The organism is Alphaproteobacteria bacterium (genome assembly GCA_040905865.1).
In the GTDB taxonomy this organism is placed as follows: Bacteria; Pseudomonadota; Alphaproteobacteria; order UBA8366.
The window spans coordinates 114,519-169,702 of sequence record JBBDQU010000085.1 but is presented as its reverse complement, the minus strand read 5'-3'; the positions used below and the strand labels follow the sequence as shown (position 1 = coordinate 169,702).

Below are 55,184 nucleotides of genomic sequence, written 5' to 3'. Positions count from 1 at the left end.
GCAGGCGGTTCCGGAGGATGTTTTCACACGGCTGGACGCGCTGGAGGCCGAACCGCCCGGTCCCTCGCTCGGCCCCGTCACGGCGCGGCTCGATTCACTGGAGGCAGCGCTTAACGCGTTACCGACCGACAGCGGGCCGGCGCCTGAACTTTCGGCGCAGCTGGATCGACTGTCGCAGGACCTGGCGCAAGGCATCGCGAAGACGGAGCAGCTGGCGGCGCGTATCGGTGAATCGGAACGCAGCATCGCGGAAGTACGGGGCGATTCCCTGGCGGCATCTGAATCAATGAAGGCGGATATCGCCGCATTGAAGGCGGATTTCGCCGCTTTGCGCGAGGAGGTATCGACCCTCACCGGCAAAGTGACGGCATTGGACGCACGGGAAGCCGCGGTTGCGGGACGGACGACCGGGCTGGCGCTTGCCGTCGTATCGCTGGAGCGGGCAGTACTCGACGGCGCGCCCTTTGCCGGGTTGTTGACGGCAATCGAACGGCTGGCGGATGACGATCCGGTTGTGGCGTCGTCGATAGCGGTCCTGGCGCCGGATGCCGCGACGGGCATCCCGTCCGCGGCGACCCTGATCAAGCGGTTCGATGCGGTTGCGGCGACGCTCGGCGAGCCGCTTTGGGCGGAGACCGGCACCGGCTGGGTCGACCGGATGCTCCAGAAAGTCGACTCGGTTATCGCCGTACGGCGTATCGAGGACAGCGCGGGGAATATCCTGCCGGCGCGACAGGCGGAACTGGCCGTCGCGCGCGGCGACCTGCAGGCCGCCGTCGATGCGCTGGCGGATGCGACGGGTGCGGCCGCCGACTGGGTCCGGGATGCGAAGCGCCATATCGCGGCGGAAAGGGCGGTCGCGGCCCTGCGGGTTCATGCCGTTGAAATGCTGGGCAAGGGTATGGCCGAGTCGGGTGCGCCGCAATGATCCGCGCCGCATTCATCTTCGTCCTGATCGGTTGTTTCGTGTGGCTGGCGGTCTGGTTCGCGGGGAACCCGGGTTATGTGGATATCCGGATTGCCGGGCTGCAGATCAGGACACAGGCCGGAATTTTCGTGCTGGGACTCGTGGTCGTCATCGTCGTGGCGGCGGTGCTGTACCGGCTGTGGCGGTTCATCCGGTACGTTCCTGGCGGGTTGCTGGATCACCGACGGGCCGGCCGTCGCCAGCGCGGCTATCAGGCGCTGACGCAGGGCATGGTCGCCGTCGCCGCCGGCGATGCGGATGAAGCAAAGAAATTCGCCCGCAAGGCCGATGTACTGCTGAAGGAGCCGCCATTGACGATGCTGCTGTCGGCGCAGGCGGCGCAGCTGGAAGGCGACGAGGGCGCCGCCCGGCGGTATTTCGAGGAAATGTTGAAGAAGCCGGATATGGCGTTTCTCGGCCTGCGCGGGCTGCTCATGCAGGCAGTGCGGCGGGACGACAGGGGCGAGGCGCTGCGGCTCGCGGAGCGGGCGTTCCAGTTGCGGCCCGATACCCCCTGGGTGCTCACCCGCCTGTTCAGCCTGCAGGTCGCCGCCGGGAAATGGTCGGAAGCGAACGATACCACGCAACGGGCAGTCCGCGCCGGCGTCATCACACAGGATGCCGGCCGGCGGCGCCGGGCGGTGCTTGCCGTCGCGCTGAGCGATGCGGCCGCAAGAGCCGGCGATTCCGCCACTGCACTGAAACAGGCGCGCGTGGCGCATGACCTGGCGCCGGATCTGGTTGCCGCGACGGTCGTGTATATGCGTTGCCTGGCGGCGGCTGGAAAGATGCGGCGGGCGGTGAAACTGACCGAATCCGCCTGGGCGCTGGAACCGCATCCGGATATCGCCGCGGCCTATAAGGGGCTCGGCGGCGAAGACGAACCCCCGCTGGCACGCGTCAAGCGGTTCCAGCGGCTCTGCAGTATTCGGCCGGACCGTCCCGAAAGCCATTACGCCCTGGCCGAGGTCTCGCTGGCGGCGGATCTGTGGGGCGAGGCGCGCCGGCATCTGGAAACGGCAGCCGGCGACCGTCCGACCGCGCGCCACTGCCGTCTGATGGCGGAACTCGAGGAAAGGGAAACCGGCAATCTGGAAGTGACCCGCCACTGGCTAGACCGGGCGGTCTCCGCGCCGCCGGGCGAGGCATGGTATTGTTCGGAATGCGGCGCCGTCGCCGGTGCATGGGCGCCGTGCTGCGACAACTGCAGCAGCTTCGACAGCCTGAAATGGACTCTGCCGCCGGGCGCAGGCACCTTGCAGATTGCGCCGCCGGATAATGCGCCAACAGCGGCCGCTGCCGCACTGCCGGGAAAACTCAGCCCTGTCAGCCCGGCGACGTTGCCGGCCCGGCAACATTAGCGGCAAACCAGCCGCACGTTCGTGCCGCCATCCGCGCCGCCCGGTCCTGGCACAGCCTACACACAGAAAAAGGGCCGGCATCTTGTAATCTGCCGGCCCCAGGATAAGGGAGGAGAGAGAGCAACAGTGTGTGAACTGTTGAGCCGAAGTTTATCCGGCATTCGCGGATCGCGCAGTGACGGTAGTCACAAGCGCCGTTTTATTACCCGAGGACGGCTGCATCCCCGATTCCGGTCCGGCATGCGCCTGCGGGCTTGCGTTGTTGATCGACCCGGCCTATTTTGCGCGCCGATATGCCGCGTTAGCTCAGCTGGTAGAGCATCGCATTCGTAATGCGGGGGTCGGGTGTTCAAGTCACCCACGCGGCACCATTTTCCCAGTCCCCTTATTGGAACCCGGCCGGAGCGGCGGCGCTTTGATTGCGCTGGTCTTATGCGCGCGGCCATCCCGGCAAGAAAATTTTTTGCGGCGGGTCATTCCGGGAATTCTGAAGGTTCCGGTATACGGCCCCCGACGATTTATCGCGAGCCGAATGCGTTGCAGGACACCGCCGGATTCTTCAACGCCTTTACAAAGGTTTCTGCTGCGGATCAGGTTGCCTGTCCTGCTTCGCCATATTGTGTACCAAGCCTAACCAAGCACATGTAACACCTAAAAGTTGTCACACGCCACGCCCGAAATAGCACCTTACCGGCCAACCTGACCGTTTGTCGCCAGGTGTCTGGCCACGACGTCCTTTGCCAGACTGCGGCCCTTCCGTTTACAGTCCATCCCGCGGCGCGGTTGGACGAATATTCTGGGAGGGGTCGGTGGATTCGGAAGTGCTGGCGCGGGCGCTGCATGTGCTGGCGGTCGTGGTGTGGATCGGCGGCGTTGCCATGGAGACGCTGGCGGTCCTGCCGGCGCTGCGCCGCATGAAGGATCCGCATGCGGCGGGCCGGATGTTCGAGGATATCGAGCAACGCTTCGCGCCCTGGGCGCGGCTGGCGGTATTGCTGGCCGGGGCGACGGGTTTCTACATGTTGCACGTGCTGGACGCCTGGTCCCGCTATGCGCAGATCCAGTACTGGTGGATCCATGCCATGACCGCCATCTGGATCCTGTTTACGCTGGTGCTGTTCGTCCTGGAGCCGCTGTTTCTGCATGAATGGTTTCGCCGCCGCCTTGACCGGGACCCGGAAGGGACGCTGGCATCCCTGGCGCGGCTGCACTGGCTGCTGCTGTCGGTCAGCCTGGTGACGGTGCTGGGGGCGATTGCCGGCGCGCATGGCGTGCCGTTTTTTGAATGACGGGCAGGGGGACAGGTCGGTGAAATTCGGTATATTCGGCGGCGCGCGGTCGGCGCCCGGGATTGAGGACGGTTACCGCGAAGGCTATGACGCCTATATCGATTCGGTTATCGAAGCCGAGGATCTCGGCTTTTACAGCAGTTTTCTGGTGGAACACCATTTCAGCGGCATGGGGCAGGTGTCGGCCTCGCTGAACCTGCTGTCCTATCTGGCCGCAAAGACATCGGTCATCCGGCTCGGCACCGCCGTGGTTGTCCTGCCCTGGCACAACCCGGTGCTCGTGGCCGAACAGGCGGCGACGCTGGACCTGCTGTCCCGGGGGCGCTTCGATTTCGGCGTCGGCAAGGGTTATCGCCACAACGAATTCGCCGGGTTCTGCATTCCCATCGCGGAATCGACCGAGCGGTTCGAAGAGGCAATGACCGTCATCCGCAAGGCCTGGACCACGCAGGGCCGGTTTTCCCACCACGGCAAGCGCTGGCATTACGAGGATATCGTCCTGGAACCCGAGCCCGTGCAGCGGCCCCACCCGCCGCTATGGCTCGCCGCCGGGCGGCCGGAATCGCTGCGGTATGCGGCGCGCGAGCATTACAACCTGTTCCTCGACCAGTTCCAGACGCTGGAGGTCATATTCGAACGCTTGCGGATTTTTCGGGACGCGCTGGCGGCGGCGGGCCGGACCTACGACCCGCTGGGTGTCGGCGTGGCGCGGGGGCTGATGATCGCGGATACGGACGCCGCGCGCGAAGCCGCCATTGGCCAGCGCATCAAACAGCTGGAGGTAATGAATGCCTTCGGCCAGACGGCGGACGGCAGGGAGAAATCCAGCATGGTTTCGGATTCCGACCTGCGCAAGGCCGCCGTCGACGGCGTCTTGCTGGGCGCGCCGGACGCCATCGTCGAACGGCTGAAGCTTATGGAGGCGCAGGGCGTGGGATATGTGCTGCTGTCGTCGCGCGATCAGGAATCGCTGCGCCGCTTCGCCCGCGACGTGATGCCCGCCTTCGGTTAAGGCACCAGCCGGTAGCCGCCGGGTTCGGTCACCAGGATAACCGCATTGGACGGATCTGCCTCGATCTTCTGGCGCAGGCGGTAGACGTGGGTTTCCAGCGTATGCGTGGTCACACCGGCGTTATAGCCCCAGACCTCTCCCAGCAGCGTATCCCGGTCGACCGCCTTCGCGCCGGAACGGAACAGGTATTTCAGGATCGAGGTCTCCTTCTCGGTCAGGCGGACCTTCTTCTGCGACGCCTCATCCAGCAGCAGCTTGCCGCTGGGCTGGAACGTATAGGGGCCGATTGAAAAAACCGCGTCCTCGCTCTGTTCATGCTGGCGCAACTGGGCGCGCAGACGGGCGAGCAGCACGCCGAGCCGGAAGGGCTTGGTGATGTAGTCGTTGGCGCCGGCGTCGAGCCCGAGGATCGTATCCGCATCGGTATCCGCGCCCGTTAGCATGATGATCGGCACCTTGACACCGGCCCGCCGCATCAGCCGGCAGGCCTCGCGACCATCCATGTCCGGCAGGCCGACATCGAGCAGCACCGCGTCCAGATAGAGGTTTTTGACCTCTTCCAGCGCGTCGCGCGCCGTTCCGGAAACGACGGTCTCGAACTCCTCATGCAGCTGCAGCTGTTCGCACAGCGATTCACACAATACGGCGTCGTCATCCACGATGAGGATTTTCTTGCTGGCCACGGTACCCCCGATAGTCATGCCGCCCCGCCATGAGCAGCGGGTGCGCCAGTATATTATAGCATGTATCGGCGTGGCGTTTTGCCGCTGCGGGTTCAATTCATATAAATTGTTGTTGATCGCCCGGCAGGCAAGAGCGGTCGGCGTTATTGCGGCATCGCCAGCAGGTCCCGATGACCGACGGTGAGGCGCAGAATTCCCTTGTCCAGCGCCGCATGCCGCCGCGACCGCCAGCCGGACGCACCGTCGTAACCGGTGACCGCCGCCGCGATCCCGTCGATCATCGCCGCCGCGAGCGCCGGGTAATCGGGCCCCAGCCGCCAGGGCGTATCGGCCTGACGTACGGCAAATCCGGCGCTGGCCACGCGGGTCGCCATGGCGGCCGGCGCCGCCAGCCCCATGGCCGGTCCGAATCCCTTGTCGCGTCGCATATCGGCGGCAAACCGGTGTTCCACCGCCGGGTCGTCCGGATCGGCCGGCGCCCAGCAATGCCCGTCGCTCGCCGTCAGCGCCGCCAGCAGCGGGCGGGACCCCAGCAGCGCCACAAAGCGGGAGAACCAGTCTTCGGATACCAGATCGAACAATGCCGAGGCGCTGACGGCGTCGATGCCCGCAAGATCGATCGTGGCCGGATCGGCGGCGAAATCGAGCACCCGGCGGTCGAACACCGGCAGCGCGGCCCGGTCCAGCAGGGTTGGGTCCCCGTCGACAAGCACCCAGTCGATCCGCATGCCGCGCTTTTCGGCGCGGGTATTCAGGTACCGGGCGTTCGATCCCGTGCCCGCCCCCAGATCCATGATCCGGGGCCGGGGCGGCAGGCCATCGAGGAACGCATCGGCCAGCGCGGCGGACCGGGCGGCGATATCCGCGGGTTCGCGCAGCGCCAGCCAGTCAGCATCGAATCCTTCGGTCATGGCGTATTATGCGCCGGGACGAGTCCGAGCGCCTGAGTGAACTGCCGCGCCGCCGCCGGCCAGTCGGGCAACCGCGACCCGGCCGCCCGCGCGCCCGCGGCCTTTTCCGCGCGCAACGCCGGATCCGCGATCATCCGCGTCAGCGCCGCGACGAGGGCGTCGTGATCGCCGACCGGCACGATAATCCCGGCCATTGGCGGCACGGTGTCACGTACCGCGCCGTCGCCACTGGCGATCACCGGCAGGCCATGCGCCAGCGCTTCGGCAAAGGCCATGCCGTAGCCTTCGAGCGCGGAGGCCAGCACGAAAATATCCGCCGCGTCATAGGCCGCCGCCAACGCCGCCGCGTCCGCTTCGCCATGCAGCACGACCCGGTCGGCGAAACTCCGTGCCGCGATTTCGGTGCGAATGGCCGCCGTGACCGCCGGGTCGCGGTCCGCCGCGCCGAGGCAATCGAGCCGCCAGTCCAGTCCGGCGCAGTCCGCAAGGGCGGAAATCAACCGTATATGGCCTTTCCGGGCGATCAGGGTAGCGACGCAGAGCAGCCGCACCGGGCCGCCGTTCGAGCCCGTTGCCCGCGGGGCCGGGTCGGTGCCCGGCAGGACGGTGGCGAGCCGGTCCGCCGCGACATCGTAACCGGCCAGCATCCGGGCCGTCGCGGGGCTGGTCGTGATAATGCCGCCGACGTCGCGCAGCATGGCGCGTTCCAGCGCGAAAAGGGCGTCACGGGTACCGTCGTCGAGGCCGGATTCCGCCGCCAGCGGGTGATGGATCAGCGCCGTCAGCCGCAGCCGGTCCCGGTGATCCGACAGGGATTCCGCGAAGCCTGGCAGGGCGAGTCCGTCGATGACTATCCGTGTGCCGTCGGGCGCCGCGTGGAGAACGGAGTCGGCTGCTGATTTCGCAACCGGGTCGCATACCGGAAAGCGGCCGGGAAGCTCCACCAGCGTGACCGGCTGGCCGATTGCCCGCATACCGTCGATGATGCGCCGGTCGTACAGGGTGCCGCCGGTGCGTTGCTCGATCGAACCGGGAACAACGAAGATCAGCGATGCGCCATCCATATCAGCCCTGCAGCGGTGCGTCGTATCCGGCCCAGGCATCGGGATTTTCCCGCAGGACCACGCCCAGCGAAACGATTGTTTCATGCGCGTCGCCATCCAGCCGGCCGGCGCGGATGCCGCCGGCATAGCGGTCATGGATTTCCTTCGCCAGGACCTCGGTGGTGGAATTCCGGCCCGCGAATTCAGGCAGATCGTCCAGATTTCTGTACGCGTACGTTTCCAGTATTTCGCCGAGCAGCGTCGTTGCGCGGCCGATATCCGCGACAATCCCGTTTTCATCCAGTTTCGCGCGGCGCAGGGTCACCTCAATAACGAATGTTGCCCCGTGCAGTCGCTGGGCGGGGCCGAAGACCGCGCCTTTCAGGGAGTGGGCGATCATGACACTGTCGCGGACGGTAATGCTGAACATATTGAATTCCTGTCGTTTTTGAATATTACGGGTATGTTACGACGTGGCAGAGCGTGTCGCCGGGATTTTCCGCGAGCCGCGCCATGGTTTGCGGCAGATCCGCGAAAGCCGAGGTCTCGCTGAGCAGACAGTCGAAGGCCGGATCGCGCAGCAGTTCCAGCCCGAGCGCCATACGGTCGCGATGCGTACGGCGCGCGCGCCGGCTGGTCGCGACATGTCCGACCTGGCTGGACCGCAGGGTCAGCCGACGCGAATGAAACGCTTCGCCCAATGGCGCCGGCACCATCCGGTCGCCATACCAGCTCATTTCCAGCACCGTGGCCTCGAACCCCGCCAGGCCCAGCGCCGTTGTCAGCCCGGCCGGCGCGCCGCTGGCGTGCACCACGATGTCGCGGTCGCCGGCCGCCGTGGCGGGGGCGGCGAAACCGACGCCGAGTTTCGCCGCGATACCGGCCCGCGCCGGGTTGATATCGACCAGTTCGACCGACACGCCCGGCAGGCGCGCCGACAGGGCGGCGACGAAACAGCCGACGACACCGCCGCCGACCACCGCGATTCGGTCGCCGATGCGCGGCCCCGCATCCCACATCGCGTTGACCGCCGTTTCCATATTGGCGGCAAGCACGGCGCGGCCGTCCGGCACGTCATCGGGCACCGGGACCACCATTTCCGCCGGCACGATATAGCGGTCCTGATGCGGATGCAGGCAGAATACGCGCGTGCCGTCGCGTTCCAGCGCCCCGACCGACGCATAGCCGTATTTCACCGGCCCCGGAAAATCGCCGGCCTGAAACGGGCAGCGCATGACACTGTACTGACTTTCCGGCACCCGGCCCTGAAACACCAGCGCCTCCGTGCCCCGGCTGATGCCGCTGGCCAGCGCCCGAACCGCGACTTCGCCCGGTCCGGCGTCGCGACCGGGCGCCGTTCGGATTTCGCCCCGGCCCGGAGCCGCGACCCAGAAGGCGCGCTCATTCATGAAAACGGCATTCGAACATGACATCCTCGCCAAGGTCGAAACGGCGCGTCACGGGCCGCAGCCCCTCCGCCAGGCTGGTCACTTCCGGCAGCACGATGGCGGGCCGGCCCGATCCGATGATGAGCGGCGAAACCGTCACCTGCAACCGGTCGAGGCATTCCGCCTTGAGAAACCGCGACACGGTCACGCCGCCGCCTTCGATATACAGCCGTTGCAGCCCGCGCCCGGCCAGCGTGGCGCGAATCGCGTGTGGTGAGAGGCTTTCCGAATCCCGGGCGACGGGAACGATTTCCGCCGCGCCGTGGCGTGCGCTTCCATTCACCCGGTCCGGCGCGCAAAGCAGCAATGTCGGCGTGGCCTCATCCTGGAAAAGGCCCAGCGCCACCGGCAGGCGCCGTTCCGTATCGATCACGACACGGACGGGATTTTCCCCCTCGCATTCCCGCACCGTCAGTTGGGGGTCGTCATGCATCGCTGTTCCCGCGCCGACGATGATCGCGTCGAACAGGGCGCGCATGCGGTGGTTGTGCAGGATATCCGCCGAGCCGGTGACATAATGAGACGCGCCGTTTTCAGCCGCGATGCGCCCGTCGAGGCTTTGCCCCAGATGGCCGACCGTGAAGGAGCCCTGCGGCAGGCACAATGGCAGGTACAGCCGGAACAGCATGGCAACGGGTTCCGGCAGGCCGCCGTCGATCGTCACCGTGCCGTGCCGGTCGACGGCGGCCAGTTCCTTTGCGGTTGCGGGGTTCGCGCCGGAATAAACGGTCAGCGACTCAGATGTCTGATTTACGGTCCATGTCTTGCCGGCGGCGCAGGGTACCGCGCGACGGGACCGCCTTACGAAGGCCAAAATGACGCCCCAGGCTTCGTTTTCGGTAATTTTCGTATCCTTCCAACAACTCCGGCGCGACCCCCAAATCGCAAGGAAAACCAGTGCCCAAAACGGTGTTTCTGATTTCTCTTTACAGTTTCGCTACCGTTTTACTGTAGGCGACCATATATGAAGTACGACGGGACTTGAACGTCTATTGTGGACCGCAACAATGTATCGTGACCGACTGACGGCTTCCGGAAACCGCTGGCTACGCGTTTCCGCCATCGCCAACGATGCCCGCCTGATGGTCGCCCTTACGGCGCTGCCCGTCATTCTGCTGGGCGCCGCCGTACTGCCGACCTGGGATACCTTTATACTGACACTGGCGATGTACGGGCTGGCGGCAATCGCGCTGATGTTCTGCGCCGCGCGGGCGGGCCAGATGCTGCGGTTCGGCCACGCCAACCGCGTGACCTGGATCCGCGTGGCCCTGACCGTTATCGTCGCCGGAGCTCTGGCCGGAACCGACACCCCGACCCTCGTAAACTGGTGGGTTATCGCGGCGCTGGCGGGGGTCGCCCTGGCGCTGGACGGAATTGACGGGTATCTGGCGCGCCGCTACGCCGCGTGCACGACCTTCGGCGCCCGGTTCGACATGGAAACCGACGCAGCGCTGATTCTGGTGTTAAGCCTTCTGATCGGGCTCTCCGATAAAACGGGCCTGTGGATTCTCGCGGTCGGCGCATTGCGCTATATATTCGTCGCGGCGGGCTGGATCTGGCCAAGACTGACCCGCCCGCTGCCCTATAGCGCCTTCCGGCGCGCCGTTTGCGCGATTCAGGTCGGCGCGCTGGTGATATGCCTGCTTCCCGTGGTGACAAGCAACGCCGCGACCGTTATAGGCGGTATCGCCCTCACAATGCTGTGCTTGTCCTTTGGGCGGGACACATTATGGTTGGCTGCCGGGCCCGATCCCGAAGCCGGTCGGACCGCCGAACAGCAATACAAAGGTAACCGTTAAATCAGATGCCGCGTAATACCGAATCAATCTTTTCCGCACCCGTTTCCCTTCCCGGCGTAAACGCCATCAGCCGCGTGATCGGCGACCTGCGGCGGGGCCGGCCCGTCGTCCTGCGCGGCGGCAAGCTCGCGCTGCTCGTCGCGGCGGCGGAGTTCGGCATCGATCCCGCCATGTTGCGCGGGCTGAGCGGAAACGCGGTTTCCTGCGTGACGACCGCCCTGCGCGCAATCGCGCTCGGCCTCGACCCGATGGAGGCCAGGGCTGTTTCCATCATGCCGGCCGGCGGCCTGACAATCGCCAGCACGACCGAAATCGCCGGCGCGACGCTGAACAGCACGCGACCGGTCGTCACGATTTCGTCGTTCGGGCAGCCCCTGCAGGAATCCGCCGTCGATCTGATGAAATTTGCGCGGCTGCTGCCCACGGCGCTGACAACGGCGATTACCGGTGACGCGGCGGCTTTTGCGGCGCAGCATGATTTCCTGACCGCCGGCGCCGAGGATGTCGAGGGATACCGCTATGCCGCCGCCGAGCTGTCACTGTCCGAAATTGCCGCCGATATTCCCCTGGAAGGCGCCGAAAACGCCAGGTTCATCGCGTTCCGGCCGGCCGATGGCGGCAAGACCCACGTCGCCATCGTCATCGGCAATCCGGATCCTGCGGAGCCGGTCCTGACGCGGCTGCATTCGGAATGCTTTACCGGGGACCTTCTGGGCAGCCTGCGCTGCGACTGCGGCGACCAGCTGCGCGGCGCGGTGGATGCCATTGCCGCGGATGGCGGCGGGCTGCTGCTGTACCTGGCGCAGGAAGGCCGCGGTATCGGACTGGCCAACAAGCTGCGCGCCTACCGCCTGCAGGACAGCGGGTTCGATACCATCGACGCGAACGAGGAACTGGGCTTCGGCGCCGATGAACGGGTCTACGGGCCGGCGGCGGGCATGCTGCACCGGCTCGGCTTCAGCCGCATCCGGCTGATGACCAACAATCCCGCCAAGGTGTCGGCGCTGGCGGAACATGGCATCGAGGTCATCGACCGCGTGACCCATACGTTTCCGGCAAACGGCCATAACGAGCATTACCTCCAGACCAAGGCGGCGCGAAGCGGCCACCTGTTTTAGATCAGACCGTGGATTGCTGGAACCGGCACCGGCGATCCGCAAACCATGTGACTCTGATTGACCTTATGGAAAGGCGGCGCCCCTTCGCGCCTGACCGGCAGAACTCTCCGGCGAAGCGGGCAATATTTGCCAGCGGGCGGCGGCGGGCGGCGCGAAAGCTTCTGAAAACCCCGGTATCCGGGCATTCCCGCCATGGCATCGTGCTTGCACACGATTCCGGGTGGAGGAGTTTCCATGGTCGATGCCGTCATCTCGGGCGCCAGCCCGGCGTCCATTCCCGCCGCGAAACCGCCGCTGGCCAGCAATGGCAGGCCGCAGCAATTCTACGCGGACGGGTCCGCCGTACCCGATGTGATCGCCTATCATCACCGCCCGGAAGACCTCGGCATCGAAGGCATCATATCGCTGCCCGAGGCGAATCCGGAAGATTCCAGCTTCTTCGGCGAAGACGGCCTGACCTTCGGCGATTTTCTCGACATCATTAATCCGCTCCAGCATATCCCGATCGTCTCGACGATTTACCGCGCGCTTACCGGGGATGAGATTGCGCCCGGCGCCCGTATTGCCGGCGGCGCACTGTTCGGCGGCCCCATCGGCGCCGGCATCGCCATCGTCAACGCGGCCGTGGAAGCGTCGACCGGCGAGGATATCGGGGAAACGGTTCTTGCGGCGCTGACCGGTTCCGGTACCGCCGATGAGTCCGTGGCCGTCGCTGCCGCCGGCGCGGTTACGCCGGCCGGCGCAACCGTCAGCGCGCTGACGGCGGCGAATCCGGGTCCGGCGCTGCCCGCGTCGCCTTTACCGCCGGATACAACGCTGGCGCTGGCGCTGGCCCGAACCGCACCCGCCGCACACAACGCCGGGCGGCCGGAAACCGCGCCACCGCAGGCCGCTGCAATCACGCCTGCCGCAAGCCGCAAACCGTTCGGCGGCATGGGGGCGCTGCCCTTCACGCAGTTGCAGAACCAGACGGAAGACCCGGTCGGCGCTATTCTGCAAGCCCGCGCCGCCGTACCGGCCGCCGGACCGATCGCGGGCCTTGGCGGCATGGTGCAGACGCCCCTGGGACGGCAGGCGCCTGTTCCGAATATCAGTTCACGGCTGGCCGACAAACTGACCGCGCTGTCGGCGCAAACGGCGCCGCCGGACCGGATCGATAAAAAGCCGGATGAAAAAGAGGACAATCCGTTCGAGAATCGGGAAACCTCGGTAGCGACGCAGGACAGGCAGATCGTGCCGCCGGCCCTGATTCCACAGAACATGCTGGAGACGCTCGACCGGTACCGGCAGATGAAGCAGGCGGAGGTTTCGCCCGGTTGAGGCAGTCGCGCACAGCATTCCCCGAAATATCGGGATTGCGGTAGAGTATCCCCATGGATTTAAAGGTAATGGCGGACGGCACCCTGCAGGCCGGCGCGGCGCGTTTGCGATGTGCGCTGGGGCGGTCGGGCATCCGCGACGCAAAGACCGAAGGCGACGGCGCCACGCCGCGTGGCTGTTACGCGCTGCGGCGGGTCCTGTACCGGGCGGACCGGCTCCCGCCGCCGGAAACCGGTCTCGCGCTCGCGGCCATCGCCCCGCAGGACGGGTGGTGCGACGCGCCGGACGATCCGGCCTATAACCGGCCGGTAACGCTGCCCTATCCCGCCAGCGCGGAATCCCTGTGGCGGGATGACGGGCTGTACGATGTGGTCGTTGTTCTGGGTCACAACGACGATCCGCCCGTCGCCGGAAAGGGCAGCGCCATTTTCATGCATGTCGCCAGACCCGGATACGCCCCGACGGAAGGTTGCGTCGCGCTGGCGATTGACGACCTGCTGGACGTCCTGCGCCGATGCGGGCCCGGCGACAGAGTCTGTATCAGTGCGCCGGCCGGGTCCCGAAAATAGCCGTTCCGACTCGCACCAGGGTCGCACCGAAGGCAATCGCGATCCTGTAATCCGCGGACATGCCCATGCTGAGCCCCTTGAGATCATGACGTTTGGCGATCTCGCGCAGCAGGGCGAAATGCAGCGACGGTTCCTCGTCAAGCGGGGGGATGCACATCAGCCCTTCGACAGGCAGGCCGAATTCATCCCGGCATTGCGCAATAAAACTGTCGGCGTCTTCCGGCAGAATGCCCGACTTCTGGGGTTCGGCGCCGGTATTCACCTGGATATAGCAGGGCAATTGCCGGCCGCTGCGGTCGAATTCCCGCGCCAGGGCCTGCGCCAGGCGCGAACGGTCCACGGTTTCGATCGCATCGAACAGGGCGACGGCCTGCCGGACCTTGTTGGTCTGCAGCGGCCCGATCAGATGGATCCGCGCATCGGGGAATGCCGCTTTCAGTTCCGGCCATTTTTCCGCTGCCTCCTGCACACGGTTTTCGCCGAACACGCGATGGCCCGCGGCCAGTATGGCGCGCGACCGTTCGGCGGGGTGCCCCTTGCCGACGGCGACGAGCGTGACCGAAGCGGGATCGCGCGCGGCTTCCCGCGCGGCCTCGGCTATTTCGCGTCGGACATCGCTCAGCATGGCGGCGAAATCGATCGATTCAGTCATGTCCCGTAATCCTCCTGGCGGTGCGGCTGCCGGATTTTGGTTCGCGGTGGCAAGGAACCCGTTGCACGACATCCTGTGTATAACGACATTATGCTGGATATGACCCCGGATATTCAGGCATAAATCGTTCATGATAACATCTCTTTTGAAAATTGCGGCCGTTCTGGCCATCGCGTTGTCCCTGACCGCCTGCGAGAGTATCGGCCTCGTGCCCGATCCGCCGCCCCCGCCCGAGAATCCCGGCCCGTCCTCGGGAGCCAATGGCGGGTTGATCGAGACCCTGTTTGGCGGCAGCGACGCCGGCGCTGCCGGCGGCGGTAGTGGAATTGCGGTAAACAGCTTCCTCTGGCGCGCGTCACTCGATACGATGTCGTTCATGCCGCTCAGTTCGGCGGACCCGTTCGGCGGCGTCATCATCACCGACTGGTATTCGCCCCCCGAAGCGCCGAACGAGCGCGTCAAGGTGAACATCTATATCCTCGACCGGCAGCTCCGCGCCGACGGATTGCGGATTTCGGTCTTCCGCCAGATGCTGTCGAGCAACCAGTGGCAGGAAGCGGCGGTGGACCCGGAAACGGTCCAGGATCTGGAGAATGCGATCCTGAAGCGTGCGCGGGAATTACGGATCACCAATAACCGCAGCAATTGACGCCGGGTGCAAATCCGCCCTGCGGCGCCGCCAGCGGATCGCCGGTTAAGGAAAAACAGCAGACCATGAGTCGTTACAACGTCAGGGAAAACGAAGCCAAATGGCAGCGCGTTTGGCAGGACCGGCGCGTTTTCGAAGTTTCCGAAGACTCCCGCCGGGAAAAATATTATGTTCTTGAAATGTTCCCGTACCCGTCGGGCCGGATTCATATGGGCCATGTCCGCAATTACACGATGGGCGATGTAACCGCGCGGTTCAAGCGCGCGCAGGGATACAACGTCCTGCATCCGATGGGCTGGGATTCATTCGGGCTTCCGGCGGAAAACGCCGCATTCGAGAACAACGTCCATCCGGCCAAATGGACGCGCGAGAACGTCGCCGCCATGCGCGATCAGCTCAAATCGATGGGGCTGTCGATCGACTGGAGCCGCGAAATCTCAACCTGCGAGCCGGAATACTACGCCTGGGAACAGAAGATGTTCCTCGACTTCCTGCAGGCCGGCCTGGCCTACCGCAAGGAATCCTGGGTTAACTGGGACCCGGTCGAAGACACCGTTCTGGCCAATGAACAGGTCATCGACGGTCGCGGCTGGCGCTCGGGCGCGGAGGTCCAGAAGAAGCTTCTGTCGCAATGGTTCTTCAGGATCACCGATTTTGCCGACGACCTGCTGGAAGGGATCGGAACGCTGGACCGCTGGCCGGAAAAGGTCCGGCTGATGCAGACCAACTGGATCAACCGTTCGGAAGGGGCGAAGGTGTTCTTCGCGCTGGACGGACGCACCGACCGGCTGGAGGTTTTCACCACGCGGCCCGATACGCTGTTCGGCGCGTCGTTCTGCGCCCTGTCGCCCAACCATCCGCTGGCCGTGGAATGCGGCGCGAACGACCCGGCACTGGCGGAATTCCTTGCCGAATGCGGGCGCATGGGCACCAGCGAGGCGGCCCTGGAATCGGCGGAAAAGAAGGGTTACGACACCGGATTGCGCGCCAGGCACCCGTTCAGGGACGGTGTGACCCTGCCGGTCTATGTGGCGAACTTCGTGCTGATGGAATACGGCGCCGGCGCCATTTTCGGCTGCCCGGCCCATGACCAGCGCGACCTGGATTTCGCCCGGAAATACGGTCTGCCGGTGGTCCCGGTCGTCTGTCCGCGGGACGCCGACCCCGCGAGTTTCGCGATTGGCGACGAAGCCTATGTCGATGACGGCACGCTGATCAATTCCGGCTTCCTGGACGGCATGGACGTCAAAACAGCGTTGTCGACCGCCGTCCGCACTCTCGTGGAACAGGGCGATGGCGAAGGGACGGTGAATTACCGGTTGCGCGACTGGGGCGTTTCCCGGCAACGCTACTGGGGCTGTCCCGTTCCCGTGATTCACTGTCCGGATTGCGGTATCGTTCCCGTACCCGCAAGGGATCTGCCCGTGACATTGCCGGAGGATGTGACCTTCGACGCGCCGGGCAATCCGCTGGACCGGCACCCCACCTGGAAACATGTGAACTGCCCGGCCTGCGGCGCCGCCGCGACGCGCGAGACGGATACCTTCGACACCTTCGTCGAATCCTCCTGGTATTTCGCGCGGTTCTGCGGGCCGGTCGCCGATGCGCCCTTTCCCCGCGCGGCGGTCGATTACTGGCTGCCCGTCGATCAGTATATCGGCGGGGTCGAGCATGCGGTCCTGCACCTGCTCTATGCCCGGTTCTTTACCCGGGCGTTGCGAAAGTGCGGTTATCTGGGCGTGGACGAGCCTTTTGCCGGGCTGTTTACCCAGGGCATGGTGTGCCACGAAACCTACCGTAGCGAGAAGGGCGGCTGGTTGTTCCCCGATCAGGTGTCGGCGGACGCGGATGGCCGCATGGTCGACGTTGGCTCGGGCGCGCCCGTCACTGTCGGGCGGTCCGAGAAGATGAGCAAATCACGGCGCAACGTCGTCGATCCGGAAGTCATCCTGGAGACCTATGGCGCGGATTCCGGCCGGCTTTTCATGATGTCCGACAGTCCGCCGGAGCGCGACCTGGAATGGACCGAGGCCGGCATCGAAGGCGCCTGGCGTTACGTCAACCGGGTCTGGCGCCTGATCGTCAGCCCCGATGCCCCCGTCGCGCCACGGGGCGCGGTTCGGCCCGCAACCCTGGATGAAGCCGCCGCAAAGATGGAGCGGATTATCCATCGCTCGATTTCGGAAGTAACCGATTCGCTGGAACAGTTCCGGTTCAATCGCGCCGTGGCGCTGGTCCGTGAACTCACCAATGCCCTGGGCGATTTCAACGGCGATGCGCCGGGCCATGACTGGGTTCGGCGTTTCGGGTTCGAAACGACCGTTCAGTTGCTCGGCCCGATGATGCCGCATCTGACGGAGGAATTGTGGCAGGAACTGGGATATTCTCAACTGCTGGCGGATACGCCCTGGCCCCGGGCAGACCCGTCGATGCTGGTCGAGGATACGATCACCATTGCCGTACAGGTCATGGGCAAGCTTCGTGGCACGATCGACATGCCGCGGGACGCGGACAAGGCGCTGGTGGAGAAATCGGCGCTCGCGCTGGAGCAGGTTCAGAAGATCACCAATGGGGTTACACCGAAGCGGATAATCGTCGTGCCGAACAAGGTCGTCAATGTGGTCGTCTGACCGCTATTCGGCACGTGGCGGCGCCCTGCTTGTCGCCCTCGCGTTGCTGGCGGGCTGCGGGTTTCAGCCGTTGTACGGAACCACAGCCTCGAGTGGCGGCGTGACCGAACAGTACCAGCAGATTCACGTGGATCCGATCCCCGACCGGATCGGACAGCAGATCCGCAATTTCCTGCTCGACCGGCTGAACCCCTACGGGCAACCCGCGCGCCCGGCATACCGTCTGACCGTCGAACCAACCATATCCATTACGGAACTCGGCATCAAACGGGATGAAACGGCAACTCGGGCGCTGCTGCTGCTGCATGTGCGGTATTCCCTGCTTGAATCCGCCACGGATCGGGAACTGTTCGCCGCTTCGGCGCGATCGACAAACAGTTTCAATATCGTGGATTCGGAATTTGCGACGAAGAGCGCCGAAAACGACGCTCTTGAGCGCGCCGCGCGCGAGGTCAGCGAGGCGATCCGAATCCGTCTCGGGATATTCTTCAAGACAGGCGAATAGACGGGAGAAGGGCATGAAGGTTGCGGTCGGGCGGATCGATGCTTTTTTGCGCGCACCGGATAGCGCCGCCCGCGCCATTCTGGTCTATGGTCCCGATACCGGACTGGTCCGCGAACGGGCGGATATCCTCGCCCGGACCGTTGTGGCGGATATTGCAGACCCTTTCCTGGTCGCCGAACTGTCGCCGTCGCAGCTTCGCGATATCCCGACGCTGATCGCGGACGAGGCGGCGGCGATTGCCCTGACCGGAGGACGCCGCGTCGTCCGGATTCGCGAGGGGACCGACGCCATCGCGGTCCCGCTGGAACAGTTTCTGGAAGACTCGCCCGGCGACGCGCTTGTCATTGTCCAGGCCGGCGATATCAACCCCCGCGCCGCCCTGCGGAAGATTTTCGAGGCCGCGCCGAACGCGGCCGCCATTCCCTGTTACGTTGACGACGAACGCGCGCTGGAACGGGTCATCCGCGATACGCTGGCCGCGGAGAAGATACGCGTCACCCCGGACGCCATGGCGTACCTCTGCGCCAATCTCGGCGCCGATCGCGGCCTCAGCCGGTCCGAACTGGAAAAACTGGCGCTGTATGCGGGGCCGGGCACGGAGGTGACCCTTGCCGACGCCGCCGCGGCCGTCGGCAATTCCAGCGCGTTATCGCTGGACAACGTCGTCATGGCCGCGGCCGGCGGCGATGCCATGGCCGCGGATCGCGCCCTGACCCGCAGCTATCAGGAAGGCGTCAACCCGGTCACGGTGTTGCGGGCCTTGGCGCGGCACCTGATAAGGCTTCAACTGGCGCGGGCGCATATCGATTCCGGCGCGGCTCCGGACGTGGCCGTAAAGGCAATACGGCCGCCGATCTTCTTCAAGGCGGTCCCATCGTTCCTGAGCCAGTTGCGCGGCTGGAACATGGGCCGGCTGGCGCAGGCCCTTAGTCTGGTTCTGGAAGCGGAACAGCAGTGCAAGCGAACCGGTGCGCCGGCCGAATCCCTGTGCAGCCGCGTGACCCTGCAGATTTCCCGCCTGGGCGCCCCGCGGGCGCGCGGTTAGATCAGATCGTGGTTTGTTGAAATCGCCTGTGGCGATTCGACAATCACGTGAATCTGACCTATCTTATTGAAAATAGAGCACATCAGGAATCGGCGCCGCGGTGATGCCGGGGACCATGGGTCAGCCGGTGCAGCACATCGTCCAGCTGGTCCAGGGTTTCGTAGTCAACTTTCAGCGATCCGCCCTCGCCGCGTATCTGGATACTGACCTTCAGCCCCAGAAGCTGCGACAGGTTGTTTTCCAGCGCCGCTGTATTGGGGTCCTTGTCCGGCAGGCGCCGGGCGCGGGCCGTCGCCGGTTTTCCCGACTTTGCCAATTGCTCCGCCTGTCGGACGTTCAGCCCGCGCTGTACGATCTGCCGCGCCAGGTCTTCGGGATTTTCCGCCGTTACGAGCGTACGCGCATGCCCCGCGGACAGGACGCCCTCGTTCACCTGCTCCTGCACCCGCGCGGGCAGGGTCAGCAGCCGCAGCAGATTGGCGATGTGGCTGCGGCTCTTGCCGACAGCCTGCGCCAGGGCGTCCTGGGTATGGTTGAATTCGTCCATCAGCCGCTGATAACCGCGCGCTTCCTCAATCGGCGTCAGGTCCTCGCGCTGGATATTCTCGACCAGCGCGATTTCCAGTGCTTCCCGGTCGGTCAGCTCCTTGATGACCACCGGAACCTCGCGCAGCAATGCCTGCTGCGCCGCGCGCCAGCGTCGTTCGCCGGCGACAATTTCGTACGCGTTCGGCTGTACCGGGTGCCGGCGCACCAGCAATGGCTGCAGGATGCCCTTTTCGCGGACCGATTCCACCAGCGCCGCGATGGAGTCTGACTCGAATCGTTTCCGGGGCTGGCTCGACCCCGGGTGCAGCAGTTCGACCGGCACCGTCTTGGAGGTCCGTAACCGGTCGAGCGACGCGTAATCCTCCTCCTCGTCACCGAGAAGGGCCGAAAGGCCCCGGCCCAGGCCGCGCCGCCTGGCTTCGTCCGCCGCCATCATGCCGCCGCTTTCCGTTCCCGGCGCAGCATTTCGCCCGCCAGATGGATATAGGCCTGGCTGCCGGCGCAGCGCCAGTCATACAGCAGGACGGGCCGGCCATGCGACGGCGCCTCGGAAACCCGTACATTCCGGGGGATGACAGTGCGGTAGACCTTGTCGCCGAAATGTTCGCGCACATCGGCCGCCACCATATCGGACAGGTTGTTGCGGCCGTCATACATGGTCAGCACGACCCCCTGGATCTCAAGGGCCGGGTTGAAGGCGCGCCTGATCCGCTCGATGGTGCGGACCAGATGGCTCAACCCCTCCAGCGCGTAATATTCGCATTGCAGCGGCACCAGCACCGCATCCGCCAGGCACAAGGCATTCAGCGTCAGCAGGCCCAGCGCGGGCGGGCAGTCGATCAGCACGAAATCATAGTCGAAACAGTCCGGCCGGATCGCGTTGACCAGCCGATATTCCCGTTCCGGCATCGAAATCAGCTCAAGCTCGGCGCCGGCGAGATCGACGGAAGAGGGAATGATCGCGAGACCGGGAACAATTGTGTCGCGCACCGCGTCCGCCAGTTGCGCATTGCCCAGCAACAGGTCATAGGTCGTGACGCTGCGCGCATTACGTTCGATACCGAGCCCGGTGCTCGCATTACCCTGCGGGTCGAGGTCGATAATAAGTACTTTCTTGTTTGTCGCCGCCATCGCGGTCGCGAGATTGACCGTCGTCGTGGTTTTGCCGACGCCGCCCTTCTGATTGGCGACCGCCAGGATACGGGTGCGCTTCCCTGTCGTCGGTGCCGGGGCCGTGACGGAGGCCGGCGCCAGATCTTCAATGAGGGTGGACACGGGATATAGCCTCCAATCGCACAATACTGCCTTCGGGATCTGTCAGGCTGGAAAAGATATCATACGTAATGTTCCATCTTTTTTGCGTTTCCGTCAATTCATCATCGACACGGCGCCCTTTCAAAAAGAGACAGAGAGTGTCGGATGTCACAAAGGATTCGGCATATTCCAGAAGAATTGGCAGAGGCGCAAGGGCCCGCGCCGTGACAACATCCGCTTTCCAGCCTGTCAGCGCCTCCGCGCGGGCCGTATGAACCGTCACGGGCGCCCCCGTAATACGCGCGGCCTCGCGCAGGAAAGCGCCTTTTCGGTGGTTCGATTCGATCAGATGGGTTTCGGGCATGCCCATGATGGCAAGCACCATGCCGGGAAAGCCCGCGCCGCTGCCGAAATCCACCAGGACCCGCGCGTCCTCGGGGATATGTCGCCGCAATTGGGCCGAGTCGAGCATATGGCGGGTCCACAAATCGTCCAGGGTCGACGCGCCGACAAGATTGATTCGCTTCGACCATTTCCGTAGCAGGTCCGCATAGGCGGCGAGCCGGTCAAGTGTTTCACGTGAAACATCGGTGGCGGCCCGGAATGCCGCCAAACCGGATTCGTCAGACACGGGCGGCGCCGCGCTGGACATATCGCAGCAGGGCAATCGTGGCCGCAGGCGTCACACCGGAAATCCGCGCCGCCGCGCCCAGTGTACGCGGCCGTGCCGCCTGGAGTTTCTGCCGCACTTCCGTGGAAAGGCCGCCGACCGATTCGTAATCGATACCGGACGGCAGAACGAGCTGGTCGTCACGCCGGTAGGCGAGGATATCCGCGTCCTGTCGCGCCATATATCCGCTATACCGCCCGTCGATGGTCAGCTGTTCGGCAATCTCCGGCGCAAGCGATCCCAGCGCCGGCCAGATACCGGCCAGCCGGTCGAGATCGATCTCCGGAAATCCGAGGAGCGCCGTCACGTCCCGGACCACGCCATCCGCCTTCACCGCGATGCCGTGCCGGGCCAGCATGTTTGGACTCGCCCGCAGGGACCGCGCCAGGTCGCGCGCCGCCGCCAAAGCCCGCTCCTTGCGATGCCATGCCGCGAGCCGGACCTCCGACAGGCAGCCGATAGCCGCGCCGATCGGGCTCAGGCGCTGATCCGCGTTGTCCGCCCGCAACCGCAACCGGTATTCGGCCCGAGAGGTGAACATGCGATAAGGTTCGTTCGCGCCTCGGGTGACGAGATCGTCGATCAGGACCCCGATATACGCATCGGCCCGGTCCAGGATTAAAGGCTCCCGCCCCGCGACGGCCAGCGCCGCATTCAGCCCCGCCATCAGCCCCTGCGCCGCGGCTTCTTCATACCCCGTCGTACCATTAATCTGCCCCGCAAAATAAAGCCCCGGAATCTTGCGGGTCTCCAGCGAATGGTTCAACGCGCGCGGATCCACATAGTCATATTCAATCGCATACCCCGGCCGGATCATGACCGCATTTTCCAGTCCCGAAATCGTCTTCAGCAAAGCCAGTTGCACGTCACGGGGCAGGGAGGTCGAAATTCCATTTGGATAGACCGTGAAATCGTCCAGCCCCTCCGGCTCCAGGAATATCTGATGCCCGGACTTGTCAGCGAAGCGGACGACCTTGTCCTCGATCGACGGGCAATAGCGCGGACCGGTGCCCGCAATCTGGCCGGAATACATTGGCGCGCGATCAAGGTTTGCCCGGATCAGGTCATGGCCCGCAGGGGTCGTCGTGGTGATATGGCAGTTGACCTGCCGCTGCGTGATGCGATCCGTCAGGGTCGAAAACGGTACCGGCCTGTCGTCGCCAGGCTGTACGGTCAGCCCGGTATAGTCGATGGTACGGCCATCCAGCCGCGGCGGCGTCCCGGTCTTCAGCCGGCCGAGCGGAAACCCGAACCGGGCCAGCGTGGCCGACAGGCCGGTGGACGGCGCTTCGCCGACACGGCCGGCTGGAATTTTCTCGTCACCGATATGAATCAGCCCGCCCAGAAACGTCCCCGTTGTCAGCACGACTGCCCGGGCCGAAAGACGCGCCCCGTCTGCCGTGACGATCCCGCAAACCCGGCCGCTATCGTCGAGCAGCAGGTCCTCTACCGCCGCTCCCCGGATTTCAAGGTTCGCCTGCAGGGCGATGCCGTCCTGCATCGCCTCGCGATACAGCTTGCGATCCGCCTGGGCCCGGGGACCGCGCACCGCAGGACCCTTTCGCTGGTTCAGCATCCGGAACTGGATACCGGCACGGTCGATGACGCGGCTCATAACCCCATCCAGCGCGTCGATTTCGCGGACCAGATGCCCCTTGCCGAGGCCGCCGATGGCCGGGTTGCACGACATTTCGCCGATGGTTTCCGGCCTGTGCGTCGCCAGCAGGGTCCGCGCGCCAATACGCGCCGCGGCTGCCGCCGCCTCACACCCGGCGTGACCGCCACCCACAACAATGACATCCCAATGTAACATGGCGCGCAATCTACTGCCGGTCCCAAAACAAGTCAAAGCCCTGATGGCGCATTCAAACCGCCAATTGTTTCACGTGAAACACCATCGCGCTCACTTGCCGATACAGAACTCCCGGAAGATCACATCCAGCAGATCCTCGACATCCACCGTCCCGGTGATCCGCCCCAGCGCCCGCACCGCCAGCCGAAGATCCTCCGCCGCCAGTTCCGGCAACGGCGCCGACGCGGCCCGGACCAGCGCATCCCGGCAATCCTCGATCGCCCGGCGATGGCGAACCCGGGTGATCATGGGCGCGCCGGAGACGTCAAAGCGATCCGCGACGGCCTTGCCAAGTACCGCCAGCAAACAATCGATTCCGGCGCCGCTACGGACCGACACCGGACACACGGCGAGGGCAGGGGACGCGAAGACCGGATCCTCCCTTACCGGACAAAGATCGATCTTGTTCACCACGAGAATGGTATCCCCATCGACCAGATCGGCCGCCCCGAATTCCGCCGGCATCGCCGCGTCGCAGACGACCAGTTTCAGGTCCACATCCCGCGCCCGCGCCCGCGCCCGCAGCACCCCTTCGGCCTCGACCGCATCGCCGGACTCCCGGATCCCGGCGGTATCCGCCAGCACCACGGGAAAACCGCCCATATCCAGATGCACCTCGACAATATCCCGCGTCGTCCCCGCCTGGGCTGACACGATCGCCGCGTCGCGCCGAGACAACAGGTTCAGCAGGCTCGACTTCCCGACATTGGGCGCGCCGAGAATCGCGATCTGGACGCCATCACGAAGCCGTTCCCCGCGACGATTATCCGCTAAATGTAGGGATAGTTCATCGGTGACGCCCAATATACCCTGTTCGGCAGCGGTCATGACCGACTCCGGCAATTCCTCGTCGGGAAAATCGATCAGCGCCTCGACATGCGCCAGCACCCGCACAAGGCGGGCCCGCCAGCCCTCATACAGTGCACCCAGGGCGCCGCTGCTCTGCCGCAACGCCTGTCGCCTCTGGGCTTCCGTATCGGCGTCGATCAGGTCGATCAGCCCCTCGGCTTCGGTAAGATCGAGCTTCCCGGCAAGAAACGCGCGCCGGGTAAAATCACCGGGCCCCGCCATGACCAGATCCGGTTGCCGCGACAGCGCGGCGAGCACCCCCCCGATAACCGCCTGGCCGCCATGAATATGCAGTTCCAGCACATCCTCGCCCGTAAAGCTCCCCGGCGCCGGGAACCAGAGCGCCAGACCGTCGTCCAGCGCATCGCCGCTGTCCGGATCGCGCAGCCGGACCCTCGTCGCAACCCGGGGCGCCGGCAGCGGCCTGCCCGAAAAGGCTGTACAGGCCGCGCCTGCCGACGGACCGGACAGCCGTATGACGGCAACGCCGGCGCGGCCGGATCCGCTCGACAAGGCGAAGATGGTGTCACTCATGGAAACGGCCGCAAACTGCCCTATTTGTCGCTCTTGCCGCCGGAAAACTGAGACCAGAACGCCTTCTGCATCTGTTCGAGTCCCTGGACGCCGGCCGGCAGCCACGCCTTCAGCAGGGCCTCCGTATCGCGCCCCGCCAGCGCGTCCGACAGCCGGTCCTGAAGCTGCAGCATCAGGGCTTCCTGCATCGGCGCGACATCCGGAAGACCGAGAAACTGGCGCGCCTCATCGGGCGTGCAATCAACTTCTATCTGGAATTTCATAGCCGATATCCTCGCAGTCCATTATCAAAGGTTTGTGTGCCCGGTCGATTTTACCGCCCCGTTCCAGTACGATAACAGGGATATGGCCCGCCGGGTCGAAAAACGATGATACCTCTATATATAGCATGAGAGGGTGCATCTTTAATCGCCCATCCGCTGCCTGCAAGGAAACCGTCTTCCATGACACGCAATTACCTCGCCGAGGAAACCAGCCCGTACCTCCTGCAACACAAGGATAACCCGGTCCACTGGCGACCATGGGGCGAGGAGGCGCTGGCCGCGTCGAAGGAAACCGGAAAACCGATCCTCTTATCTATTGGTTATGCCGCCTGCCACTGGTGCCATGTGATGGCGCATGAAAGTTTTGAAAACGCCGACATCGCTTCTGTCATGAATGAGCTGTTTATCAACATCAAGGTCGACCGCGAGGAACGGCCCGATATCGACGTGATCTATCAGGCCGCCCTCCAGATGCTCGGCGAACAGGGCGGCTGGCCCCTGACGATGTTCCTGAACGATGCGGGCGAACCGTTCTGGGGCGGCACTTACTTTCCCGCGACACCCCGTTTCGGCCGCCCGGCCTTTACCGATGTCCTGAAGGGGATCGCCGGCGTCTACAGGGAAGACCCCGAACGGGTCCGGAACAACACAACCGCGCTGGTTGATGGCCTGAAGCGTCTGGGCCAGTCGGAATCCGGCGGCGAAATCCCGTCCGCCCGCATGAACATGGTCGCCGAACGGCTGGTCCGCGAAGTCGACCCTGTGCATGGCGGTATCGGCGGCGCCCCGAAATTCCCCCAGCCTTCCTTCCTCGAACAACTCTGGCGCGCCTATAAACGCACCGGCCAGAAAACCTATGCGGACGCGGTGCTGCTGTCGGCGGTCCGGATGTGCCAGGGCGGCATCTACGACCATTTGCGCGGGGGCCTGGCCCGTTATTCGACCGACGAGCGCTGGCTCGCGCCCCATTTTGAAAAAATGCTGTACGACAACGCGCAGCTGGTCGATCTGCTGACATTGCTGTGGCAGGAAACCCGCGATCCACTGTTCGCGCAGCGCGTCGCCGAAACAGTCGACTGGGTCTTGGGCGATATGACCGACCCCGACGGCGCCTTCTACAGCTCCCTGGACGCGGACAGCGAAGGCGAGGAAGGCAGGTTCTGCGTCTGGTCCGAGGCGGAAATCGATGCCGCGCTGGGCCCCGACGCGACACTGTTCAAGAAATACTACGACGTTTCCGCCGCAGGAAACTGGGAAGGCCATAACATACTGAACAGGCTGAATAATATTGAACTGGCCAATGACGAAATCGAAGCCATCCTGGCTTCCTGCCGGCGCACCCTGCTAGCCATCCGCGAGGCCCGGATCCAGCCCGGCAAGGACGACAAGGTCCTCGCGGACTGGAACGGCCTGATGATCGCCGCGCTGGTGAACGCGGGGGCGGCATTCGGGCGCCAGGACTGGATCGACGCCGGCGCCCGCGCCTTCGCCTTCGTACATGACCGGATGAGCGTCGACGGCAGGCTGCGCCACGCCTGGCGCGCCGGAAAACTCAATCACCCGGCCACGCTGGACGATTACGCGGCAATGTGCCGGGCAGCGCTGGCCCTGTCCGAGGTCCGCGGTGACCCGGCCTATCGCGCCGCCGCGACGGCCTGGCTCGAAATCGTCGAACGGCATTACGCCGATACGACGGGCGGCGGTTACTTCCTCGCGGCGGACGATACGCCCGGCCTGATCGCCCGCACCAAATCGGCCGCGGATAATGCGGTGCCGTCCGGCAACGGGATGCTGACCGCGGTGTTCGCCCGACTGTACTACCTGACCGGCGACAAGTCGTACCTGGACCGCGCGCAGGGCATCATCGCCGCTTTTTCGGGCGAACTGGACCGCAACGTCTTTCCGCTCTCGACCCTGCTGAACGCCAACGACCTGCTGCGCAACGCGGTACAGGTCGTGATTGCCGGTGCGCCCGATGCCGACGATACGCAGACATTGCGCCGTGCCGTGACCGATGTCTGCCTGCCCAACCGCATCCTCACCGTTCTGCCGCCGGATACCGACCTGCCTGCCACCCATCCTGCCCATGGAAAGGGCATGGTCGACGGCCGGCCCGCTGCCTATGTCTGCCAGGGCATGATCTGTTCACCGCCCCTGACCGACGCCGGCGACCTCCGGACCGACCTCGCTACCCGGTAGAGAGCCCGGAGATGGAAACCATTGTCCTTCACAGCCCTGTCGGCCCCGTTCATGTGACGGCCGATGCCGCCGTCATCCACAGGATCTCAATCGGTACCGGCCCGGCGGAAACCCGGGAAACATCGCTGCTGCGCCGCGCCGCGGACCAGCTGACCGGCTATTTCGCCGGCGCCGCCCGGACATTCGACCTGCCGCTTGTCCCGCCGGAAACCCCGTTCCAGGTCAGGGTCCGCGCAGCCATGATCGCCATTCCCTATGGCGAGACCATCTCCTATGGCGCCCTCGCGAAGCAGATCGGCGGCGTCGCCCGCGCCGTGGGTCAGGCCTGCGCCCATAACCCGGTCCCGATCATCGTCCCGTGCCACAGGGTTCTCGCCGCCGGCGGCGCCATCGGCGGCTTTTCCGGCGGCGACGGGACACCCACGAAACGCGCACTCCTCGCGCATGAGGCCGGCGCTATCTTCGCGTGAATCGCTGCAACAGGATGACATCGTCCGATCACGGCGATACTCTGCCGGAGGGTTATCCAAAGACGGAAAAAGACGGGAGACCAAACGCATGCCTGACATCACGATACACGGCCCCGATGGCGACTTTTCAGCCTATCTGGCGATGCCTTCCGGCGGACAAGGACCGGGCATTATCGCCATCCAGGAAATATTCGGCGTCAATGCCGATATGCGCGCGCACTGCGACCGGTTTGCCGCCATGGGCTATATCGCAATCAGCCCCGACCTCTTCTGGCGCCAGGAACCTGGAATCCAGATTACCGACCAGAGCGAGGCGGAATGGCAGCAGGCCTTCAAGCTGTACCAGGGCTTCGATGTGGACAAGGGCGTCGAGGACCTGAAGGCGACGCTGGCCCATCTGCGCGGCGTCGACGGCTGCAACGGCAAGGCCGGCACGGTCGGTTTCTGCCTCGGCGGGCTGCTGGCCTATCTCATGGCCTGCGAAACGGACGCGGATTGCAACGTCAGTTACTACGGAGTCGGCATTAACGAGAAGCTGGATCTGGCCAAAAAGATCACAGCGCCGACGATCCTGCATATTGCCGAAGAGGACGAATTTGTCGACACGGCGGCGCAGGACGCCATCAAAAAAGGCCTGGCCGGTCATCCGGACGTGACCTGCTACAGCTATCCGGGCGTCAATCACGCCTTTACCCGAAACAACGGCGTCCACTACGACGAAGCCGCCGCGAAACTTGCGCATGACCGGACGGCGGCGGCTTTTTCCGCGGCGCTGCGCTAGCTCCGTGTAAGTTTACAGACCAGACAAGCAGGCCAACAGACAGGGAATATCCATGACGCACGCAATACGCATTCACGAACAGGGCGGCCCCGAGGTTATGAAATGGGAGGAAGTCGATGTGGCCGCACCCGGACCGGGGCAGGTCAGCATCGCGCACACAGCCGTGGGCCTGAACTATATCGATTGCTACCACCGCAGCGGCCTGTATCCCCTGCCGATGCCCGCCGGCATCGGCATGGAAGCCGCCGGTATTGTCGAGGCCGTCGGCGACGGCGTCACCAGCGTCAATACCGGCGACCGGGTCGCCTATGCCGCCGGCCCGCCAGGATCCTATGCCGAGAAGCGGGTCATCGAGGCCGCCAAGGTCGTCAAACTGCCGGACGACATTTCGGATGAAACGGCGGCCGCGATGATGCTGCAGGGCATGACGGTCGAATACCTGATCCGCCGCACCTATGCCGTAAAATCCGGCGACATCGTGCTGTTCCACGCGGCCGCCGGCGGCGTCGGCCTGATCGCGTGCCAATGGCTGAAACAGATCGGCGCCACGGTCATCGGCACCGTCGGATCCGACGAGAAGGCGGCAATCGCCCAGGCGCATGGCTGCGATCATCCTATTGTCTACACGCGGGAGAACTTCCCGGAACGGGTACGCGAAATCACCGGCGGCAAGGGCGTTCCGGTCGTCTACGATTCGATCGGCAACGACACCTACCAGGGCACGCTCGATTGCCTGTCACCCCGCGGCATGTTCGTTTCCTTCGGCAATGCGTCGGGCCCGATCAAGAACTTCGATGTCGGCCAGCTTGCCGCCAAGGGATCGCTGTACCTGACCCGTCCCAGCCTTGTATCGTATACGAGCACGCCGGCGGACCTGAAGGAAAGCGCCACCGCCCTGTTCGACGCGGTCGCCAGGGGCCTGAAAATCGAAATCAACCAGCGCTACGCATTGCAGGACGCCGCACAGTCACACCGTGACCTGGAAGGCCGGAAGACCACCGGATCGACGATTCTGTTACCGTAAACCCGCTGAATCGGGGCGGAATTAGGGGTGGCGCCTAATGCACTACCCCTTTTTCTTGTTTTCATGGCAATCCGGGCGCACAGGCCTTCCCGAGCGGTTTGCATGCGGGACACGGCGGCGGCGGTTGCGAACTATGCATGACACACAGCCCGCCCTTATTAACTTCATATGAAGTTAATAAGGGCGCCATTAACCGGAATAAATATACATATAGTGGGAAGCGACCGGATTATCACCAGACTTAGGCGAAATCCCTGGAGCACATCAGAACCGAAACGCCCTGACGGAACCTACTGGTTCATCGAATCGAAGAATTCGGCGTTGTTCTTCGTCCGCTTGAGCTTCTCCAGCAGGAACTCCATGCTGTCATTGACCCCCATCGGGTTGAGGATCCGCCGCAGCATCCACATCTTGGCCATTTCGCCCTTGTCGACGATAAGCTCTTCCTTGCGAGTGCCCGATTTCGTGATATCGATGGACGGAAAGACCCGCTTGTCGGACAATTTCCGGTCGAGGACGATTTCCGCGTTACCGGTGCCCTTGAATTCCTCGAAAATCACTTCGTCCATCCGGCTGCCGGTATCGATCAGCGCCGTGGCGATAATCGTCAGCGATCCGCCTTCCTCGATATTCCGGGCCGCGCCGAAAAAACGCTTCGGGCGCTGCAGCGCGTTGGCGTCCACGCCGCCGGTCAGGACCTTGCCCGAACTCGGCACGACGGTATTATAGGCCCGCGCAAGGCGCGTGATGGAATCAAGCAGAATGACAACATCGCGCTTGTGCTCAACCAGCCGCTTTGCCTTCTGAATCACCATTTCGGCGACCTGGACATGGCGCTGCGCTGGTTCGTCGAAGGTCGAACTCACGACCTCGCCCCGCACCGAGCGTTGCATGTCCGTAACTTCTTCCGGCCGTTCGTCGATCAGCAGGACAATCAGATAGATTTCCTTGTTGTTCCTGGTAATCGCATCCGCGATGCTCTGCAGCATCACGGTCTTGCCGGTTCGCGGCTGCGCCACGATAAGCGCGCGCTGGCCCTTGCCAAGCGGCGCGATCAGTTCGATGACCCGCGCCGACATATCCTTGTTTTCCGGATCGTCGCGTTCAAGTTTCAGGCGTTCATCGGGATACAGCGGCGTCAGGTTATCGAAATTGATCCGATGCCGCACTGTATCGGGTTCGTCGAAATTGATCTTGTTGACGGTCAACAGGGCGAAGTACCGCTCGCCATCCTTCGGCGCGCGGATCTGGCCGTCGACCGTATCGCCGGTCCGCAACCCGAACCGCCGGATCTGGTTCGGACTGACATAGATGTCGTCCGGGCCGGGCAGATAGTTCGATTCCGGCGACCGCAGAAAGCCGAAACCGTCCGACAGGACCTCGATAACACCATCCCCGAAAATGGCGACATCGTTCGTCGCCAGCTGTTTTAGAATCGCGAACATCATGTCCTGCTTGCGCAGGACGCTTGCATTCTCGATTTCAAGTTCCTCGGCAAACGCCAGAAGCGCTGCCGGAGTCTTTTCTTTCAAATCCTGAAGTTGCATATCGCCATCACAGATGAAGGGGAATCGGGTGGAAAACCGCCACAAGCGCTTGAAACGCGTCTAGACCACTCTGATTCGAGCTGTCGTCTGAAGTGTACGGATTAATGTGCTGAGACCAAAACGCCAGCGCACAGCCAGCATAAACAACGCTCCATGCCGGACCGCTATCCTCATCGTTAAATACGGATTCATTTCCCGTATTTCAAGCACTACTTTATCATCGCTTTTTACACTAACTGAAATAGGCCGGGAAAGGTTTCACGACAACCAGGACAACTATCAGAATCATGGCGACGGTCGGCGCCTCATTGGCGATCCGATAAAACCTCTCGCTTCGCACGTTCCGGTCGGCCTCGAATGCCTTGCGCCAGCGGCCGAACGCATGGTGCATTCCCGACAGGATGACGACAAGGGCCAGCTTGGCCAGCAGCCATGGCTCGGTCCAGAAGTCGCCGATCCATGCCAGTGCAGAACCGCTGATCCAGACAACGATCATCGCCGGATTCATGATCGCGCGCAGCAGACGGCGTTCCATGACCTTGAAGGTCTCGGATTTCTCAGAACCCGCTTCCGCCGCGCAATGATAAATAAACAGCCGCGGCAGATACAGCAAACCCGCCATCCAGGCGATCACGGCGATTATATGGAGCGCCTTTATCCACTCGTAATACGCTGCCACCGGTCCCGCCCATCCCTATTTCGAAAAGGCGCAGACGCCCAGATTGGCCGGACATATCCGGCGGCCCTCGCCGCTGACCAGACAGGCGGATCCCTTCAGGACACGCCGGACCGATTTCGCCAGTCCACTGATGAATACCGCATCCGCGCAAACCGTGCTGACCCGGTAATAATGCGGAACCCCGGCCTTTTCCGCCAATTCGCGATATTCGATATCCAGCTCCACCAGGGTTTCGGAATGTTCGGATGTAAAGGCGATCGGCACCATTACAACAGGAACATTATCCCGTCCCGCCTGCGCCAGCGCGTCCTCCGTATAGGGACGCAGCCATTCCAGGCTACCCACCCTGCTCTGAAAACATATCTGCCAGTCCAGACTGTCGTCGCCAATTTCCGCAACGACGCTCCTGACCGTTTCTTCCACCTGCCACTGATACGGATCGCCCGCTTCGACAAATTTCTTCGGCAGACCATGGGCGGAAAACAGCACACGGGGCACGCCGCCCGATGAACCAGTCTTTTCCACCGCCTGCCGCACCAGCGACGCGACGGACTGCACAAACCCGGCATTGCGCGGATAACAACACACGGTCCGTGTCTCGACCGTCAACCCGCCCCTGGCCGCGGCTTCCCGCCAGTTGCCGAGCGACGAACCCGTTGTCGTACCCGAATACTGCGGATACAGCGGCAGCAGGACGATACGGTCCGGCGCAAACGCCTTCACCGCGGCAACGGTCTCATCGGCCATGGGATGCCAGTATCGCATCGCGATAAAACACCGGAATTCCCCCGTATCGGCAGGATCGTTCAACCGCTTTTCAAGGGCCCGCGCCTGCAATTTCGTATTCTCGAGCAAGGGAGACGATCCGCCGATCCGCCGGTAGATGTCCTGCGCCACCGGCGCCCGGCGGCTCGAAATGACCTTCGCCAGCAACCAGCGCATGGGCCGCGACAGGTTGATGATCGCCGGATCGTTAAACAGGTTGAACAGGAACGGGCGCACGGCATCCAGACTGTCCGGACCGCCCAGATTGAACAGGACGACGGCCGTCTTGCGGCTCATCGGATAAAACTCCGCCGAACGAAACCAATCATCTGCTCCACATGCGCCGGCGGCGTTTCCTTGATGATCCCGTGACCCAGGTTGAAAATAAACGGTCCGTGGCCAAGGTCGTCAAGGATATGGCTGATACCGTCTTCCATTGGCTGTCCTCCCTCCAGCAGCAGCATCGGATCCAGATTACCCTGAACCGGCAGTTTTTCCTGCAGTGAACTCGCGGCCCAGCCGGTCGGCACCGTCGTGTCCAGGCTGATCGCCGTGACGCCCGTCATCGCGGCATATTCCGCATAATACAGCCCGGCGCCGCGTGGAAACCCGATAACAGGCACATCCGGATAACGCCGCCGCACCGAATCCACAATCCGGCGCGTCGGCTCGATAATCCATCGCCGGAATGCTGTATCCGGCAGAACGCCCGCCCAACTGTCGAACAGCTGCACCACCTCCGCCCCCGCTTCGATCTGTGCACAAAGGTGCTGCGATATCGCTTCGGTCAACAGATCGATCAGCGCACCAAATCCGGCAGGGTCGGCGAAGCCCCACCCCTTTGTCGCCGCGAAATCCCGGCTACTGCCCCCTTCAACCATATAGGTCGCGACAGTCCAGGGCGCGCCGGAAAACCCGATCAGCGTCACGTCCCGCGGCAGGGCAACGGTCAGATCGGCAACCGCCTGGTACACCGGCGCCAGCCGCGCCGCCATCCCGGTAATATCCAGCGCCTTCAACGATGCCGTATCCCGGACCGGCGACAGCTTCGGCCCCTCGTTTTCGACGAACCAGACATCCTGTCCAAGCCCGTGCGGCACCACAAGGATATCTGAAAACAGGATCGCGGCATCGAACCCGAACCGCCGGATCGGTTGCATGGTAACCTCTACCGCAAGCCTGGGACTGTAACACAGGTCGAGGAAGGAACCGGCCTCCGCCCTGACCTTACGGTATTCCGGCAGATACCGTCCCGCCTGCCGCATCAGCCAGATCGGGGGTTGCGCCAGTGCTTCACCGGCGAGGGCGCGGAGCAGCTTCTTTTCAGTCATTCGTTCGATGTTCCGATTGCGACACGGGCATGGTTATACACGGCATCACTACACTAATTTTTTTCATTTTGAAAAAGATGTAGTGGAGGTTGTGGTGTGGATACGGGGGATTATTAGTTTTCCCGGAGTTACACACCGCCTCCCCGCCCCGCCAGTCCACACTGTGCATGAACGTCTCAAAAAGGGGTGTTTCGTGTCGATTCATCCATGTGTATAAGATGTATAATCCTGGCTTACGATTGCTTTATCCCGTCAACGATCACCGGCAAGGATCAGTTATACGCACGGGATAACAGGATGTATCGTTTTCGGGCGAGCCTGCCTAAACGCCGGCCGATCTTTGATTCGGGGTTTTATCCCCAATTTGCGCACCGCCAGGCGTGACAGGGAGTAACGGTTATTCGTGTGCATCTTCACCTCGTTTCCGACGCGACCGGCGAGACCATTCACAGCGTGGCGCGCGCGTGCTTTGCACAGTTCGAAGGCGTCGATGCCGAGGAACACAACTGGACACTGATCCGGACGACGGGCCAGCTCGAAAAGGTCCTGAAGAGTATCGCCGAAAATCCCGGTGTCGTCATGTGCACCATCGTCAACGACTCCCTGCGCCGCACCCTGCATGATGGCTGCCGGCGGCTGCAGGTACCTTGCATTCCGGTGCTCGATCCGGTGCTGGCATCGCTGACCAGTTACCTGGGCCTGCCCAGCCGGGGCCTGCCCGGCCGCCAGCATGAACTCGACGCGGAATATTTCCACCGCATTGACGCGATGACGTTCGCTCTCAATCATGACGACGGCCAGATGACCTGGGATATGGCGGATGCCGATGTCATCCTGGTCGGCGTTTCCCGCAGTTCGAAGACGCCGACATGCATGTATCTGGCCAATCGCGGCATCAATGCCGCCAATATTCCGATTGTCCCCGATGTTCCCCTGCCGCAGGAGCTTTTCGCGCTGGACAGGCGGAAAGGGCCCCTGATTGTCGGCCTGACCAAGGAGGTGGAAAGCCTTGTGCAGATCCGCCGCAATCGCCTGCACCTGCTCGCTGAAAAACATGAAATCAATTATATCGATCCCGAGGTCGTGCGGCGGGAAGTGACCATGGCGCGCCGGCTCTGCACCGAAAACAACTGGCCGGTCATCGACGTAACCCGCCGCTCGATCGAGGAATCCGCCGCCGCGATCATGCAATTGCTTGCCGACCGGCGCGATGACGGATAATGCCCTCGCCTCCGGCGTGCCGGTCATTCTCGCCTCCGCCAGCCGGTCGCGGGCAGCGGTCCTGTCCAATGCGGGTGTCCGCATCGAACAGGATCCCGCCGATATCGATGAGGATTCCATCAAGGAATCGATGCGCGGAGCCGGGCGTTCCGTGGCGGATGTCGCCCACCGCCTGGCGGAACTGAAAGCGCTGCGCGTTTCGGCCCGCCATCCGGGACGCCTCGTGATCGGCGCCGACCAGATGCTGCAATGCGGCGGGATGTGGTTCGACAAACCCGTCGACCGGAATCACGCGCTGGGCCATCTGCGGGCATTGCGCGGGCGGATGCACGAACTGTTCGCCGCGGTCTGCGTGGTGCGCGACGGCGAATGCCTGTGGCGGCACCTGGAAAGCGCCCGCATGACGATGCGACCCTTCAGCGACGCTTTCCTGGAGGCCTATGTGGATGCCGTCGGCGAGGATGTTTGCCGGTCCGTCGGCGCCTATCAGCTGGAAGGCCTGGGCGCGCAGCTGTTTGCCCGGATCGAAGGCGATTTCTTCACCATCCTGGGCCTGCCGCTTCTGGCCGTACTGGAATTCCTCTCGAACCATGGCGTTGTAAAAAAATGATCCTGACAGGCAAGGCAAAACTGGCGGGGGTGATCGGCTGGCCGATCGCCCATTCCCGGTCACCCCGGCTGCACGGCTTCTGGCTCGACCGGCACCGGATCGACGGCGCCTATGTGCCGCTTGCGATTGCGCCGGAAAATATCGAAACAGCCCTGAAGGGACTCGCGGCGGCGGGATTCCGGGGCCTCAATGTCACCCTGCCGCACAAGCTGGCGGTCTATGCCGCCTGCGATACCATCGACGACAATGCCCGGCGGATCGGGGCGGTAAACACGATCGTCTTCGGCGATGACGGCAAGATGCACGGCAGCAACACCGATGCCTTCGGTTTTGTTGAAAATATCCGCCAGAACTCACGCTGGCGATCCGGCGGCGTTGCGGTCGTACTGGGCGCGGGGGGCGCCGCCCGCGCCGTTTGCGTCGCGCTGATCGATGCGGGCGTTACCGAAATCCGTGTCCTGAACCGCACGCGGGAACGCGCCGACGCGCTCGCCCGGGATCTTGGCCGCCCGCTGGTCGTGGCCGACTGGTCCCGGCGCGCCGATCTGCTGGCGGATGCGACGATGCTCGTCAATACCACCTCGCTCGGCATGACCGGGCAACCGCCGCTGGACATCGATCTCGATGCCCTGCCCGGCGACGCGGTGGTGAACGATATCGTCTATGTCCCGCTCGAAACCGGATTGCTGGCCGCGGCGCGGGCGCGCGGCAATGAAGTCGTCGACGGGCTGGGCATGCTGCTGCATCAGGCGCGTCCGGGTTTCGAAGCCTGGTTCGGCGTCAGGACCGAAGTCACCGGGGAATTGCGCGACTTCGTCATGGAGACGGAATGATCGTCATCGGCCTGACGGGCTCCATCGGGATGGGCAAATCGACGGCGGCGAACATGCTGCGCCGCATGGGTATCCCGGTAAGCGACGCCGACGCGATTGTCCATAACCTGATGACCCGGGGCGGCGATGCGGTCGCGCCGGTCGATGCCGCCTTTCCCGGCGTGGTGAAGGATGGCGCCATCGACCGCGCGGCGCTGGGCCAGGCCGTGTTCGGCAACCCGGAGGCGCTGCGGCGGCTGGAACGGATCGTGCATCCGCTGGTCGGCCGCGACCGCGACCGGTTCCTGCGGCAGTCTGCCCAGCGCCGGCTGCGGATGGTCGTTCTGGACGTGCCGCTGCTGTATGAAACCGGCGGCGCCGATCGCTGCGACACGGTGATTCTGGTCTCCGCCCCGGCGATGATTCAGCAGGGCCGCGTCATGCGCCGCCCCGGAATGACCCTCGAACGCCTGCAGAATATCCGCAGGCAGCAGATGCCCAATGGCGAAAAACGCCGCCGCGCCGAATTCGTCGCCGAAACCGGTCTGGGACGAAATGTAACCTTGCGCGCCCTGGAGCAGGCCGTCAGACTGATTGCCCGCCGGAAGCCGCGACACTGGCCGCCCGCCCCGCAACCCCGTTGGAGAACCCCCCGGTATTATGCGCGAAGTCGTCCTCGATACTGAAACAACCGGTCTTGACCCGGCGTCGGGCGACCGGATCGTCGAAATCGGCTGTATTGAGCTGATTGACCATATGCCGACGGGCGAAACCTATCACCAGTACGTCAATCCGGAACGGGATATCCCCGCGGAGTCTTTCCGGATACACGGGCTGTCGGAAGCATTCCTGGGCGACCATCCGACCTTCGCGGAGATCGTCGATGAATTCCTGGCGTTCATCGGTAATGACAAGCTGGTCATCCACAATGCCGGATTCGACATCAAGTTCGTCAACGCCGAACTGGAACGGCTTGGCTTCGCGCCGATACCGATGTCCCGCGCCATCGATACGGTGCAGATCGCGCGGCGGCGCTTTCCGGGCGCCGGCGCCAGTCTCGACGATCTGTGCCGCCGTTTCGGCGTCGATAACACGTCGCGTACACTGCATGGCGCCCTGCTCGATTCCGACCTGCTCGCCGCCGTCTATGTCGATCTGATCGGCGCCCGCGAACCGGGCCTGGATCTTTCCGCACGGGCGAATACCGTCATTACGGTATCGGAGCGTCGCGACAGACCGGTACGGGCGCCGCGGCCGCACGCCGCAAGCCCGGCGGAACGGGCGGCGCATGCCGCCCTGCTGAAAAAAATCCAGGACCCGGTCTGGAATACCTGATGCGCCCTGCCTCCAATGAGACATCGGGTTAACGGTCGTCTGCTTCAGGCGCTATCGGCCGGTGCGGCGGCGTTCTGCTGGTGATTGCGGTAGAACTGGTTGAAATCGATGGGATTCAGCATCAGCGGCGGGAATCCGCCATCGCGGACCGTATTGGCGATGATGGCGCGGGCGAAGGGGAAAAGCTGCCGCGGCACTTCGATCATCAGCGCCTGCTGGGTGATTTCCGGCGACGTGCTCTTGATCTGGCACAGCCCCGCATAGGCCAGCTCGGCAATAAAAACGGGCTTGCCGTCGATCGTCGAATTGATTTCGACATTCAGGATGACCTCGAAAACATCCTCGCGGATATTTTTGGCCTCGACGTTGAAATTGACGCTGATGTCCGGCTGCTTCGCCTGTTCCAGAAAGACCTGCGGCGTTGCGGGGCTTTCGAAGGACAGGTCCTTCACGTATTGCTGCGCTATACCGATCGAAATCGATGGCGCCGCGCCCGCCGCGTCGGTGGCTGTTTCGGACATGCGGTTTTCCTTGCTGTTGTTGTGCGCTTTAACGCGATGCGGAGCTATCACACATCAGGTACCGATTCAACCGTTCCGCCGCCGGGATGGTCGGTGCGCGGGTCGAACCGGACGGCGGTGCCGTTGCCGACCTTGTGGCCGGTCAGGGACCGGATAAAACCCCAATGGGTCACGACCACGACACCGTCCCATTCGCGATGGACGCGCATGCGGTCGCGAAACGAGCGGCCGCGCAGGTCCAGCGATTCCTCGCTTTCCTCGATATCCGGCCACCAGAGTTCGGGCAAATGGGCGAAATCCAGCTCCGGCCACAGCGTTACCAGCTCCGAGCACGGCGTGCCGACATCGCAGGTGAAGGCGGCGCGTTCCCCGATCAGCGGATCGATGGTCATGGAAATCTTCAGGGCTTCGCCCACGATCTGCGCCGTCTGGATGGCGCGGCGGTACGGGCTTGCGACCAGCGTATGGGCCCCGCGCCCGGCCAGCGCTTTCGCTGTCGCCGTTGCCTGCCGGTAGCCCAGTTCGGTCAGGCCCGGATCGACGATTCCCGGGTCCCGCCGCGTTTCACCGTATACGACGTTAAAATCCGACTGGCCGTGGCGGATCAGGATCATGATTTTCCTGCCCAGGGGCTGTTCGGATTGGGCGGCGTATCGTCGTCGTCAAGCGGCGACAGGCGCGTCGCTTCGGGATCGACTTCCTGGAACTCTCCGTCGACGACATTGTCCGGCGGTTTTTGCCTGCGGTGCGAAAAATCCATCGCCTCGCCATTGATCCAGACGGAAGGTCCCTGTCCCCGCTGCAACCTGCGCCGCAGCATGCCGGCAAGCACCCGTCGCACCGGCGGCAAAAACAGCGCGAACCCTATGGTGTCGGTCATGAACCCCGGCGTCAGCAACAGCGCGCCGGCGATCACCAGGCATAACCCGGTAAATACTTCCTCGATGGGAAACTGGTTGTTCTGCAGGCTCTGCGTCGCCCGCGTCCAGGTCGCCAGCCCCTGCCAGCGCAACAGCCAGGTACCGGCAATTGCCGTCAGGATGACAACGCCGAGCGTTGGCCACAGCCCAAAAAGCTCGCCGGCCTGGATGAACAGCGCGATTTCGATGATCGGTACCGCGATAAACGCGAGAAGAAGAATCAGCCCCATGCTTGCCCTTTTGTGCCGGAAGCCCTATCTAAACCGGATGGTGAGGCGAAACGGTCATCAGGGGGTATATATCCCGCGAGATGGCCGAACAATCTATGTGATAACGTAAGGTTCCCGACCCGCTCAGACAACCGCGAGCCGTCCGGATATTCGGGAGCCCACTGGCGGAACTGGAGAGAAACCTTCTATGGGCAATAATTTCAGCCTGTTTGAAATTATTCTGTTTGCCATGCTGGCGGCCTTCCTGGTCTATCGGCTGCGCAGTGTGCTCGGCAAACGCACCGGTCACGAAAACCGCCGCACCGATATTTTCAAGCCGCGCGACGCGGAGTCCGAGAGCGATTCGGACAATGTCATTGCCCTGCCCGACAGCCGCAAGGCGCCGATCACCGAGGTTGAACCCGATACGCCGCTTGCCGCCGGGATCGCGCAGATCAAGATCGCGGACCGGAATTTCGACGAGGCCTCGTTTCTGCAGGGTGCGCAGGCGGCCTTTGAAATGATCATCAACGCCTTCGCGACAGGAGACGGCAAGACGCTCAACATGCTGCTGTCCGAAGATGTCTATGAAAATTTCGCCAGCGCGATCCGGCAGCGCGAACTTGCCAACCACCGGCTGGAAACGACCATCGTCGGCATCGACGAAGCGGTTCTGCTGGAGGCGGAAATGAAGGGCACACATGCCTTCGTGACGGTCAAGTTTGTCAGCGACCAGATCAATGCGACGCTGGATGCGGACGACACGGTTGTCGACGGCGACAAGACATCCGTTATAACCGTGACGGATATCTGGACGTTCTCCCGCGATACGCGCCAGCGCGATCCGAACTGGAAACTGGTCGCCACCCGCAGCCCATCCTGAGCAAGGGGTCATGTTCCCGATGGCCCTCTTCCCGCGCAGCCTCGCCCGGTTCCTGACAGCCGTTCTGGCGCTCGCCTTTCTTGTCGTTGCCTGCACCAAGCCGCCGGTGCCGAAACCCGAGACCGTCGTTCTGACCCCGGTGACGTTCGGCCTTCTGCCGGGATGGCGGGCCGACCGGCAGGGCGAGGCCCTCGTCGCGCTCCGGAAATCATGCGTCAGCCCGAAACCGGGCCGTATCGATGCGACGCCGCCCGTTGCCATCCTGGCGGCGGACTGGGCCGGGCCCTGCCAGGCGGCGCAGGGCCTCGACATTGCGGACGATGCCGCGGTGCGCGCGTTCTTCGAACGCTGGTTCCGGCCTTACCGCGTCGCCAATGGCGACAGGACCACCGGCCTGTTTACCGGATATTTCGAGGCGGAACTGCGCGGCGCCCGGCAGAAGGACGGACGGTATACCGTGCCGTTGTACAGGCTGCCGGACGACCATGTCACGGTGGACCTGTCGAAATTCGATCCGTCGCTCGCGGGCAAACGGATCGTCGGACGGGTCGAATCCGGCCGGCTGGAACCCTATTATGCGCGCGGCGATATCGACGGCGGCGCGCTGTCGGGCAAGGTGCAGGAACTGATCTGGGTCGACGACGCCATCGACGTCTTCGTGCTGCATGTCCAGGGATCGGGCCGCGTCATCCTGCCGGACGGCAACGTGGTCCGCATCGGCTATGCCGGCAATAACGGCCTGCCCTACCGGTCGATCGGCCGCGAACTGATCGATCGCGGCGCGCTGCCCGCCGGCGGCGCCTCCTGGGGCGACATACGGCGCTGGATCGAGACCAATCGCGACCAGGCGGCGGCGCTCCTGGCGGTCAACCCGCGCTATATTTTCTTCCGGGAAGTCGAGGGCGACGGGCCGATCGGCGCGGCGGGCGTGGCGCTGACGCCGCGCCGCAGCCTCGCGGTCGATCCCCGCTTCGTCCCCTATGGCGCGCCGGTCTGGCTCGATACGAACTGGCCGAACGCGCCCGAAAAGCCGCTGCGCCGGCTGATGATCGCCCAGGATACCGGCAGCGCCATTCGCGGTCCGATCCGGGGCGATTTCTTCTGGGGTTACGGCGCCGAGGCGCTGTCCTTCGCGGGACGCATGAAAAGCCAGGGCGCCTATTTCCTGCTGCTGCCCCGCGCGGCGGTTGAACGGATGACGGGAAGCTGACAGTGGAAACCGAATCTTCCGAACGCGCCGATGTCGCGCTGTTCGTTACCTGTCTGGTGGACCTTTTTCGCCCCAGCGTGGGATTCGCCGCGGTGGCGCTGCTGGAACGCGCGGGTTGCACTGTCGCGGTGCCCGAACTGCAGACCTGCTGCGGCCAGCCGGCGTTCAACAGCGGCGACCGCGCCGATGCGCGGGCCATCGCCGCCCAGGTGATCGACGCGTTTGAAGGCTATGATTACGTGGTCGCCCCGTCCGGTTCCTGCGCCGGGATGATCGTGAAACACTATCCCGACCTGTTCGCGGATGATCCCGTCATGGCGGCGCGGGCGCGCGACCTTTCCGGCCGCATGCATGAACTGGTTTCCTTCCTGGTCGATGTCCGGGGCGTGCAGGACGTAGCCGCCGCCTGTGACGGAATCGCGACCTATCACGATTCCTGTTCCGGGCTGCGCGAACTGGGAATCAAGGCGCAGCCGCGCGCGCTGCTGGAAAAAGTCGCCGGGCTGTCGCTTGTCGAACTGCCGGGCGCGGAACGGTGCTGCGGGTTCGGCGGATCGTTCTGCGTGAAGTACCCGGAAATTTCCAACAGCATGGTCGGCAACAAGGCGACGGATGTCGACATGACCGGCGCGGACATGCTGCTGGCGGGGGATCTCGGCTGTCTGATGAACATGGCCGGCAAGCTGTCGCGCGTGGGGTCGAAGGTCCGGGTCCGGCATGTCGCGGAGGTGCTGGCCGGCATGACCGGCGATGCCGCCATCGGCGAGGGGCAGGACTGATGCAACCGACCACCCGCCAGTTTACGCAGAACGCCCGCGACGCGCTGGCGAACGCGTCGCTGCAGTCTGCGCTGGGCAAGATGGAAACCGGATTCGTCGCCAATCGCGCAACCGCCGCCGCGCGCCTGCCGGAATTCGAGGCGCTGCGCGACCAGGCTCGCGACATAAAAAACCATACGCTCGAAAACCTGGATTTCTACCTGGAGACATTCGAGGCGAATGTCATCGCCTCGGGCGGCGTGGTGCACTGGGCCGCGACGGCGGAGGATGCGCGGCGGACCGTGCTGGATATCTGCCGCTCGGTGGACGCGAAGACCGTGACCAAGGGCAAGTCGATGATCGCCGAGGAAATCGGCCTCAACGAATATCTCGAAGCGAACGATATAGAGCCGGTCGAAACCGACCTCGGCGAATACATCATCCAGCTGCGCCATGAATCGCCGAGCCATATCATCGCGCCGGCGATACACGTGGTGAAGAACCAGGTCATCGAGACCTTCAGGGAATCCCACCCGCAATTCGACCCGGACCGTTCGCTGGAGGAACCGCGCGAATTGCTGGACGAGGCGCGCAGCGTCCTGCGGCAGCGCTTCCTCGATGCGGATGTCGGCATCACCGGCGCGAATTTCCTGATCGCCGAAACCGGTTCGACGGTCATCGTCACCAATGAAGGCAACGGAGACCTGACCCAGACCCTGCCGAAGATCCATGTGGTCGTGGCCAGCCTGGAAAAGGTCGTGCCGACGCTGGAGGATGCCAGCGCGATCCTGCGGGTGCTGGCGCGTTCCGCCACCGGCCAGGAATATTCCAGCTACACGACGTTTTCAAACGGCCCGCGCCGCGCCGAAGATCCGGACGGGCCGGAACAGTTTCATGTGGTGCTGCTGGATAACGGCCGCAGCGCATTGCTGGGCACGGAATCGCAGGAGGTGCTGCGCTGCATCCGCTGCGGCGCCTGCATGAACCACTGTCCCGTCTATGGCGCGATCGGCGGCCACGCCTATGGCTGGGTCTATCCCGGTCCGATCGGTTCGGTGATCACGCCGACGCTGATCGGCGTGGACGAGGCGCGCCACCTGCCCAATGCCTCGACCTTCTGCGGCCGCTGCGAACAGGTCTGCCCGATGCGGATCCCCCTGCCGAAGCTGATGCGCCATCACCGCGAAAAAGCCTTCGAGGAAAAACTGACCCCCGCGACGGAACGGGCCGGGCTTGGCGTCTGGGCGTTCCTGGCCCGGCGTCCGGCGCTGTACCGTCTGGCGACAGGCATGGCCATGCGGGTGCTCGGCGCGTTCGGCCGCCGGCGCGGAAAATTTTCCCGCCTGCCCGGCGCCGGCGGCTGGACCGCGCATCGCGATTTCCCCGCACCCCAGGGCCGGACATTCCAGCAGCAATGGTCGACGCGCGGCGGCCGCCGGAATGCGGGACAATGAGCGCGGCGCGCGATGCGGTGCTCGGCCGGATTCGCCGGGGTCTCGGCCGGGCGGGGCCGGTCGATGACAGCCGCCGGGCCGAACTGGAATCGCGGCTGCGGGACCACCGGCGGGGTATCATCCCGGACCGCTCGAACCTCGCGCCGAAGGCGCTGGTCGACCTGTTCGTCGACATGGCTGAAAAGGTGCAGACCACCGTGGCGCGGGTCGCCGCCCCGGCGGATGTGCCCGATGCGCTGGGCGATTACCTGGCGCGGCACAATCTCGGCAGCGATGTCCGCATGGCGCCGGACGAACGGCTGGACGATATACCCTGGGCGGACCGCCCGACCCTGACAATCACGCGCGGCGGCAGCGCCGGCGATGACGAGGTCAGTGTGACCGCCGCGCTGGCGGGCATCGCCGAAACCGGAACGCTGATGCTGCATTCCGGCCCGGCGAGTCCGACGACGCTGAATTTCCTGCCCGACGATCATGTCGTGGTGTTGCGCGCCAGCCAGATTGCCGGCGCCTATGAAGACGGCTGGGACCGGCTGCGCGCGACCGGCGCGATGCCGCGCGCGGTGAATTTCATCACCGGCCCTTCCCGTTCCGGCGATATCGAACAGACGCTGATGCTGGGCGCGCACGGCCCGCGCCGCCTGCACATCATTCTGGTCGAGGATGTCTGATGGGACGCCGGCGCCGTTTTCCCGATGAGGACGATGTCCGGCTCTGGCGCACGGTGACAGCCGATATCACGCCGCTGACCAGGCGGGAACCGCCGCCGAAGAAGGCCGAACAGGTCAAGCCGGTACCGCCGCCGGCGGCGCGGCAGACAATCGCCGCCGCCATGCCCGCCCCGCCGGCGGCGCGTCCGGTCCGGCGCAAGCCGCCGCCGCTGGCGCATGGCGAGACGCCGCCGCTGGCGCATGGCGAGACGCCGGATATGGACCGGCGAACGGCGGAACGGTTGCGCCGCGGCCGGTTGCCGATCGACATGCGCCTCGACCTGCATGGCATGACGCGCGAACCCGCGCACCACGCCCTGTCGGCCACGCTGGCCGCCGCCTGGTCGGGCGGCCGCCGGGTCGTGCTGGTCATTACCGGCAAGGGCGAGGGCGTCCTGCAGGGCGCGGTGCCGCGCTGGCTGAACGAAGGCGACAACCGGCGGCGGGTTCTCGCCTTCTGTCACGCCCAGCCGAAGGATGGCGGCAGCGGCGCGCTCTATGTGCTGCTGAAACGCAAGCGGTGACTCCCTTCGGCCTGAAAATCCGCGCCATGCGTAACGAACGCGGCGTCACGCTGAAACAGATGGCGGCGGAGATGGATATCTCGCCGGCCTATCTGTCGGCGCTGGAGCACGGCAGGCGCGGCCGCCCCAGCCGGGCGCATGTGCAACGGGTCTGCGCCTATTTCAACATCATCTGGGACGATGCGGAAGAACTCGAACGGCTCGCGGCGCTGAGCCATCCCCGGGTGATCGTCGATACCGCCGGGCTGGGCGCGGACGCCACCGAACTCGCCAACCGCCTCGCGCAGGAAATCCGCAAGCTGCCGAAAGCGAAGATCGAAAAAATGCTCGCCGACCTGCGCGGCGCGTAACCGGCATTCTCCGCGCCGCATCATGTCGGCGGGCTATTCCCCGGCGCGGAACCGTTACAGGATGAACTTGCTCAGGTCGGCGTCCTTGGCCAGTTCGCCGACCCGGTCCTGAACGTCCCCGGCGGTGATCGTGATCGTTTCCCCGCCGCGGTCGGTGGCGGTGAAGCTGATTTCCTCCAGCAGCCGTTCCAGCACCGTGTGCAGGCGGCGGGCGCCGATATTCTCCACACTCATGTTGATGTCGGCGGCGAGCGAGGCGAGCGTGTCGATGGCCTCTTCCTCGAAGACCAGTGTGACCGCCTCGGTGCCCATCAGCGCGACATACTGTTTTATCAGACTGTTTTCCGGCTCGCGCAGAATGCGGCCGAAATCCTCGCGCGTCAGCGCCTTCAGCTCGACCCGGATCGGCAGCCGGCCCTGCAGTTCCGGCAGCAGGTCCGCCGGCTTGGCCTGGTGAAACGCGCCCGACGCGATGAACAGGACGAAATCGGTTTTGATCGGGCCGTACTTGGTGGATACCGTCGTGCCCTCGATCAGCGGCAGCAGGTCGCGCTGCACGCCCTCGCGGCTGACATCCGCGCCGGACCGGTCGGCCCGGGCGCAGATCTTGTCGATCTCATCGAGAAAGACGATGCCGTTCTGCTCCACCGACTCGATGGATTCCTTGACGATGGCTTCCTCGTCCAGCAGCTTGTCGCTCTCATCGGCGATCAGGACATCGTAGGATTCAACGACGGTCATCTTGCGCGGCTTGGTGCGCTGGCCCAGCGCCTTGCCGAACATCTCGCCCAGATTCAGCATGCTCATCTGCGCGCCGGGCATGCCGGGAATTTCGAAGCTGGGCATGCCGCCGCCGTGATCGGCGACCTCCAGCTCGATCTCCTTGTCGTCCAGTTCGCCCTGCCGCAGCTTCTTGCGAAAGGCCTGCCGCGTGCTCTCGCTGGCGTTCTCGCCGACCAGCGCGTCAAGGACGCGTTCTTCCGCCGCCAGTTCCGCCTTCGCCGTGACCGCCTTGCGCTGGCGTTCGCGGGTCATGTGGATCGCGGTTTCCACCAGGTCGCGGATGATCTGTTCGACGTCGCGGCCGACATAGCCGACCTCGGTGAACTTGGTCGCCTCCACCTTGATGAAGGGCGCATCGGCCAGCCGCGCCAGCCGGCGGGCGATTTCGGTCTTGCCCACGCCGGTCGGCCCGATCATCAGGATATTCTTCGGCAGGACCTCGTCGCGCATCTCGTCGGTCAGCTGCTGGCGCCGCCAGCGGTTGCGCAGGGCGATGGCGACGGCGCGCTTGGCGTCGTTCTGGCCGATGATGTATCGGTCGAGTTCGGAGACGGTTTCGCGGGGGCTGAATATGCTCATAGCGTTTCGATGATCACGTTTTCGTTGGTGTAGATACAGATACCGGCGGCAATCTTCATCGCGCGCTCCGCGATCTCGCGGGCGCTGCGGTTGTCGTCGTCGATCATCGCGCGGGCGGCGGACAGCGCGTAGGAGCCGCCGGACCCGATGCCGATCAGCCCGTCTTCCGGCTCCAGCACATCGCCATTGCCGGACAACACCAGGCTGACGGATTTGTCCGCCACGGCCATCATCGCTTCCAGCCGGCGCAGGTAACGGTCGGTGCGCCAGTCCTTGGCCAGTTCCACGCAGGCGCGCGTCAGCTGACCCGGATACTGTTCGAGCTTCGCTTCCAGCCGCTCGAACAGGGTGAAGGCGTCCGCCGTCGCGCCGGCGAACCCGCCGACCACCGACCCGTCGCCGATGCGCCGGACCTTGCGGGCGTTGGCCTTGATGACGGTCTGGCCCAAGGTGACCTGCCCGTCGCCGGCGACGACAACCTCGCCGCCCTTGCGGACGCACAGGATGGTAGTGCCATGCCAGGTGGTATTATCGCTCATGAATTCTCACGTCTGATGGATCGGATCGGGGCGGCAGGAACCGCCAGCCCCTTCCATGTGGCGAATGAACCGTTCAGGTCAAGAGGGAAAGCGGTCCGGCGGCGGTTGAACCCGTTGCCCGTCCCGCCTGAAATGCCGGCTGCGGCAGGGCTTCAGTCGGAATCGGCATCCACGACAGTGACAGGCGCCGGCTCCTTTTTCAGCCATGGCGCTTCGCCCTTGAGTTCCGGGATCAGCGGCAGGCCCGCCGCGATCTTGGTCTGTATTTCCGCGGCGGCCTTTTCCATTCGCAGGAACCGTTCGGCGGACGTCGGGTGCGAATGCGCGACGTGCAGTTCGTTGACGTTTCTGCGCTCCGCACCCATGCGCCGCCAGAACAGAACGGCGGGTTCGATCCGGTATCCGGCCCGGGCGACGAAATGCAGGCCGACGTAATCGGCTTCGGATTCAAAATCCTGCGACCAGGCCTGACCCCCGATATCGCCCATGGCGTTTGAAAAGGCGCCCTGGGTATTGACGCCTGCGGCGGCCGCCAGGACATCCAGCGCCAGCCCGGCGAAGGTGCCGACCGCATAGTTCGTATGCCGTTTCTGGATGTGGCGCATCGTGTTGTGGGCCAGTTCGTGACCGATGACGATCGCCAGTTCGTCGTCTGTTTCCGCAAAGCGCATCATGCCGGCGGCAACGGAGATGACTGTGCCGTCCGCCGATGCGTTCACCATGGAATCGGCCATATACCGCACCGGGTAGTCGCACAGGATGTCGGGACGAATCGACAATTCATCCGGCTTGCCGCCGCGCCGTATGCCAAGCGCGAATACCTCGCTGCGGCTGTCGTTGAAAACGGTCACCTTGTCGTCAAAATCGTCCCAGGCGGTATCGCCGGTCCGGATCGGCAGCCCGTCAAAGGATACGATGGTGTCCCCCGGTCTCAGACCGGCATTCCAGGCGGGCGACTCCCTGACGACCGTAATCACGACCGGCAGCGAGCCCAGCCCGAAGGCTTCCGTCGCGGCGTCCCGCTCGGCATCGGAAAAGCCGGATGCCGTCGCGGCGATAAAGCCCGCCGAACGGGCAACTTTCTCGCCGCACAGCTCCGTACCGTCCCGGAGAATCGGATAGGCGACATTCTGCAGCCGCTCGATTTGCCGGTAGCGGTGCTGCAGCAGGGCGGCGGCCTGTTTCCCCGTCTCGGCGTCAATGGCGCCAGACGACAACTCGGCTTTCTGAAATGCGGGTCCGGCGCAGGCGCCGATGGCCAGCGCAATGGGCAGGATGAAACACAACTTTCTCATAATGCGGTATCCCCAAAAGACTTATGCAATTATGCCACATTATGGGAGCCGCCGAAAACCGCGAAAACTCATCGCCGTGTCGTCCGAAATCGGGCCGCCGCGCCCTTCCTTGCTGGCGCTTTGGCGCAGGCACTGTTAAAAAGCGCCCGATTCAGCCATTGGAGGTGCGTCATGCGGGCGGCGACAGTCGAACGTAATACGAAGGAGACCAGGATTTCCGCGAGTATCGATCTCGACGGGACCGGACGCTACGACGTGAAGACCGGGATCGGGTTCCTGGACCACATGCTGGAGCAGCTTTCGCGGCACAGCCTGATCGACCTGACCCTGCGCGCCGAAGGCGACCTGCATATCGACTTCCATCACACGACCGAGGATTCCGGCTATGTGGTCGGCGAGGCGGTGTCGAAGGCGCTGGGCGGCCGCGCCGGCATCCGCCGCTACGGTTCGGCGCTGATTCCGATGGATGAAACGCTGACGCGGGTTGCGCTGGATTGTTCGAACCGGCCCTATCTTGTCTGGAAGGTTGGTTTCTCGCGGCCGAAACTGGGCGATATGGACACCGAACTGTTCAAGGAATGGTTCCAGGCCTTCGCGCAGTCGGCCGGCATCACGCTGCATGTCGAAAACCTGTATGGCGACAACAACCACCATATCGTCGAATCCTGTTTCAAGGGGCTGGCGCGGGCGCTGCGCCAGGCGGTTGAAATCGACGCAAGACAGGCTGACGCCATTCCATCGACAAAGGGCGTGCTCGGCGGATCGATGTAATTCGCGTTTCGTTTCATTGCGGCGGCCGCCCGACCGCCCGTTAACCTTGTGGGAAAGCAGACAGGCCGATGACGGTCGCCATTATCGATTACGGCTCGGGTAACCTGCGCTCCGCCGCGAAGGCGTTCGAACATGTCGGCGGGCATGACGTGCTGGTCACCGCGCGGGCGGCGGATGTGCGCCGCGCGGACCGGATCGTCCTGCCCGGCGTCGGCGCCTTCGGCGATTGCCGCCGCGGGCTGCTGGCGCTGGACGGCATGCTGGACGCGCTGGAGGAAACGGTGATCCGGGGCGGCCGTCCGTTTCTCGGCATCTGCGTCGGTATGCAGCTGATGGCGACGCGCGGGCTCGAACACGGCGTGCATGACGGATTCGGCTGGATCGAGGGCGATGTGGCGGCGATCGCGCCGGCCGATCCGGCGCTGAAGATTCCGCATATGGGCTGGAACAATCTTTCGATCCGGGGCGCACATCCGCTGGTGGCGGGGCTCGGCCCGGACCCCCATATGTATTTTGTGCACAGCTATCATCTTGCCGCCGCGCATGACGGCGAGGTTCTGGCGACGGCCGATTACGGCGGCGCGATCACCGCCATCGTCGGACGGGACAATTTTGTGGGGACGCAGTTTCATCCGGAAAAGAGCCAGGCGCTGGGATTGCGCCTGATCGAAAATTTCCTTAACTGGAATCCGTAAACCGGGACGGGGCAATGGCGAATATAGAAGTATCCAAGGCCAGGGAAATCAACGGGTCGGATCTGCACGAACTGTGCGACGCCGCCGAATCCGCAATCGCGGAAGGCGGCGGGTTCGGCTGGCTGAAAGCGCCGCCGCGGCAGGTGCTGGAAAATTTCTGGCGCGGCGCGCTGCTGGTGCCGGAACGCACGCTGTTCATCGGGCGGCTGGACGGCGTCACCGTCGGCTCCGCCACGCTGGTCCGCCCGTCGCGCAACAACGAGGCGCAGGCGTCCTCCGCGACCCTGACATCGAATTTCGTGGCGCCCTGGGCGCGCGGGCACGGGCTTGCCCGGCTGCTGACCCGGACGGTCGAGGAAGAGGCGCGCCGGGACGGATTCCTCGTGCTCAACCTCGATGTGCGCGCCACGCAGGAAGCGGCCATCGCCCTGTATGAGCATGCGGGCTACATAAAATTCGCGACCCATCCCAAATACGCCTTCGTCAACGGCGCATGGGTCGAGGGTTATTATTACTACAAGGACCTGCAGGCCGGCGCATGATCCTGTACCCGGCAATCGACCTGAAGGACGGCGCCTGCGTCCGGCTGCGGCGCGGCGAAATGGATGACGCCACGGTGTTCAGCAACGATCCCGGCGCGCAGGCGAAACAGTTCGCCGATGCGGGCTGCGAATGGATTCACGTGGTCGACCTGAACGGCGCCTTCGCCGGCCGACCGGTCAACGGCGATGCGGTCGATGCGATCCTGGCGGCGGTCGATGTGCCGGTGCAGCTGGGCGGCGGCATCCGCACGCTGGAAACGGCGGCGGACTGGATCGCGCGCGGCGTCAGCCGCATCGTGCTCGGCACCGTCGCGCTGAAGAACCCGGCGATGGTGATCGAAGCCTGCGATCGATGGCCGGGCCGGGTCGCGGTCGGCATCGATGCGCGTGGCGGCCGGGTCGCGGTCGAAGGCTGGGCCGAACAGAGCGAAATGACGGCGCAAGACCTCGCCATGCGCTTCGCCGGCGCCGGGGTGGCGGCGATTGTCTACACCGATATCGACCGCGACGGCATGATGCGCGGCGTGAATGTGGACGGCACCGCGGCGCTGGCGGCGGCGACGTCCATTCCCGTGATCGCCAGCGGCGGCGTCGCCTCGCTGGACGATCTTGTGGCGCTGAAGGCGCGCGGCAGCATCGCCGGGGCGATCAGCGGCCGGGCGCTGTATGACGGCAGCCTCGATCTGGCCGCCGCCATCGCCGCCCTGAAGGAAAGCTGAGATGCTGAAAGCGCGCGTCATCCCCTGCCTGGACGTGAAGGACGGCCGCGTCGTAAAGGGGGTGAACTTCGTCGACCTGCGCGACGCGGGCGACCCGGTGGAACAGGCGCGCGTCTACGACGCGGCGGGCGCGGACGAGCTCTGCTTCCTCGATATCGGCGCCAGCCATGAAAACCGCGACACGATCTACGACGTGGTCGCGGGCACGGCCTCGCAGTGTTTCATGCCGCTGACCGTCGGCGGCGGCGTCCGCACGGTGGAGGATATCCGCAGGCTGCTGCTCGCCGGGGCGGACAAGGTGTCGATCAATACCGCCGCGGTGCATCATCCGGAATTCGTCGCCGCGGCCTCGGAACGGTTCGGCGCGCAATGCATCGTCGTCGCCATCGACGCCAAATCCACCGGCCCCGGCAAATGGGAAATCTTCACCCATGGCGGGCGCGAACGGACCGGGATCGACGCCATCGACTGGGCGCGCCGCATGGTCGCCAACGGCGCCGGCGAAATCCTGCTGACCTCGATGGACCGCGACGGCACGCGCCAGGGCTTCGACCTGCCGCTGACCCGCGCCATGGCCGATGCGATCCCGGTGCCGGTGATCGCCAGCGGCGGCGTCGGCGCCCTGGACCATCTGGTGGACGGCATTCGCGAAGGCCATGCGACGGCGGTGCTCGCCGCCTCGATCTTCCATTTCGGCGAATTCTCCATCGGCGAGGCGAAGGCGCATATGGCCGCCGCCGGCGTGCCGATGCGGACCTGACAACCGCCTGACAGCCCGAAACAAATCTGCTAATCAGAACGCCATGAGCAATGCACGGGAAAATGCGCTGGTGCTGGAGCGCCTGTTCGCGGTGATCGAAAGCCGCAAGGGCGGCGACCCCGATGCCAGCTACACGGCGAAGCTGCTGACCCGCGGCACGGAAAAGATCGCGCAGAAGGTGGGCGAGGAGGCGGTGGAAACCGTCATCGCCGCGCTGGGCGAGGACAGGGCCGCGTTGGCCGGGGAATCCGCCGACCTGCTGTATCACCTGCTGGTGCTCTGGGCCGACCGGGGGCTGGACCCGTCCGAGGTCTGGCGGGTGCTGGCCGAACGCGAGGGTGTTTCCGGCATCGCCGAAAAGCAATCGCGCGGGAAATCCTGAAGGGGGGTATCGATGGCCGACAGTTACGACGACAACAATATTTTCGCGAAAATCCTGCGCGGCGAAATCCCCTGCGACAGGGTGCATGAAGACGAACACACCCTCGCCTTCCGCGATATCGCCCCGCAGGCGCCGACCCACATCCTCGTGATCCCGAAGGGCCGTTACGTCTCGATGGCGGATTTTTCCGAAAACGCCTCGGACGCCGAAATGGCCGCGCTGCTGCGCGCGGTCGGCAGGGTCGCGCGCGAGGCCGGGGTGGCGGACAGCGGCTACCGCATCCTCGCCAATCACGGGAAGGACAGCCGCCAGGAGGTCCCGCACCTGCATATCCATGTGTTCGGCGGCCGCGACATGGGCGGCATGATTCCGAAACAGTAACCGGAAGGAACCACCGCCATGCCCCGCATCGTCACCATCGGTTCCGCCCAGATGGGCCCCATTGCCAGGGACGAAGGCCGGCAGGCGGTGGTGCAGCGGCTGCTCACCATGCTGCGGCAGGGCGCGGACCGGGGCTGCGACCTGGTCGTGTTTCCCGAACTGACGCTGACGACGTTTTTCCCGCGCTGGTACATGACCGACCCGGCGGAGGTCGATGCCTGGTTCGAAACCGAGATGCCGAACGCGGCGACGCAGCCGCTGTTCGACGAAGCCAGGAAACGTGGCGTCGGCTTCTATCTCGGCTACGCGGAAAAGGTCACCGAGGGTGGCGCGGTGCATCATTACAACACCGCGATCCTGGTCGAAAAATCCGGCGACATCGTCGGCAAATACCGCAAGACCCACCTGCCCGGCCATGCGGAATACGAACCCGAACGGCCCTTCCAGCATCTGGAAAAGCGCTATTTCGAACCGGGCAATCTCGGCTTCCCGGTGTTCCAGGCCTTCGGCGGCGTGATGGGCATGTGCATCTGCAACGACCGCCGCTGGCCCGAAACCTACCGCGTGATGGGCATGCAGGGGGTGGAGGTCATCATGCTCGGCTACAACACCCCGCGCTTCTTCGCCCCGGCGCCGGGCCTCAACCGCCTGGCCGATTTCCACAACCACCTGGTCATGCAGGCCGGCGCCTACCAGAACGGCACCTTCGTGATCGGCACCGCCAAGGCGGGGGTGGAGGAAGGCTGCGAGCTGATCGGCGAAAGCTGCATCATCGCCCCGACCGGCGAAATCATCGCGCAGTGCCAGACGATGGGCGACGAGTTGATCGTGGCGAAATGCGACCTCGACTGGTGCGCCGATATCCAGAAAAACCGCTGGAACTTCGCCGGCAACCGCGAACCGGACTATTACGGCGCGATTACGGCAAGCAAGGGCGTGGTGTCGCCGTTTGGGTAGGGTGGGTATTGTAATGCTATTGTCAGTTCAACGAGTTATTAGTTAAGCATATCAATAAGCGCCTTGATTTCATCCCAAGCTTTGCTGAGTTTAGCAACCAAACTCACCGCGCCTGCAACAATTATTGTGTCTGCGGCCTTGTCAATCCTTGGCTGCAACCACTGACGGAACTGATGTAAGGTTTGGTTCAATGTGCGAAGGTATTGTTTATTCGGACGAGGAGCAGCATGAAGTTCAATGCCCGCAAGAATTTCCGACTTGAGTTGCTTTATTACTTCTTCAGAAACCATAGAATCAGGCGGGTTATTATGTCCAATTCGTCCTCGAAGAACATTATTAAAAGTATCTAATTCCTCTACAAGATCTTCAAGAGATGTTCTTGATTGTAATACTTGATCTGCTCTTTGCTCATCTGGAATGGATTCATTCCATATCGAACTCATTTCCGAAAAAAATTGATCCGTATTGTTAGATACTATCAAAGTGCCTTCAAGAAATTCGGGAATACTTTCACCACAAGATAACTCGTGGTCTCGATAAGACTGTTCCCAATTTTTTGCCAATGACAATATTTCGCAGCTTAAATTATTAGCTCTTCTAAAATCTGCCTTCTTTATATCTGCACCGCGTAATTCAATACTTTGTAAATTGGCGTTTCGAAAGCGGGAAAAATTCAATTTTGCAAATACAAATGTTGCTCGATTTAAATTGCATCGTCGAAAATCTCCATACTCAATCTCGGCGGCATCAAATACAGCATGATCCATCTTTGCATCTCGAAAGTCAGTGCTTTTTAATTTTGCTTTGCTTAAATTTGTACGAACCGCATTCGCGTCTTTCAAATTTACGTTACTTAAATCGGCACCCTCTAAGTCCGCACTTGTTAAAATCGCGTTCCGTAATAGTGCGCCATTGAAAACAGCCAATTTTGCTTGAACAGATGTGAGGTTTAGATATCTCGCGTTTGCTCCAGTAAAATCCGCATTTTGTAATTGCGCCCCTGTCAGGTTCGCATTGGAGGCTACAGCTTCAATAACGTTCGCGCCGTCTAGAACTGCGTCGCGTAAGTCGCACCGAGCGAGTTGAGCGTTTCGTAAGTTTATGCCTGGTAAGTATGCATCTCTAAGATCAGCGTTTACGAGATCGATTATGGTGTCTGGTTCTCGGATGCGCCATTTGTTCCAAGTTTCAACTCCCTCTAATAGTCTTTCAAGTTGTTCCTGATTTGCCATGTATATTCTCATCTCAAGCATGTAAAAATATTTGCAATTTACCCGTCTAAGTTAACCCACCGACGCGATCCGCCGGTACGATAGCGCATTCGCTACATGGATGCGCCGCGCCGTTTCCACCCCCACCAGATCGGCCAGCGTCTGCGCGACCCTGAGCATTCGGCGGTTCGGCGCAGCGTTCTGACTGAATGACGTTGCGCCGCCGCCCTCATCGCGGCCGATGCTGCGTGTCCAGGCCCGCCGTTACGAACAGCACGGTCGCTT

Annotated in this window: 61 protein-coding genes, 1 tRNA gene and 1 pseudogene (2 of these 63 cut by a window edge); 37 read left to right on the top strand and 26 right to left on the bottom strand. The window is 63.8% G+C overall.

Translation table 11 applies throughout. The features are described from left to right. From WD767_20830 to WD767_20810, 5 genes are all read left to right on the top strand, one after another. Positions 1–928 carry the 3' portion of a mitofilin family membrane protein gene (locus WD767_20830; GenBank protein ID MEX2618537.1) on the top strand. It extends 446 nt beyond the left edge of the window, so 928 of the gene's 1,374 nt are visible here — the last part of the coding sequence; its start codon lies off the left edge, out of view; it ends in the stop codon at positions 926–928. Continuing rightward, positions 925–2,328 (top strand): heme biosynthesis HemY N-terminal domain-containing protein, encoded by a 1,404-nt coding sequence (locus WD767_20825; protein MEX2618536.1) that lies wholly within the window; start codon positions 925–927, stop codon positions 2,326–2,328. Before WD767_20830 ends, WD767_20825 begins: the two co-directional genes overlap by 4 nt. 295 nt (positions 2,329–2,623) lie before the next feature. Continuing rightward, positions 2,624–2,699, top strand: a tRNA-Thr gene (locus WD767_20820). Positions 2,700–3,137: 438 nt separating this feature from the next. Beyond that, entirely contained in the window at positions 3,138–3,617 is a 480-nt protein-coding gene (locus WD767_20815) for a hypothetical protein (GenBank protein MEX2618535.1), read from the top strand. Between the two features lie 19 nt (positions 3,618–3,636). Beyond that, complete coding sequence (locus tag WD767_20810) at positions 3,637–4,629, top strand: LLM class flavin-dependent oxidoreductase (GenBank protein ID MEX2618534.1); 993 nt, start codon at positions 3,637–3,639, stop codon at positions 4,627–4,629. Here WD767_20810 and WD767_20805 read toward each other — a convergent pair. From WD767_20805 to WD767_20780, 6 genes are all read right to left on the bottom strand, one after another. Then, complete coding sequence (locus WD767_20805; protein ID MEX2618533.1) at positions 4,626–5,330, bottom strand: response regulator transcription factor; 705 nt, start codon at positions 5,328–5,330, stop codon at positions 4,626–4,628. The genes WD767_20810 and WD767_20805 overlap by 4 nt on opposite strands. A gap of 125 nt (positions 5,331–5,455) precedes the next feature. Next, a complete protein-coding gene (locus WD767_20800; GenBank protein MEX2618532.1) occupies positions 5,456–6,223 on the bottom strand; it encodes a class I SAM-dependent methyltransferase in 768 nt (255 codons plus the stop codon). Further along, complete coding sequence (locus tag WD767_20795; protein ID MEX2618531.1) at positions 6,220–7,326, bottom strand: glycosyltransferase family 4 protein; 1,107 nt, start codon at positions 7,324–7,326, stop codon at positions 6,220–6,222. The genes WD767_20800 and WD767_20795 overlap by 4 nt, the downstream gene beginning before the upstream one ends. Next, positions 7,289–7,696 (bottom strand): 6-carboxytetrahydropterin synthase, encoded by a 408-nt coding sequence (locus tag WD767_20790; GenBank protein MEX2618530.1) that lies wholly within the window; start codon positions 7,694–7,696, stop codon positions 7,289–7,291. Before WD767_20790 ends, WD767_20795 begins: the two co-directional genes overlap by 38 nt. Positions 7,697–7,721: 25 nt before the next feature. After that, positions 7,722–8,675: a zinc-binding alcohol dehydrogenase gene (locus WD767_20785; protein MEX2618529.1), complete on the bottom strand. Its 954-nt coding sequence runs from the start codon at positions 8,673–8,675 to the stop codon at positions 7,722–7,724. Continuing rightward, entirely contained in the window at positions 8,668–9,528 is an 861-nt protein-coding gene (locus tag WD767_20780; GenBank protein ID MEX2618528.1) for a RibD family protein, read from the bottom strand. Before WD767_20780 ends, WD767_20785 begins: the two co-directional genes overlap by 8 nt. Before the next feature lie 193 nt (positions 9,529–9,721). On the opposite strand from WD767_20780, the gene WD767_20775 reads away from it, so the two are divergent. From WD767_20775 to WD767_20760, 4 genes are all read left to right on the top strand, one after another. Beyond that, positions 9,722–10,513: a CDP-alcohol phosphatidyltransferase family protein gene (locus WD767_20775; protein MEX2618527.1), complete on the top strand. Its 792-nt coding sequence runs from the start codon at positions 9,722–9,724 to the stop codon at positions 10,511–10,513. Positions 10,514–10,518: 5 nt separating this feature from the next. After that, complete coding sequence (gene ribA / locus WD767_20770) at positions 10,519–11,631, top strand: GTP cyclohydrolase II (GenBank protein ID MEX2618526.1); 1,113 nt, start codon at positions 10,519–10,521, stop codon at positions 11,629–11,631. Positions 11,632–11,865: 234 nt separating this feature from the next. Beyond that, on the top strand, positions 11,866–12,951 hold the full coding sequence (locus WD767_20765) for a hypothetical protein (protein MEX2618525.1): 1,086 nt from the start codon (positions 11,866–11,868) through the stop codon (positions 12,949–12,951). A gap of 53 nt (positions 12,952–13,004) precedes the next feature. Continuing rightward, positions 13,005–13,520, top strand: a complete 516-nt coding sequence (locus WD767_20760) for a L,D-transpeptidase family protein (protein MEX2618524.1) — start codon at positions 13,005–13,007, stop codon at positions 13,518–13,520. Here WD767_20760 and WD767_20755 read toward each other — a convergent pair. Beyond that, positions 13,492–14,172, bottom strand: coding sequence for a YggS family pyridoxal phosphate-dependent enzyme (locus tag WD767_20755; GenBank protein ID MEX2618523.1), 681 nt, complete (start codon positions 14,170–14,172; stop codon positions 13,492–13,494). The genes WD767_20760 and WD767_20755 overlap by 29 nt on opposite strands. 130 nt (positions 14,173–14,302) lie before the next feature. Between WD767_20755 and WD767_20750 the strand changes: the two genes are divergently transcribed. From WD767_20750 to holA, 4 genes are all read left to right on the top strand, one after another. Next, positions 14,303–14,821, top strand: coding sequence for a DUF3576 domain-containing protein (locus WD767_20750; protein ID MEX2618522.1), 519 nt, complete (start codon positions 14,303–14,305; stop codon positions 14,819–14,821). A 65-nt stretch (positions 14,822–14,886) separates the two neighbouring features. Further along, positions 14,887–17,451, top strand: a complete 2,565-nt coding sequence (gene leuS, locus WD767_20745; protein MEX2618521.1) for a leucine--tRNA ligase — start codon at positions 14,887–14,889, stop codon at positions 17,449–17,451. Then, entirely contained in the window at positions 17,438–17,956 is a 519-nt protein-coding gene (gene lptE / locus WD767_20740) for an LPS assembly lipoprotein LptE (protein MEX2618520.1), read from the top strand. Before leuS ends, lptE begins: the two co-directional genes overlap by 14 nt. 13 nt (positions 17,957–17,969) lie before the next feature. Beyond that, positions 17,970–19,001: a DNA polymerase III subunit delta gene (gene holA, locus WD767_20735; protein ID MEX2618519.1), complete on the top strand. Its 1,032-nt coding sequence runs from the start codon at positions 17,970–17,972 to the stop codon at positions 18,999–19,001. An 82-nt stretch (positions 19,002–19,083) separates the two neighbouring features. On the opposite strand, the gene WD767_20730 is transcribed toward holA, so the two are convergent. From WD767_20730 to WD767_20705, 6 genes are all read right to left on the bottom strand, one after another. After that, positions 19,084–19,986: a ParB/RepB/Spo0J family partition protein gene (locus tag WD767_20730; GenBank protein ID MEX2618518.1), complete on the bottom strand. Its 903-nt coding sequence runs from the start codon at positions 19,984–19,986 to the stop codon at positions 19,084–19,086. Further along, positions 19,983–20,804 carry a ParA family protein gene (locus tag WD767_20725; GenBank protein MEX2618517.1) on the bottom strand — a complete coding sequence of 274 codons (822 nt, stop codon included), beginning with the start codon at positions 20,802–20,804 and terminating at the stop codon, positions 19,983–19,985. The genes WD767_20730 and WD767_20725 overlap by 4 nt, the downstream gene beginning before the upstream one ends. Before the next feature lie 4 nt (positions 20,805–20,808). Continuing rightward, complete coding sequence (gene rsmG, locus WD767_20720) at positions 20,809–21,435, bottom strand: 16S rRNA (guanine(527)-N(7))-methyltransferase RsmG (GenBank protein ID MEX2618516.1); 627 nt, start codon at positions 21,433–21,435, stop codon at positions 20,809–20,811. Continuing rightward, positions 21,428–23,287, bottom strand: coding sequence for a tRNA uridine-5-carboxymethylaminomethyl(34) synthesis enzyme MnmG (gene mnmG / locus WD767_20715; protein MEX2618515.1), 1,860 nt, complete (start codon positions 23,285–23,287; stop codon positions 21,428–21,430). The genes rsmG and mnmG overlap by 8 nt, the downstream gene beginning before the upstream one ends. Positions 23,288–23,377: 90 nt before the next feature. Further along, positions 23,378–24,709 carry a tRNA uridine-5-carboxymethylaminomethyl(34) synthesis GTPase MnmE gene (gene mnmE / locus WD767_20710; GenBank protein ID MEX2618514.1) on the bottom strand — a complete coding sequence of 444 codons (1,332 nt, stop codon included), beginning with the start codon at positions 24,707–24,709 and terminating at the stop codon, positions 23,378–23,380. A 20-nt stretch (positions 24,710–24,729) separates the two neighbouring features. After that, entirely contained in the window at positions 24,730–24,972 is a 243-nt protein-coding gene (locus tag WD767_20705) for a DUF6489 family protein (protein ID MEX2618513.1), read from the bottom strand. Positions 24,973–25,152: 180 nt separating this feature from the next. Between WD767_20705 and WD767_20700 the strand changes: the two genes are divergently transcribed. The 4 genes from WD767_20700 (at position 25,153) to WD767_20685 (ending at position 29,446) form a co-directional block, all read left to right on the top strand. Next, positions 25,153–27,171, top strand: a complete 2,019-nt coding sequence (locus WD767_20700) for a thioredoxin domain-containing protein (GenBank protein ID MEX2618512.1) — start codon at positions 25,153–25,155, stop codon at positions 27,169–27,171. A gap of 11 nt (positions 27,172–27,182) precedes the next feature. Then, positions 27,183–27,641 carry a methylated-DNA--[protein]-cysteine S-methyltransferase gene (locus WD767_20695; GenBank protein MEX2618511.1) on the top strand — a complete coding sequence of 153 codons (459 nt, stop codon included), beginning with the start codon at positions 27,183–27,185 and terminating at the stop codon, positions 27,639–27,641. A gap of 88 nt (positions 27,642–27,729) precedes the next feature. Beyond that, positions 27,730–28,422, top strand: a complete 693-nt coding sequence (locus WD767_20690; GenBank protein MEX2618510.1) for a dienelactone hydrolase family protein — start codon at positions 27,730–27,732, stop codon at positions 28,420–28,422. 52 nt (positions 28,423–28,474) lie between these two features. Further along, positions 28,475–29,446 (top strand): quinone oxidoreductase, encoded by a 972-nt coding sequence (locus WD767_20685; protein ID MEX2618509.1) that lies wholly within the window; start codon positions 28,475–28,477, stop codon positions 29,444–29,446. 290 nt (positions 29,447–29,736) lie between these two features. On the opposite strand, the gene rho is transcribed toward WD767_20685, so the two are convergent. The 4 genes from rho to hemE form a co-directional block, all read right to left on the bottom strand. Beyond that, positions 29,737–30,993, bottom strand: coding sequence for a transcription termination factor Rho (rho, locus tag WD767_20680; GenBank protein MEX2618508.1), 1,257 nt, complete (start codon positions 30,991–30,993; stop codon positions 29,737–29,739). A 232-nt stretch (positions 30,994–31,225) separates the two neighbouring features. Continuing rightward, positions 31,226–31,672: a protoporphyrinogen oxidase HemJ gene (gene hemJ, locus WD767_20675; GenBank protein ID MEX2618507.1), complete on the bottom strand. Its 447-nt coding sequence runs from the start codon at positions 31,670–31,672 to the stop codon at positions 31,226–31,228. A gap of 15 nt (positions 31,673–31,687) precedes the next feature. Next, the gene (gene hemH / locus WD767_20670; GenBank protein ID MEX2618506.1) at positions 31,688–32,734 is read right to left on the bottom strand and encodes a ferrochelatase; all 1,047 of its coding nucleotides are present in this window, start codon (positions 32,732–32,734) and stop codon (positions 31,688–31,690) included. Continuing rightward, a complete protein-coding gene (hemE, locus tag WD767_20665; GenBank protein MEX2618505.1) occupies positions 32,731–33,768 on the bottom strand; it encodes a uroporphyrinogen decarboxylase in 1,038 nt (345 codons plus the stop codon). Before hemE ends, hemH begins: the two co-directional genes overlap by 4 nt. A 405-nt stretch (positions 33,769–34,173) precedes the next feature. Here hemE and WD767_20660 point away from each other — a divergent pair, with 405 nt between their 5' ends. From WD767_20660 to dnaQ, 5 genes are read left to right on the top strand one after another with little or no spacing between them, the layout of a single operon-like run. Then, positions 34,174–34,989 (top strand): pyruvate, water dikinase regulatory protein, encoded by an 816-nt coding sequence (locus WD767_20660; protein MEX2618504.1) that lies wholly within the window; start codon positions 34,174–34,176, stop codon positions 34,987–34,989. Further along, entirely contained in the window at positions 34,979–35,599 is a 621-nt protein-coding gene (locus WD767_20655; GenBank protein ID MEX2618503.1) for a nucleoside triphosphate pyrophosphatase, read from the top strand. The genes WD767_20660 and WD767_20655 overlap by 11 nt, the downstream gene beginning before the upstream one ends. Further along, entirely contained in the window at positions 35,596–36,432 is an 837-nt protein-coding gene (locus WD767_20650) for a shikimate dehydrogenase (GenBank protein ID MEX2618502.1), read from the top strand. Before WD767_20655 ends, WD767_20650 begins: the two co-directional genes overlap by 4 nt. After that, complete coding sequence (gene coaE / locus WD767_20645) at positions 36,429–37,097, top strand: dephospho-CoA kinase (protein ID MEX2618501.1); 669 nt, start codon at positions 36,429–36,431, stop codon at positions 37,095–37,097. Before WD767_20650 ends, coaE begins: the two co-directional genes overlap by 4 nt. Then, positions 37,072–37,746, top strand: coding sequence for a DNA polymerase III subunit epsilon (dnaQ, locus tag WD767_20640; GenBank protein MEX2618500.1), 675 nt, complete (start codon positions 37,072–37,074; stop codon positions 37,744–37,746). Before coaE ends, dnaQ begins: the two co-directional genes overlap by 26 nt. 44 nt (positions 37,747–37,790) lie before the next feature. Here dnaQ and secB read toward each other — a convergent pair whose 3' ends face one another. Genes secB through WD767_20625 form a run of 3 tightly spaced genes read right to left on the bottom strand, consistent with a single transcriptional unit; the run spans position 37,791 to position 39,417 of the window. Next, positions 37,791–38,267: a protein-export chaperone SecB gene (gene secB / locus WD767_20635; protein MEX2618499.1), complete on the bottom strand. Its 477-nt coding sequence runs from the start codon at positions 38,265–38,267 to the stop codon at positions 37,791–37,793. A 47-nt stretch (positions 38,268–38,314) separates the two neighbouring features. Beyond that, positions 38,315–38,881, bottom strand: a complete 567-nt coding sequence (locus tag WD767_20630; GenBank protein MEX2618498.1) for a histidine phosphatase family protein — start codon at positions 38,879–38,881, stop codon at positions 38,315–38,317. Then, positions 38,878–39,417 carry an FxsA family protein gene (locus WD767_20625; GenBank protein ID MEX2618497.1) on the bottom strand — a complete coding sequence of 180 codons (540 nt, stop codon included), beginning with the start codon at positions 39,415–39,417 and terminating at the stop codon, positions 38,878–38,880. The genes WD767_20630 and WD767_20625 overlap by 4 nt, the downstream gene beginning before the upstream one ends. Positions 39,418–39,604: 187 nt before the next feature. On the opposite strand from WD767_20625, the gene WD767_20620 reads away from it, so the two are divergent. From WD767_20620 to WD767_20590, 7 genes are read left to right on the top strand one after another with little or no spacing between them, the layout of a single operon-like run. Beyond that, positions 39,605–40,279: a Tim44/TimA family putative adaptor protein gene (locus tag WD767_20620; GenBank protein MEX2618496.1), complete on the top strand. Its 675-nt coding sequence runs from the start codon at positions 39,605–39,607 to the stop codon at positions 40,277–40,279. 19 nt (positions 40,280–40,298) lie between these two features. Continuing rightward, the gene (locus tag WD767_20615) at positions 40,299–41,489 is read left to right on the top strand and encodes a murein transglycosylase A (GenBank protein ID MEX2618495.1); all 1,191 of its coding nucleotides are present in this window, start codon (positions 40,299–40,301) and stop codon (positions 41,487–41,489) included. Between the two features lie 2 nt (positions 41,490–41,491). Next, positions 41,492–42,268, top strand: coding sequence for a (Fe-S)-binding protein (locus WD767_20610; protein ID MEX2618494.1), 777 nt, complete (start codon positions 41,492–41,494; stop codon positions 42,266–42,268). After that, complete coding sequence (locus WD767_20605; GenBank protein MEX2618493.1) at positions 42,268–43,701, top strand: LutB/LldF family L-lactate oxidation iron-sulfur protein; 1,434 nt, start codon at positions 42,268–42,270, stop codon at positions 43,699–43,701. The genes WD767_20610 and WD767_20605 overlap by 1 nt, the downstream gene beginning before the upstream one ends. Further along, complete coding sequence (locus WD767_20600) at positions 43,698–44,372, top strand: lactate utilization protein (protein MEX2618492.1); 675 nt, start codon at positions 43,698–43,700, stop codon at positions 44,370–44,372. The genes WD767_20605 and WD767_20600 overlap by 4 nt, the downstream gene beginning before the upstream one ends. Continuing rightward, a complete protein-coding gene (locus WD767_20595; GenBank protein ID MEX2618491.1) occupies positions 44,372–44,935 on the top strand; it encodes a Smr/MutS family protein in 564 nt (187 codons plus the stop codon). The genes WD767_20600 and WD767_20595 overlap by 1 nt, the downstream gene beginning before the upstream one ends. After that, on the top strand, positions 44,932–45,285 hold the full coding sequence (locus tag WD767_20590; protein ID MEX2618490.1) for a helix-turn-helix domain-containing protein: 354 nt from the start codon (positions 44,932–44,934) through the stop codon (positions 45,283–45,285). Before WD767_20595 ends, WD767_20590 begins: the two co-directional genes overlap by 4 nt. 54 nt (positions 45,286–45,339) lie before the next feature. On the opposite strand, the gene hslU is transcribed toward WD767_20590, so the two are convergent. From hslU to WD767_20575, 3 genes are all read right to left on the bottom strand, one after another. Further along, complete coding sequence (gene hslU, locus WD767_20585; protein ID MEX2618489.1) at positions 45,340–46,647, bottom strand: ATP-dependent protease ATPase subunit HslU; 1,308 nt, start codon at positions 46,645–46,647, stop codon at positions 45,340–45,342. Next, positions 46,644–47,186, bottom strand: coding sequence for an ATP-dependent protease subunit HslV (gene hslV, locus WD767_20580; GenBank protein ID MEX2618488.1), 543 nt, complete (start codon positions 47,184–47,186; stop codon positions 46,644–46,646). The genes hslU and hslV overlap by 4 nt, the downstream gene beginning before the upstream one ends. 152 nt (positions 47,187–47,338) lie before the next feature. Continuing rightward, on the bottom strand, positions 47,339–48,481 hold the full coding sequence (locus WD767_20575) for a M48 family metallopeptidase (GenBank protein ID MEX2618487.1): 1,143 nt from the start codon (positions 48,479–48,481) through the stop codon (positions 47,339–47,341). Between the two features lie 171 nt (positions 48,482–48,652). On the opposite strand from WD767_20575, the gene hisB reads away from it, so the two are divergent. From hisB to WD767_20535, 8 genes are all read left to right on the top strand, one after another. Continuing rightward, on the top strand, positions 48,653–49,252 hold the full coding sequence (gene hisB, locus WD767_20570; protein ID MEX2618486.1) for an imidazoleglycerol-phosphate dehydratase HisB: 600 nt from the start codon (positions 48,653–48,655) through the stop codon (positions 49,250–49,252). Between the two features lie 68 nt (positions 49,253–49,320). Then, positions 49,321–49,947 (top strand): imidazole glycerol phosphate synthase subunit HisH, encoded by a 627-nt coding sequence (gene hisH / locus WD767_20565; GenBank protein ID MEX2618485.1) that lies wholly within the window; start codon positions 49,321–49,323, stop codon positions 49,945–49,947. A 14-nt stretch (positions 49,948–49,961) separates the two neighbouring features. Further along, on the top strand, positions 49,962–50,489 hold the full coding sequence (locus WD767_20560; GenBank protein MEX2618484.1) for a GNAT family N-acetyltransferase: 528 nt from the start codon (positions 49,962–49,964) through the stop codon (positions 50,487–50,489). Beyond that, the gene (gene hisA / locus WD767_20555; GenBank protein MEX2618483.1) at positions 50,486–51,208 is read left to right on the top strand and encodes a 1-(5-phosphoribosyl)-5-[(5-phosphoribosylamino)methylideneamino]imidazole-4-carboxamide isomerase; all 723 of its coding nucleotides are present in this window, start codon (positions 50,486–50,488) and stop codon (positions 51,206–51,208) included. The genes WD767_20560 and hisA overlap by 4 nt, the downstream gene beginning before the upstream one ends. Position 51,209: 1 nt before the next feature. Further along, positions 51,210–51,968: an imidazole glycerol phosphate synthase subunit HisF gene (hisF, locus tag WD767_20550; GenBank protein MEX2618482.1), complete on the top strand. Its 759-nt coding sequence runs from the start codon at positions 51,210–51,212 to the stop codon at positions 51,966–51,968. Between the two features lie 43 nt (positions 51,969–52,011). Further along, positions 52,012–52,350, top strand: coding sequence for a phosphoribosyl-ATP diphosphatase (locus WD767_20545; protein MEX2618481.1), 339 nt, complete (start codon positions 52,012–52,014; stop codon positions 52,348–52,350). Positions 52,351–52,362: 12 nt separating this feature from the next. Further along, the gene (locus tag WD767_20540; GenBank protein MEX2618480.1) at positions 52,363–52,731 is read left to right on the top strand and encodes a histidine triad nucleotide-binding protein; all 369 of its coding nucleotides are present in this window, start codon (positions 52,363–52,365) and stop codon (positions 52,729–52,731) included. Between the two features lie 18 nt (positions 52,732–52,749). Continuing rightward, entirely contained in the window at positions 52,750–53,688 is a 939-nt protein-coding gene (locus WD767_20535) for an N-carbamoyl-D-amino-acid hydrolase (protein ID MEX2618479.1), read from the top strand. Between the two features lie 38 nt (positions 53,689–53,726). On the opposite strand, the gene WD767_20530 is transcribed toward WD767_20535, so the two are convergent. The 3 genes and pseudogenes from WD767_20530 to WD767_20520 form a co-directional block, all read right to left on the bottom strand. Continuing rightward, on the bottom strand, positions 53,727–54,920 hold the full coding sequence (locus tag WD767_20530) for a pentapeptide repeat-containing protein (GenBank protein ID MEX2618478.1): 1,194 nt from the start codon (positions 54,918–54,920) through the stop codon (positions 53,727–53,729). A gap of 51 nt (positions 54,921–54,971) precedes the next feature. Beyond that, a pseudogene (locus WD767_20525) lies at positions 54,972–55,082 on the bottom strand (hypothetical protein). Between the two features lie 46 nt (positions 55,083–55,128). Then, positions 55,129–55,184: the end of a cupin gene (locus WD767_20520; GenBank protein ID MEX2618477.1), read on the bottom strand. The gene runs 343 nt beyond the window's last position; the window shows 56 of its 399 coding nt (coding positions 344–399); its start codon lies off the right edge, out of view; it ends in the stop codon at positions 55,129–55,131.

Coding starts and splice junctions, on each gene's coding strand:
- WD767_20825 (MEX2618536.1), top strand. CDS start 925: ATGATCCGCGCCGCATTCATCTTCGTCCTGATCGGTTGTTTCGTGTGG.
- WD767_20805 (MEX2618533.1), bottom strand. CDS start 5,330: ATGACTATCGGGGGTACCGTGGCCAGCAAGAAAATCCTCATCGTGGAT.
- WD767_20800 (MEX2618532.1), bottom strand. CDS start 6,223: ATGACCGAAGGATTCGATGCTGACTGGCTGGCGCTGCGCGAACCCGCG.
- WD767_20795 (MEX2618531.1), bottom strand. CDS start 7,326: ATGCCTGGGCCGGATACGACGCACCGCTGCAGGGCTGATATGGATGGC.
- WD767_20790 (MEX2618530.1), bottom strand. CDS start 7,696: ATGTTCAGCATTACCGTCCGCGACAGTGTCATGATCGCCCACTCCCTG.
- WD767_20785 (MEX2618529.1), bottom strand. CDS start 8,675: ATGAATGAGCGCGCCTTCTGGGTCGCGGCTCCGGGCCGGGGCGAAATC.
- WD767_20775 (MEX2618527.1), top strand. CDS start 9,722: ATGTATCGTGACCGACTGACGGCTTCCGGAAACCGCTGGCTACGCGTT.
- ribA (MEX2618526.1), top strand. CDS start 10,519: ATGCCGCGTAATACCGAATCAATCTTTTCCGCACCCGTTTCCCTTCCC.
- WD767_20765 (MEX2618525.1), top strand. CDS start 11,866: ATGGTCGATGCCGTCATCTCGGGCGCCAGCCCGGCGTCCATTCCCGCC.
- WD767_20760 (MEX2618524.1), top strand. CDS start 13,005: ATGGATTTAAAGGTAATGGCGGACGGCACCCTGCAGGCCGGCGCGGCG.
- WD767_20755 (MEX2618523.1), bottom strand. CDS start 14,172: ATGACTGAATCGATCGATTTCGCCGCCATGCTGAGCGATGTCCGACGC.
- WD767_20750 (MEX2618522.1), top strand. CDS start 14,303: ATGATAACATCTCTTTTGAAAATTGCGGCCGTTCTGGCCATCGCGTTG.
- leuS (MEX2618521.1), top strand. CDS start 14,887: ATGAGTCGTTACAACGTCAGGGAAAACGAAGCCAAATGGCAGCGCGTT.
- lptE (MEX2618520.1), top strand. CDS start 17,438: ATGTGGTCGTCTGACCGCTATTCGGCACGTGGCGGCGCCCTGCTTGTC.
- holA (MEX2618519.1), top strand. CDS start 17,970: ATGAAGGTTGCGGTCGGGCGGATCGATGCTTTTTTGCGCGCACCGGAT.
- WD767_20730 (MEX2618518.1), bottom strand. CDS start 19,986: ATGATGGCGGCGGACGAAGCCAGGCGGCGCGGCCTGGGCCGGGGCCTT.
- mnmG (MEX2618515.1), bottom strand. CDS start 23,287: ATGTTACATTGGGATGTCATTGTTGTGGGTGGCGGTCACGCCGGGTGT.
- mnmE (MEX2618514.1), bottom strand. CDS start 24,709: ATGAGTGACACCATCTTCGCCTTGTCGAGCGGATCCGGCCGCGCCGGC.
- WD767_20705 (MEX2618513.1), bottom strand. CDS start 24,972: ATGAAATTCCAGATAGAAGTTGATTGCACGCCCGATGAGGCGCGCCAG.
- WD767_20700 (MEX2618512.1), top strand. CDS start 25,153: ATGACACGCAATTACCTCGCCGAGGAAACCAGCCCGTACCTCCTGCAA.
- WD767_20695 (MEX2618511.1), top strand. CDS start 27,183: ATGGAAACCATTGTCCTTCACAGCCCTGTCGGCCCCGTTCATGTGACG.
- WD767_20690 (MEX2618510.1), top strand. CDS start 27,730: ATGCCTGACATCACGATACACGGCCCCGATGGCGACTTTTCAGCCTAT.
- WD767_20685 (MEX2618509.1), top strand. CDS start 28,475: ATGACGCACGCAATACGCATTCACGAACAGGGCGGCCCCGAGGTTATG.
- rho (MEX2618508.1), bottom strand. CDS start 30,993: ATGCAACTTCAGGATTTGAAAGAAAAGACTCCGGCAGCGCTTCTGGCG.
- hemH (MEX2618506.1), bottom strand. CDS start 32,734: ATGAGCCGCAAGACGGCCGTCGTCCTGTTCAATCTGGGCGGTCCGGAC.
- hemE (MEX2618505.1), bottom strand. CDS start 33,768: ATGACTGAAAAGAAGCTGCTCCGCGCCCTCGCCGGTGAAGCACTGGCG.
- WD767_20655 (MEX2618503.1), top strand. CDS start 34,979: ATGACGGATAATGCCCTCGCCTCCGGCGTGCCGGTCATTCTCGCCTCC.
- WD767_20650 (MEX2618502.1), top strand. CDS start 35,596: ATGATCCTGACAGGCAAGGCAAAACTGGCGGGGGTGATCGGCTGGCCG.
- coaE (MEX2618501.1), top strand. CDS start 36,429: ATGATCGTCATCGGCCTGACGGGCTCCATCGGGATGGGCAAATCGACG.
- dnaQ (MEX2618500.1), top strand. CDS start 37,072: ATGCGCGAAGTCGTCCTCGATACTGAAACAACCGGTCTTGACCCGGCG.
- secB (MEX2618499.1), bottom strand. CDS start 38,267: ATGTCCGAAACAGCCACCGACGCGGCGGGCGCGGCGCCATCGATTTCG.
- WD767_20630 (MEX2618498.1), bottom strand. CDS start 38,881: ATGATCCTGATCCGCCACGGCCAGTCGGATTTTAACGTCGTATACGGT.
- WD767_20625 (MEX2618497.1), bottom strand. CDS start 39,417: ATGGGGCTGATTCTTCTTCTCGCGTTTATCGCGGTACCGATCATCGAA.
- WD767_20620 (MEX2618496.1), top strand. CDS start 39,605: ATGGGCAATAATTTCAGCCTGTTTGAAATTATTCTGTTTGCCATGCTG.
- WD767_20615 (MEX2618495.1), top strand. CDS start 40,299: ATGGCCCTCTTCCCGCGCAGCCTCGCCCGGTTCCTGACAGCCGTTCTG.
- WD767_20605 (MEX2618493.1), top strand. CDS start 42,268: ATGCAACCGACCACCCGCCAGTTTACGCAGAACGCCCGCGACGCGCTG.
- WD767_20600 (MEX2618492.1), top strand. CDS start 43,698: ATGAGCGCGGCGCGCGATGCGGTGCTCGGCCGGATTCGCCGGGGTCTC.
- WD767_20595 (MEX2618491.1), top strand. CDS start 44,372: ATGGGACGCCGGCGCCGTTTTCCCGATGAGGACGATGTCCGGCTCTGG.
- hslU (MEX2618489.1), bottom strand. CDS start 46,647: ATGAGCATATTCAGCCCCCGCGAAACCGTCTCCGAACTCGACCGATAC.
- hslV (MEX2618488.1), bottom strand. CDS start 47,186: ATGAGCGATAATACCACCTGGCATGGCACTACCATCCTGTGCGTCCGC.
- WD767_20575 (MEX2618487.1), bottom strand. CDS start 48,481: ATGAGAAAGTTGTGTTTCATCCTGCCCATTGCGCTGGCCATCGGCGCC.
- hisB (MEX2618486.1), top strand. CDS start 48,653: ATGCGGGCGGCGACAGTCGAACGTAATACGAAGGAGACCAGGATTTCC.
- hisH (MEX2618485.1), top strand. CDS start 49,321: ATGACGGTCGCCATTATCGATTACGGCTCGGGTAACCTGCGCTCCGCC.
- WD767_20560 (MEX2618484.1), top strand. CDS start 49,962: ATGGCGAATATAGAAGTATCCAAGGCCAGGGAAATCAACGGGTCGGAT.
- hisA (MEX2618483.1), top strand. CDS start 50,486: ATGATCCTGTACCCGGCAATCGACCTGAAGGACGGCGCCTGCGTCCGG.
- hisF (MEX2618482.1), top strand. CDS start 51,210: ATGCTGAAAGCGCGCGTCATCCCCTGCCTGGACGTGAAGGACGGCCGC.
- WD767_20545 (MEX2618481.1), top strand. CDS start 52,012: ATGAGCAATGCACGGGAAAATGCGCTGGTGCTGGAGCGCCTGTTCGCG.
- WD767_20540 (MEX2618480.1), top strand. CDS start 52,363: ATGGCCGACAGTTACGACGACAACAATATTTTCGCGAAAATCCTGCGC.
- WD767_20535 (MEX2618479.1), top strand. CDS start 52,750: ATGCCCCGCATCGTCACCATCGGTTCCGCCCAGATGGGCCCCATTGCC.
- WD767_20530 (MEX2618478.1), bottom strand. CDS start 54,920: ATGGCAAATCAGGAACAACTTGAAAGACTATTAGAGGGAGTTGAAACT.